A 57,671-nucleotide genomic window follows, 5' to 3' on the forward strand; every position below is an offset into this window, starting at 1 on the left:
GCCAGCTTGCCATCCTGTCGCATTCCGGCGCCAGCGCCATCGCGCTCGCCAACACCGGGCGCTTCGGCCTGAGCCACATCGTCTCCTGCGGCAACAGCGCGGCGACCGATCTTCCCGACTATCTCTCTTATCTCGCCGATGATGAGGCGACGCGCGTCATTGGACTTGTCGTGGAAGCGATCCGCGATCCCGCCGCGTTCACCTCAGCGATGCGGGCGGCGCATGCCACCGGAAAGCAGGTGATTGCACTGCGTGCCGGCAAGTCGAGCAAGGGCGCGGAAGCCGCCGCCGCGCATACCGGTTCGCTCGCTGCCGCCAACGAAGCCTATGAAGTCTTCTTCCGGCGGACCGGCGTGATCGAGGTCGCCGACATGGACGAGTTCGTCGAGACCGCAGCACTTTGCCTGTCGTTGAAGGCGAGGCTCGCGCGCAAGGGCGTCGCGGTCGTTGGGGTTAGCGGCGGCGGTGTCGCCCATGTCTCCGACATCGCCGAGCAGGTCGGCATCGACCTGCCGGAATTTTCGCAAAACACCATCGCGCGGCTGAAGGCCGTGCTGCCGCCTTTCGCCACGCCGCGGAATCCGGTCGACACCACGGGTGTCGTTTTCGCCGATGGCGGGATCTATCGCGGCGTGCTCGAAATCCTGGCGCAGGATCCCGCCGTCGGCCTGATCGTCGCCGCGCAGGACGCGCCTGTCGGCCTCGATGCTGCGGGCGCCGCCGAATATGCCGGCATTGCCGATGCCGTCGCCGCCTACACAAAGGACGCGACCGTTCCGGTTGCCTTCATCAGCAACCTGTCCTCCGGACACCATCCAGCTGTCAGGGAACGGCTTGCCGGCGTCCCGGTGCTCAACGGCACGCGCGCTGCGCTCAATGCCGTGCGACGGCTTCTGGACGCGACCGGCGTCACGATACCGAACGCCCCGGCGATCGAATCGGCCGGCGAAAACGATCCCTGGGCAGAGCGCCTCGCCACCGGTGGGAAATTGACCGAACGGGAGGCCAAGCAGTTGCTGGCCGAGAACGGGCTGCCGGTCACTCGCGAGCGTCTGGCGGTCACGGCGCAAGAGGCAGTCGAGGCGGCCGAGGCGATCGGCTTTCCGGTCGTGCTGAAGATCGAATCGCCCGACATTCCTCACAAGACCGAAGCCGGCGGCGTGCGGCTCGGCATAGGCAGTGCCGCCGAAGCTGCCGAAGCCTTCGCGGCGATCATGCAAAGCGCTCGCGCTCACGCGCCGGATGCGGAACTGCGCGGCGTGGTGGTGCAGGAAATGGCCGGACGCGGCGTGGAAGCGCTGGTCGGTCTGATCCGGCACGAGCCGTTCGGCCTCGGAATTGTCGTCGGCGTCGGCGGCGTTCTGGTCGAACTGGTCAAGGACGCCGCTTTCGATCTCTTGCCTATCGACCGCGTGTCGGCCGAGGCGCTGATCGACCGGACGCGCTTGGCCGCTCTGCTCAAGGGTTTTCGTGGCGCGCCACAAGCCGACCGGGCAGCGCTGGTCGAGACGATCATGGCGCTGTCGGATTTTGCCGGCCGCTACGGCCATCTGATCGAGGCCGTCGACCTCAATCCTGTCGTCGTCTTCGAGAAAGGCGTCAGCGTCCTCGATGCGCTGGTGATCTCCAGAGGCGCTTAAGCCTTTGTTTCCAGGCGGCTTTCCTTGCCCAATCTTTCCAGCAGCGTTGCCTTCTTCTTCTCGAAGCGTTCGACCGCCGCCATCTTGACGTGGCCGAAGCCGCGCACCTCTTCCGGCAGCCGCGCAAGCTCGGTCGCCACGGCATGGTTGCCTTGCGTCAGCCGCGCCGAAAGATCCGATATCAGCCTTTCATAATCAGCGATCATCCGCCGTTCCATCCGCCGCTCTTCGGTGCGCCCGAACGGATCGAAGCGCGTCCCACGCACGCCCTTCAATCGCGCCAGCACCGCGAAGACGGGATTGATCCAGGCGCCGAAGGCGATCTTGCCTGGATGGCCGGTGCGTGGATCGATGCGCGAGATCATCGGCGGTGCAAGATGATGCCTGATCCTGAAATCGCCCTCGAACTGCTCGGCCAGTTTTTTCCTGAACGACTGGTCGCGATGCAGCCGCGCCACTTCATATTCGTCCTTGTAGGCCATCAGCTTGAAGGCGCCGACCGCCACGGCCCTGGCGAAGTCCTCGGCGTCGGCCGAGATCCCGGCTTCGGCGGCGCGCGCGGTCTCCACCAGCCTGCGGTAACGGTTCGCATAGGCGGCGTCCTGGTAGCCGGTCAGGAATGCCATCCGGCGCGCAACCATGGCGTCGAGCGTCTCCGGTTGCGGCGCCTCGGCGCTGCCCGTCCGCGCAGCATCCAGTACCGCCGCAAGGTCGATCGCCGCGCGGCGGCCCCAGCCGAAAGCGGTGCGGTTCATGGCGACGCCGGCGTCGTTCATCTCGATCGCCCTGTCGATTGATTCCAGGCTGATCGGCACCAGTCCGCGCTGCCAGGCATTGCCGAGCAGGAACATGTTGGCGGCGATGGCATCGCCCATCAGCGCAAGGCCGAGCCTGGTCGCAGGGATCAACGTGATCGCCTCTTCGCCGGCCGCCCGGCGCAATTGCTTCAGCGTCGCTTCCTGGCGGAAGTCGATCGCGGTGTTCTGCACGAAGGACGCCGTCGGCGCGAAATGATCGTCGAGCACGGCTCTTGTGCGGCCTTGCGCGAAGGTCGCAAGCGAAGCTGCCGCCGCCGCCACGACGATGTCGAAGCCAAGCACAAGGTCGGCCTCGCCGGGGCCGATCCTGACCGTGTTGAGCAATTCAGGATCGCGCGCCAGCCTGATATGCGAGACCACGGCGCCGTTCTTTTGCGCCAGCCCGGTCTGGTCGAGGGTCAGCAGGCCGAGCCCGTCGAGATGGGCCGCCTGGGACAGGATGGCGCTGACCGTGATGACGCCGGTGCCGCCAATGCCGGCCAGGAGCATGTTGTAGGGGCGATCGAGCGCCGGCAGCGCCGGCATCGGCAGGCCGTCGGAGCCAGCCGCCACCGTACGTGCCTTCGGCTTGCGGATAGCGCCCCCTTCCACCGTCACGAAGCTCGGGCAAAAACCCTTGATGCAGGACAGGTCGGTGTTGCAGCTCGACTGGTTGATCCTGCGCTTGCGGCCGAACTCGGTTTCCTCAGGCTCGATCGAAATGCAGTTGGAGACGGAAGAGCAATCGCCGCAGCCTTCGCAGACCAGTTCGTTGATGAAGGCGCGTTTTGGCGAGACCGGATAGGCGCCGCGCTTGCGCCGGCGGCGTTTTTCGGCGGCGCAGACCTGGTCGAAGACCAGCACCGTCACGCCCTCGATCTCCCTGAGCTCGCGCTGCACGGCGTCGAGCTCGTCGCGATGGTGGACGGTCACGGACCGCGGCAGGACGCCCGCCCAGGCCTCGGGCTTTTCGGACACGACGACGACGCGTTTCGCGCCCTCCGCCAGCGTCTGCTCGACGATGGAGGGCACCGAGACCTCGCCGTCATGGCGCTGGCCGCCGGTCATGGCGACGGCATCGTTGTAGAGGATCTTGTAGGTGGCGCTGACCTTGGCGGCGATCGCCGCACGAATGGCCAGCAGTCCGGAATGGAAATAGGTGCCGTCGCCCATATTGACGAAAATGTGCTTCTCGTCGGTGAACGGCGACAGTCCGATCCACGAGCCGCCTTCGCCGCCCATCTGGGTGAAGGTGGAGGTCTCGCGCTCCATGCCGATGACCATCATGTGGCAGCCGATGCCGGTCGAGGCGCGGCTGCCGTCGGGCACCACGGTGGAGATCGAGTGCGGGCAGCCGGAGCAGAAATAGGGGTCGCGCTTTAAAGCGATCACCTCGCCGGGTGCCGACGCCGCGACGGCCTCGATCGTCTTCATGCGCCGGCCAAGCTCCGCGTCCGGCGCGCCGAGTCGCGAGACGATGGCGCGCGCGACCGAAACGGCGCTGATCTCGCCGATCGAAGGCAGCAGCGGCGCGCCGCGCTCGTCCGTCTTGCCGAAGACGCGGGGGCGATCGGGTGCGTTGAACAGCAGCGCCTTGATCTGGTCCTCTATCACCGGCCGTTTCTCCTCGACGACGAGGATTTCCTCCAGCCCCTCAGTGAAAGCCTTGAGCCCTTGCGGCTCGAGCGGCCAGACCATGCCGACCTTGTACAGCCGGATGCCAAGCTCGGCCGCGCGCCGCTCGTCGATGCCGAGCGCTGCCAGCGCGCCGAGCAGGTCGAGCCACGACTTACCGGTGGAGACGATGCCGAGCCGCGCCTTGCCGCCGCCATGCACGATGCGGTCGATGCCGTTGGCGTGGGCAAAGGCATGCACCGCCGCCATCTTGTGTTCGATGCGGCGCTCCATTGCATGCGGGCCGTCCGGCCAGCGCAGCGACAGGCCATCGGCGGGCAACGCCAGGTCCGGCATGACGATACCGAGTCGTGCCGGGTCGACATCGACGGTCGCCGTGCATTCGACGATCTCGGTCTGGCACTTGAAGCCGATCCAGGCGCCGCAATAGCGGCTCATCGCCCAGCCGAGCAGGCCATAGTCGATATATTCGCCGACGCCGCCCGGCGACAGCAGCGGCACCATGGCCGAGATCAGATTGTGCTCGCTCTGGTGCGGCAGCGTCGAGGAGACGGCGCCGTGATCGTCACCGGCCAGAAGCAGCACGCCGCCATGGCGATTGGTGCCGACGGCATTGGCGTGGCGGATGACGTCCATCGTCCGGTCGACGCCGGGACCCTTGCCGTACCACATGGAAAACACGCCATCGTAGCGCGAACCCGCGAACATGCCGGTTTGCTGCGTGCCCCAGACCGCGGTCGCGGCCATGTCCTCGTTGAGGCCGGGATGGAAGACGACATGGTTCGCCCTGAGATATTTGCCGGCGCGCTGCATCTCGCGGTCGAAACCGGCCAGCGGCGAGCCGCGATAGCCCGAGACATAGCCGGCCGTGTTGAGGCCAGCAGCAAGGTCACGCTGGCGCTGGACGAGCGGCAGCCGCACCAGCGCCTGCGTGCCAGAGACCAGGATGCGGCCGCGCTCGAGCGCATAACGATCGTCGAGGCTGACTGGGACCGCATTCGCCTGGCCGGCTTTCGGGAGAGCGGCAGCCGTTGTCATCCGGGCACTCCTTCACGCAATATTTTGTATCTACGCATCGTGCTTTCCGAAAATCGATTCCGATTTTCGGGCCGATGCGCCATCCGCCGATGCGACGTCGAAGACGCGACCGGCATTGAGGATATTGTTCGGGTCGAAGGCTGCTTTCAAGCGCCGCATGGCGGCGATCTCGGCATCGCTGCGCGCCAGGTGCAACCATTGCTTCTTGTCGAGGCCGATGCCGTGTTCGGCCGAGACGCCGCCGCCGGCCGCGGCGACGCCACGATAGACGATGTCATACGCCGCCGCCGGATCAAGGGTGCCGACCTGATAGTGCAGATTGCCGTCGCCGAGATGGCCGAAAACGTAGATCTCGGCGCCGGGGTCGACAGCCCGGATCGCGGCTTCCGCCTCCCGCAGGAAGGTCCCCATCCTCACCAGCGGGATGCTGATGTCGACCCCGATCAGGCCTTTGATCGAAAACAGGAAGCGGTTGGCGTCCTCGCGCACGGCCCACAGCGCGCGGAATTCGCGCGGCGACTGCGAGACGACCACGTCGTCGACCACGCCGTCCTCGACCGCCTGCATCAGCACCGCGGCAAAGCGGTCGCCATCGCGGTCGGGCTCGTTGCCCTGTATCTCGGCCAGCACATAGACGGGTGAGCCGACCGGCAGCGGCGCCGGCGCGTCCATGCCGGCGACCATGGCGCCGTAGAGCGGCGCGAAATTCACCTCATAGGCCGACAGCAACGACCCAAGCTTGCGCCTCAGCAGCGCAAGCAGCGCAATCGCCGCATCGAGCGAGGCAAGCGCGCAGAAGGCGTTGACCTCGGTGGCCGGTTTCGGATGCAGCCGCAGGCAGGCGCGCGTGACGACGCCGAGCGTACCTTCGCTGCCGATGAAGAGCTGGTTGAGGTCATAGCCGGAATTGTCCTTGGGCAAGCCCTTGAGCGAGGTGAGCACGCTGCCGTCGGCAAGCACTGCTTCCAGCCCGAGCACCTGCGCGCGGTACATGCCGTAGCGCAGCACGCGGATGCCGCCGGCATTGGTGGCGATATTGCCGCCGACGGTGGATGTGCCGCGCGCGCCGATGTCGACGCCGAACAGCAAGCCGGCAGCGTCCGCCGCTTCCTGCACCATCTGCAGCGGCGCGCCGGCCTCGGCGATGATCGTCGCCGCCTCGCGGTCGGGCGCCGCGACCGCCGTCATGCGCTCCAGCGACAGCACCGCTTCGCCGGCTTGAATGCGCGCCGCGCCCGCAAGCCCGGTGCGGCCGCCCTGGACGACAAGCCTCTGCCCGGCCTCGTTGCACAGGCGCAGAATGTCCGATACCTCGCCGGTCGTGCGTGGACGCAAGACGATCGCCGGTGGCGCGCCGTCCTTGCCGTCGGGGTCTTCCTGATAGCGCGGTCCGGCCTCGTCGGCCGAGACAATCGCCGACCTGTCCAGCCGCTTTTCCAGCCGCGACAGAAGCTCGGCAATCCTCTGGGACATGAGACTCAAGGATTTGAATGGCCCGGACGCTTCGACGCGGCCGGACGAGGGAAAGGCGAGGGCTGTGAAAGCGGCTGCGGCTGATTTCTACCGTCCGGCAAATGTGGGGAAAAACCGCCAAGAATACAGCCGGTTGCCTTCGCCATGCGTCGCTCCTGTAACAAGCCGACCATAGGGGTGGCCGGCTATTTGTCAAACCTTTGGCAACTCGATCGCCATTGCGCGGGCCAGGTGAAACAGCCGCCGGTTTCGCCGATATGTCTTCACTTGCGCCAGGATCGCCTGGCTGCTGCGAGATGGCGCTGTTTTTGGTCTCCAAGACCACACGGCGCTTGACTTCGACGGAACTCTATGAAAAATTTTGCATCAACTGATAAAAATATCATAGGGCGGAAATGGTTGGTTTTGGCAACGGTCTCCTGCGCGACGATGAAACCAGCATGGCGACCCGGGCCGCCTGGCTTCATTACGCCGGCGGGCTGACCCAGTCGGAGGTCGCCAAACGGCTCGGCCTGACCAGCCTCAAGGCGCATCGCCTCATCACCAAGGCCAATCAGGAAGGTCTGGTCAAAGTCTATATCGACGGCGAAGTGTCGGAATGCGTCGCGCTCGAAGACGAACTGTCCGGGCGCTACGGCCTCGATTATTGCGAAGTCGTCCCGGATTTCGATGCGGAAGATCTGCCGCTCAAGGCGCTCGGCATCGCCGGAGCGCAGTTTCTCAAGCGTGAGATCGAACGCGGCGAGGACACGCTGATCGGCGTCGGTCATGGCCGCACGCTTGCCGCCTGCGTGGAATATCTGCCGCGCATAGCGGCCGATGGGGTCCGCTTTGTGTCGCTGCTGGGCGGCTTGACGCGCAAGTTCTCGGCCAATCCGCACGACGTCATTCATCGCCTGGCCGAACGCACTGGCGCGGAAGCCTATGTGATGCCGGTGCCGATGTTCGCCAACACGGTCGAGGATCGAGCCGTGCTGCTCGGGCAGAAGGGCATCAGCGAGGTCTTCGATCTCGCCAAATCGGCCGACCTGTTGATTGCCGGGATCGGCACCGCCGAGCGCGAGGCCTCGCTCGTCGCCACCGGGATGATCGAGAAGGGCGAGATGGAGGAGACCCGCCGCAAGGGAGGCGTCGGCGAACTGCTCGGCCATTTCTTCGACGATGCCGGAAAGGCAGTCGAGACGACCCTTTCCAACCGGGCGCTGGCGCTGGCGCGCGAAGACATCAGCAATCGCAGGATTGTCGCCGTTGCCGGCGGCAAGGTGAAGGTTCGTGCCATCAAATCGGTGCTGGAGGGCCGCTATCTCAAGGGCCTGGTCACCGACGAGCGGACGGCGCGAGCGCTCGCGGAGCAGACGCCGGTCGGGTAGCCGGCAACATCAAGTTGAAACTACCCTGTGGAGGAGAAGAAAAATGCATGAGAAAGAAAAAGACCTGATCGACGCGTTCCTGCGCGGACAAGTCGATCGCCGTGGGCTGATCAAGGGCCTTGGCGCAATGGGCCTTGCCGCCGGCACGGCCGGCACGCTGCTCAATCTGGGGCAGACCCAGGCCCTGGCTGCGGATTTCGACTGGCAGGCGCACAAGGGCAAGACCATCAAGCTGTTGCTCAACAAGCATCCCTACGCCGATGCGATGATTGCCAACCTCGAAAACTTTAAGCAGTTGACCGGCATGGAAGTCGTCTACGACGTGTTCCCGGAAGACGTCTATTTCGACAAGGTCACCGCTGCGCTGTCGGCCAGCTCGCCCGAATACGATGCGTTCATGACCGGCGCCTACATGACCTGGACATACGGTCCGGCCGGCTGGATCACCGACCTCAACGAATGGATCAAGGATCCGGCCAAGACCAATGTGAACTATGCCTGGGACGACTTCCTGCCCGGCGTCAGGAATTCCTGCGCCTGGAACGGTCAACCGGGCGGAGTGCTCGGGTCGGAAGACGCCAAGCAGTGGTGCATTCCGTGGGGTTTCGAACAGAACAACATCACCTACAACAAGGCGATGTTCGACAAGGCCGGCGTCGCCGTTCCCGGCAATATGGACGAGATGGTCGCCGCGGCGGCCAAGCTCACCAAGGATGTCGGTGGCGGCGTCTACGGCATCGGCGTGCGCGGCTCGCGTTCGTGGGCCACGATCCATCCAGGCTTCCTGTCGGCCTACGCCAACTTTGACCAGAAGGACCTGAATGTTTCGGCCGACGGCAAATTGTCGGCCGCGATGAACACCACCGAATCCAAGGCCTTCCACAAGCAGTGGGTTCAGATGATCCAGGAGAGCGGCCCCAAGGACTGGTCGACCTACACCTGGTATCAGGTCGGCACCGATCTCGGCGCCGGCGCCTCGGCGATGATCTTCGACGCCGATATCCTCGGCTACTTCATGAATGGCGGCGACAACAAGATGGCCGGCAAGCTCGCCTTCGCCGGCTTCAAGGCCAATCCGGCGGCCAAGGCGCCGACGCCCAACATCTGGATCTGGTCGCTGTCGATGTCCAACTTCTCCAAGGACAAGGACGCCACCTGGTATTTCATGCAATGGGCCTCCGGACCCGAGCATGCTCTGTTCGGCGCCACCAAGATGGACTTCGTCAATCCGGTCCGTCAGTCGGTCTGGAAGGACGATATGTTCCGCGAGAAGCTCAACAAGAGCTATCCCGGTTATGTCGAGATGTTCGACGCCTCGGCGCCGGGAGCCAGCATCAAGTTCACGCCGCAGCCGCTGTTCTTCGATCTCACCACCGAATGGGCGGCGACACTGCAGAAAATGGTGGCCAAGGAAGTGCCGGTCGACGAAGGTCTGGACAAGCTGGCCGAGAGCATCAACGGCCAGCTCAAGGAAGCCGGGCTCGGCTAAGCCACTGCGAGGCTGGCCTGCCTTGCTCGCCAGCCTCACGATGTCGAATGGTTGCGACGCGGTGCCGAGCGGCGCCGCCATTCGCCCAACCGGCCGCCTTGCTCCCTTGGGCGGCCGGCAGGGCGAAGCACAGGGATGACGGGTGAGCCACGATGACTGCGGCGACAATGCAAAGAAACAGGCCTTCCGGCTTCAGGATCAGCAAGCGGGTGCTGCCCTATGTGCTCAGCCTGCCGGCCTTGCTCGTCTGCATCGGTATCCTGATCCCGTTCCTGACCTCGGTGGTCTATTCGTTCCAGCGCTACCGGCTGAGCCAGCCCTGGGCGCGGCAGTTCAACTGGGGCGAGAATTACCTCAACTTCTTCACCGATCCGAAGTTCTGGAACACGCTCCAGGTCTCACTGCTCTATGCGGGCATCACCGTCCTGCTCGAGCTGCTTCTCGGCCTTGCCATCGCCATGCTGCTGCAGAAGCGCACGACGCTGAACAACTTCATCTCGATCATGCTGTTGATGCCATTGATGACGGCGCCCGCACTTGCCGCCTTGATGTGGAAGCTGATGACCAATCCCGGCTTCGGCGTGCTGAGCTACCTGGCCAGCCTGATAGGTCTGCAGGATTTCCGCTGGGCCTCGTCGCCCTCGACCGCACTTTTCACCGTCGTGCTGGTCGATATCTGGGTCTACACGCCCTTCATCATGATCCTGCTGCTTGCCGGCCTGCGCAGCCTGCCGACGCAGCCCTTCGAGGCAGCCGCACTTGACGGCGTGCCTAGGAGCTTCGTGTTCTTCCGCATCACTCTGCCGATGCTGACGCCCTACATCCTGACGGCGACGCTGTTTCGCCTGCTCGATTCCATCCAGCAGTTCGACATTATCTACGCCATGACCCAGGGCGGGCCGGGCGACACGCTGACCGTGTTTCAGGTCGAGGCCTATCTCAATTTCTTCCAGTCGACCAATGTCGGCCGCTCGGCGGCGCTGATGATCATCCTGTGGGCGATCACCTATTTCCTGTCCAACATCTTCATCAAGAACTGGCTGCGCTTGCGCGAGCGCGCCCGTGGCCTGGCATAGGAGGCCGGGATGGAACATACCTCGCTTCTCGAACGCATCCTGCGCGGCGCGGCACTCACGCTGGTCGTGATCTTCTTCATGTTCCCGATCGTCTGGATCTTCATGATGTCGTTCCAGACCAACGAGACCATCCTGCGCATTCCGCCGCAGCTTGTCTTCGAACCGACGCTGGCCAACTACACCGCGCTGATCACCGGCAAGCTGACGACGGCGTCCGGCACGCTCGACATCGCCTTCATGCGCAACCTCTGGAATTCGGTGTTCCTGTCGACCACTTCGGTCGCCGTCGCCCTGCTGCTCGGCGTTCCCGCCGCCTACGCCTTTGCGCGGCACAAGTTCCGCGGCTCGGAGGACATCGCCTTCACGCTGCTGTCGTTCAGGTTCGCGCCGGCGCTCTTGGTGCTGTTGCCGCTCACCCTCTATTTCCAGAAGCTTGGACTGGCCAACACCTATATCGGACTGATCTGGGTCTATCAGTTGATCTGCCTGCCGCTGATCCTGTGGATCGTGCGCGGCTATTTCGAGGACATCCCGGCCGACATCGAATACGCCTACCGCATCGCCGGCCATTCCTGGTTCGCCACCTTCCGCAAGATCGCGCTGCCGCTTGCAGGGCCCGGCATTGCGGCGGCCGGCCTGCTCGCCTTCATCTTCGCCTGGAACAATTTCGTCTTCGCGCTGGTGCTCGCCTCGGCCGACAAGCAGCCGGTGACTGTCGGCGCGCTTGCCTTCATCACCTCTTCCGGCATCCAGTATGGCCAGATCTCGGCGGCGATCGTGCTGTCGATCACGCCGACGCTGGCGCTCGCGCTTTATGCACAGCGCTATCTCGTCGAAGGCCTGTCGCTCGGCGCGGTCAAGGGGTAATTCGGATGGCAAGCCTTGAACTGAAAAACATCGTCAAGCGCTACAAGAGCCAGACCGTCCTCGACAATCTGTCGCTGACCGTCGCCGATGGCGAAACCCTGGTCCTGTTCGGTCCGTCCGGCGCCGGCAAGACGGTGCTGCTCAGGCTCGTCGCCGGCGTCGTCGACCCTGATGAGGGAAAGATCCTGATCGGCGGTGAGGACATGACCGATGTCGACGCCGAGTTCCGCGGCGTTGGCATGGCGTTTCAGAACTTCGCGCTGTTTCCGCATATGACCGCCTTCGACAACATTGCGACGCCCCTGCAGGCCAGGCACTCGTCGCAATCGACGATCAAGGCGGGCGTCGAGAGCGTCGCCAAGCTGCTCAAGATCGGCCATGTGCTCAGCCACAGGCCGCGCGCACTGTCCAACGGCCAGAAGCAGCGTACCGCGCTTGCCCGCGCTTTGGTCGGCGCGCCGCCGCTTCTGCTGCTTGACGATCCCTTGCGCAACGTCGATGCCAAACTGCGCTTCGAAATGCGGCTCGAACTGCCGAGGCTTCTGGCCGATCGTGGCGCGACCGTCGTCTACGTCACCCAGGACTACAAGGAGGCGATGGCTCTCGGCGATCGCATCGCGGTGATGTCCCAAGGCGTCATCAAGCAGCTCGGCACGCCGGAGCAGATCTATCGTGAGCCGGCAAACATCGAGATCGCACGGCTGTTCGGCGATCCGACCATCAATCTGCTCGACGTCAAGCCGTCGCGCGATACCAGGGGTATCTATGTCGGCCTGTCGAATGTCCAGGTCCATCTGCCGGGCACCTATGAGGCAGCGGTCGGCCGCGACTGCGTGATCGGTTTGCGACCGGAAGCGCTGAGTTTCGTCGACGAGGGAACGCCCGGCGCCATTCCGGTGACGGTCGAGGCCGAGACGCCGCTCAACGAAAAAATCGTTACCCTGGTGCGCACGGTGCGTGGCCGCGAAATCCTGGTCTCGCGTCCGGCCGGAACGCCGGGCCAGACCGAGGGCAAGGCCCATATCGCCGTCGACAGCAAAAGCGCGCTGTTGTTTGATCATGCAAGCGGCGAGCGGATAGGCTCGACGAACGTTGTCAGCCTGCGCAACGGAGAAGCGGCATGAGCGCTAGCGCACTCACAATTTCCGGCGTCGACAAGTTCTACGGCCCGATCGACCGCGGCGTGCACGCCGTCCAGAATCTGACCATGGAAATCGGCAAGGGCGAGATCGTCGCGCTGCTCGGCTCGTCCGGCTGCGGCAAGACCTCGACATTGCGCATGATCGCGGGGTTCGAAGAGGTCTCGCGCGGCGCGATCTCGGTTGCCGGCCGCCAGGTACACAGGCTGGCGCCGGTAAAGCGCAATGTGGCGATGGCGTTCGAGGGCTATTCGCTCTATCCGCCGCTGACCGTGCGCGAGAATATGGCCTTCGCCCTGAAGGCGGCCAGGCTGCCGAAGAGCGAGGTCGACGCCAAGGTCGCCAGCATCGCCAAATTGCTCGAGATCGAGGACATCCTCGAGCGTTATCCAAGCTCCATCTCGGGTGGCCAGCAGCAGCGCGCCAGCCTTGGCCGGGCGCTGATTCGCGAGGCGGATCTGCATCTCCTGGACGAGCCGATGGGCCAGCTCGAACCGCAGTTGCGCGCTGTGCTGCGCGGCCGCATCAAGCATTTCATCAAGGAGCGCGGCCTGACCGCGATCCTGGTCACCCACGACCAGACCGAGGCCAACGCGCTAGCCGACCGCATCGCGGTGATGGAGGGTGGCGTGCTGCAACAGTTCGATACATCAGACAGGATCAAGCAGCGGCCGGCCAATTTGTTCACCGGCACCTTCGTCGGCGAACCGCCGATGAACGTCTTCGAAGCCTATGTCGGCACGGCGGCCGGCAAGATCAATCTGAGGCTCCCCGACGGGCTTTCCCTCGACTATGACAGGGAGGCCTTCAGCGGTCCGGTCCGCGATGCCCTGCTCAATCGCGAGCGAGTGGTGATCGGTGTCAGGCCCTATGCGGTGCGCCGGTCGAAGGACGGCGTGCCGGCCACGGTTTCGGCCAATCAGTGGCTCGGCGATCAGACGCATATCGCCGCCGATTTCGCCGGCGGCTCGCTGGTGCTGGTCGAGCATGACCGGACCCGCCTGGAGCTTGGCGCGCCGATCAATGTCAGCATCGATCCGAAGAACCTGCACGTCTTCGACCAGGCCAGCGGCAAGGCAATTTCGCACGGCATGGAGCTGGCCTGATGCGGGATGTGCTGATCGGCATCGACGCCGGCACGTCTGTCATCAAGTCCGTCGCCTTCGACACGGCGGGCCGGCAGCTCGCGGCTGCGGCGCTGCCGAACAAATATGAGACATTGCCGGGCGGCGGCGCCGAGCAGGATCTCGCGCGCACCTGGCTCGATACAGCGACCACCTTGCGCCAGCTCGCCGACAAGGTGCCCAACCTCGCCAGCCGGACCATTGCGATCGCCGTGACCGGGCAGGGCGACGGCACCTGGCTGATCGACAGGGACGGCGAGCCTGTTGCCAAGGGCTGGCTGTGGCTCGACGCGCGCGCGGCCGCAGTGGTCGAGGAGATCCGCGCCCGGCCGGAGGATCGGCTGCGCTTCGAAAAGACCGGCAGCGGTCTCGCCGCCTGCCAGCAAGGATCGCAGTTCGCCTTCATGAAGCGCAACATGCCCGAAATGCTTGGCAAGGCGGCGACAGCGTTCCACTGCAAGGACTGGCTCTATTTCAAGCTGACCGGCGAGCGCGCCACCGACCCGTCGGAGGGGACCTTCACCTTCGGCGACTTCCGCACGCGTGGTTACAGCGACGAGGTGCTCGATGTGCTCGGCATTGCCGATCTCCGGCATCTGCTGCCGCCGATCGTCGACGGCACCAGGCAGAGCGCCGGCCTGTCGCAAGCGGCGGCTGAAGCCACCGGGCTCATCGCCGGCACGCCTGTCGTGCTCGCCTATGTCGACGTGGTCTGCACCGCGCTCGGTGCCGGCCTGTTCGATCGAAAGCACAAACCCGGCTGCAGCATCATCGGCTCCACCGGCATGCATATGCGGCTTACCGAGACGGCTGACGAGGTGGTGCTGAACGAGGCGGCGACCGGCTACACCATGACGATGCCGGCGCCGGGCGTCTTTGCGCAGCTGCAGTCGAACATGGCGGCGACGCTCAACATCGATTGGGTGCTTGGTCTGGCCTCCGGCATTCTCGCCTCGCAAGGCATCACCCGCAGCAATGGCGAGATGATCGCGCTGGTCGACGAGTGGATATCGTCATCGCAGCCGGCCTCGCTGCTCTATCAGCCTTATGTGTCTGAGGCCGGCGAGCGGGGCCCGTTCGTCGATGCCAATGCCAGGGCCGGCTTCGTCGGCATTTCGTCGCGGCACGGCTATGCCGACATGGTCCGTGCCGTTTTCGAAGGGCTGGCCTTCGCGGCGCGCGATTGCTATGCCGCCATGGGTCCGCTGCCACGAGAAATCCGCCTGACCGGCGGCGCGGCCAGGAGCCCAGCCTTGCGCAAGATCCTGGGCGCCGCGATCGGCGCCGATATTCGCACCAGCGAGCGCGAGGAGGCGGGTGCCGCGGGCGCCGCCATGATCGCGGCGGTGTGCGTTGGCCAGTACGCATCGATGGACGATTGTGTCGGCGAATGGGTCACGCCGTTGCTTGGCGCGGCGGAGCCGAGCGACCAAAAACTTGCCGCCATCTACGAGCGGCTTGTTCCATCCTACACATTGGCGCATGAGGCGCTGCGGCCGGTCTGGCGTTCGATGGCCGCGCCCAGGGCCAAAACTGATCTGACGAACTGAGAAGTCGAGTATGCGCAAGAAGATAGCGATCATTGGCGACCGTTTCATGCTTCCCGAAGTGTTCCGCGCAAAAATCGAGCAAGCCTGCGGCGACAGTCTCGACATCCGGACGCTTGAGACGGCATGGCCCGACGAGCCGATGGAATTCGGCAACGCCGCCCTCGGCCTCGACAAGGTCAAGGAATATTTCGGCGATCCGGACGAGGTGGTGGCTTTCATCGGCGATGCCGAAATCTTCGTCACTCAGCTCTCGCCGCTCTCCGAAGCCATGATGCGGCGCTTGCCGGCGCTCAAGCTGGTTGCGGTGTCGCGCGGCGGCCCGATCAACATCGACATGGCCGCCGCCAAAGCGCACGGCATCACCGTGGTCAATGTTCCCGGCCGCAATGCCAGTGCGGTGGCCGAATTCACCATCGGCGCCATCCTTGCCGAGACCAGGCTGATCCGCGTTGGGCATGAAGCCTTGCGCAAGGGCGAATGGCGCGGCGATCTCTACCGGGCCGACCGCACCGGCCGCGAGCTCGGCGAAATGACCGTCGGCGTCATCGGCTACGGCAATATCGGCACCAGGCTGGTCCGCCTGCTGCGCGCCTTCGGCTGCCATATCCTGGTCTCCGATCCCTATGTGCAGTTGAGCGCGGACGACCGCAATGCCGGCGTCGAACTCGTCGCGCTCGACGACCTTCTCGCTCGCTCCGACGTGGTGACGCTGCATTCCCGGGTGACCGCTGAGACCCGCGGCCTGATCAACAAGGACACCATCGCCCGGATGAAGCCGGGGGTGATCTTCATCAACACCGCGCGCGGGCCGCTGGTCGACTATGACGCGCTCTACGAGGCATTGGTGTCCGGCCAGATCGCCAGCGCCATGCTGGAAACCTTCGCGGTCGAGCCGGTGCCCGCCGACTGGCCGCTGCTGCAATTGCCGAACGTGACCCTGACGCCGCACATCGCCGGCGCCTCGGTGCGCACCGTCACCTATGCCGCCGAACAGGCCGCCGAGGAGGTGCGCCGTTACATCGCCGGACTGCCACCGGTCAATCCGTGCTGAAAGTCGCAGGAGCCATGAAGTATTTGCTACGCATCGAGGGTCCGGCGGGATGAGCGGCGATACCGAGGTCGCCGACCTCTTCGTCATCGGCGGTGGCGTCAACGGTGCCGGCATCGCGCGCGACGCCGCCGGCCGTGGCCTTTCCGTCATCCTTTGCGAAAAGGACGATCTCGCCGAAGGCACCAGCTCGCGGTCGGGCAAGCTCGTCCATGGCGGTCTGCGCTATCTCGAGTATTACGAATTCCGGCTGGTACGGGAGGCGCTGATCGAGCGCGAAGTGCTGCTGGAATCGGCGCCGCACATCATCTGGCCGATGCGCTTCGTGCTGCCGCACAGCCCAGACGACCGGCCGGCATGGCTGGTCCGGCTCGGCCTGTTCCTCTACGACCATCTTGGGGGACGCAAGCGGCTGCCGGCCACCCGCACGCTGAACCTGCGCACCGCGCCCGAAGGCGCGCCGATCAAGGAGGCGTTCAGGCGCGGCTTCGAATATTCCGACTGCTGGGTCGACGACGCCCGCCTCGTCCTCCTCAATGCGCTCGACGCCGCGGAACGGGGAGCCAGGGTCTTCACCCGAACCGCCTGCACCGCCGCCCGCCGCGAGAACGGCCTGTGGTCGGTCGAGATGCGCGACGGCAGGACCGGTGTCAAAACCACGGTGCGGGCACGGGCGCTGATCAACGCCGCCGGACCCTGGGTCAACGACATCATCAACCGTGTTGCCGGCCAGAATTCCAGGCGCAATGTCCGCCTGGTCAAAGGCAGCCACATCGTCGTGCCGAAGTTCTGGGAGGGGCGGCAGGCCTATCTCATCCAGAACAGCGACAAGCGGGTTATCTTCATCAATCCCTACCAGAACGATCTCGCTTTGATCGGCACCACCGACATTCCCTACGAAGGGCGACCGGAAGACGTCAAGGCGGAGACCAGCGAGATCGATTATCTGATCAAGGTCGTCAATCGCTACTTCAAGCGCGGGCCTGCCCGCAGCGATGTCGTCCATTCGTTCTCCGGTGTCAGGCCACTCTATGACGACAACGCCGACAATCCGAGCGCGGTGACCCGAGACTATATCTTCGAGCTCGACGCATCGTCGGGGCAGGCCCCGCTGCTCTCGGTCTTCGGCGGCAAGATCACCACTTTCCGCAAGCTGGCCGAACACGCGCTGGACCGGATCGCCCCTTTCTTTCCAGCGATGGGCAAGCCCTGGACATCGAAAGGGCATCTGCCCGGCGGCGACATCGCCAACGCCGACTTCGAGCAATTCCTCGGCGACCTCGGCCGCGACTATCCCTGGATGCCGGCATCCCTCACCAAGCACTATGGCCGGCTCTACGGCACAAGGACGCGCGTTCTGGTCGGTTCGGCGCGCTCGCTCGCCGACTTGGGGCGGCGTTTCGGCAAGGATTTCTTCGAGCGCGAAGCCAATTACCTGTTCGAGCATGAATGGGCGCTGACATCAGCCGATATTCTGGAACGGCGCACCAAGCATGGCCTGCATCTGTCGTCCGCGGAAAGAACCGCATTCGAGGACTGGTGCGTCGGCCGGCTGGCAAAGGCGGGCTGATGACCTTCACGCTGTCCCTCAACACCAATCCGCTGGTCAACCGTTTTGCCGATCCGGACGATCTGATCGACACGATCGCTTACGACATCGGCATCAGGGACGTGCAGCTGACGCATGAATTCGTCAATCCCGGCTGGCCGGCGGCGACGATCGCGAAATTCGTCCGGCTGTTCCGCGGCGCGCTCGACCGCACCGGCGTGCGTGTGACGTCAGGCATGACCGGCCCCTATGGCCGGCTCAATCATTTCGGCCATCCCGACGCTGATGTGCGCCGCTACTATGTCGACTGGTTCAAGACTTTCGCCGACATTTCGGCGGAGCTCGGCGCCAGCGGCATGGGCACGCAATTCGCGATCTTCACCCACCGGGACTATGACGATCCGGAGCGTCGTACCCGGCTTCTCGACATCGCCATGGAATGCTGGCGCGAGGTTGCCGAACATGCGAAAGCGGCCGGACTGACCTATCTGTTCTGGGAGCCGATGTCGGTCGGCCGCGAATTCGGCCACACGATCGAGAGCTGCCGGGCGCTGCACCGGGAGATCGAAGCGGCCGGCATGGCCATTCCGCTGAAGATGATGGTCGACATCGATCATGGCGACGTCACTTCGAGCAATCCCGCCGACATCGACCCCTATGCCTGGACCGAAGCGTTCCCCCTGGAGTCGCCGATCATCCACATCAAGCAGTCGTCGATGAACAAGGGAGGACACTGGCCCTTTACCGCCGCTTACAATAGGGATGGCCGCATCGCGCCGGAAAAATTCCTGGAGACGGTGCGGCGCGGCGGCGGCACCGACAATGAGATCTGCCTCGAATTGTCGTTCAGGGAGCGCGAGCCGGTCGATCACCAGGTCGTCGCCATGATCCGCGAGTCGGTCGACTACTGGGCGCCTTTCATCGACGCCGGCAGGGCGGCAATTCTGCCGCGAAATCGGGCAGGAGCCGAAACAGCTCCTGCCCGAGAAAGCTCTCAGCCGAATTTCGGATCGAGGCTGCCCGACTTGTAGCGCTTGGCCATTTCCGAGACCGGCAGCGGCTTGATCTTGGGCGCGTTGCCGGCGGTGCCGAACTGCTCGAAGCGCTCCTTGCACAGCTTCCGCATCGCCGCCATGGCCGGCGTCAGATATTTGCGCGGATCGAATTCCGAAGGGTTCTCGGTCAGCACCTTGCGGATCGCGCCGGTCAGCGCCATGCGGTTGTCGGTATCGATGTTGATCTTGCGCACGCCGTGCTTGATGCCGCGCTGGATCTCCTCGACCGGCACGCCCCAGGTCGGCTTCATCTGGCCGCCATATTTGTTGATGATCTCCTGCAGCTCTTCCGGCACCGAGGACGAGCCGTGCATGACGAGATGCATGTTCGGCAGGCGACGGTGGATCTCCTCGATGACGTTCATGGCGAGCACCGCGCCATCCGGCTTGCGCGAGAATTTGTAGGCGCCGTGGCTGGTGCCCATGGCAACGGCCAGCGCATCGACATGGGTGTCCTTGACGAACCCCACCGCCTGTTCCGGATCGGTCAAAAGCTGGTCGTGGCTGACGGCGCCTTCGACGCCATGGCCGTCCTCCTGTTCGCCGCCGCCCATCTCCAGGGAACCGAGCACGCCGATCTCGCCTTCCACCGACACACCGCCCCAATGCGCCATGTCGACGACGCGGCGCGTGATGCCGGAATTATAGGCGTAGTCGGCCGGCGTCTTGCCGTCTTCCTTCAGCGATCCGTCCATCATCACCGAGGTGAAGCCATACTGGATCGCGGTCACGCAGGTGGCTTCGTTGTTGCCGTGGTCGAGATGCATGCAGACCGGGATATCGGGGTGGATCTCGACCAGCGCATCGATCAGCTTGGCCAACACGACGTCGTTGGCATAGGCCCGCGCCCCGCGGCTCGCCTGCAGGATGACCGGCGACTTGGTCTCCTCGGCGGCCTCCATGATGGCAAGGCCCTGTTCCATGTTGTTCATGTTGAAGGCAGGCACGCCATAGCCGTGTTCGGCGGCATGGTCGAGCAATTGTCTCAGTGTGATGCGAGCCACCCAATAGTCTCCCGTAGCTGGTTTCAGGCCTGTGGTTGCGAGCCGTCCGGTCGTCGTTCGGCCCGCTGATGCTTCTGGCCGGATTTCCACCGAACCGCAACCTTTGGACATGCCGCCCGCAGCAATTCTTGTTACAGGACAGCGATCAAAGGCAGAAAAATATCCCAAGAAAATATAACATTATCACAACAAATTTGGTGGAAGTGCGATTTTTTCTGTTATGATGATATCACATCGGGGCTTGGCTCCGATGGCTTCAGGCGAGCCGAGGTTCGCAAAAATAGGCTCGGCAATGAAGAGCGACAGCCGGCGGCAAGGCATTATGGATTTTCTGATGGACGCGGGCACGGCGAGTGTCGACGACCTTGCCTCGCGTTTCAGCGTGTCCAAGATGACTGTCCATCGCGACCTCGACGAGCTCGAGGAAAGCGGTTTCCTGCGCAAGGTGCGCGGCGGCGCCTCGATCCAGTCGAGCGGCCTTTTCGAGAGCGATTTTCGCTACCGCCAGAAACAGGCGGGCGAAGAGAAGAGACGCCTGGCCGCTGCCGCGGTGGCGATGATCGAACCCGGCCAGACGGTGATCATCGATGACGGCTCGACGGCGGGCGGCATTGCCGGACATTTGGCCGACCTGCGGCCGCTGACGGTGATCTCCAACAATCTGGCCGTCATCCAGGAGCTGGCCGGCGTCGGCGGCATCACCCTGATCGCGCTCGGCGGCCAGTACAGCAAGAAGTTTCACGGCTTCTTCGGGCTGCTTGCCGAGGATACGTTGAAATCACTGCGCGCCGACGTGGCGTTCCTGTCGTCGTCGGCCATCCACGGCGCTTCCGCCTTCCATCAGGACCAGGAGGTGGTCCAGACCAAGCGGCTGATGATGGCCGCCGCCGCACGCAACTATCTGCTGGTCGATCATGGCAAGTTCGGCCGCACGGCGCTGCATTTCCTGACCGATCTCAAGGCATTCGACACCGTCTTCACCGGCCGTGAGCCTGAGCCGCAAATGCGCCAGGCGCTGGATGCCGCCGGCGTTTCGGTAACAGTAGTCGATAAGAACTGAGGAGGACGCGTGGTCTACTGGGTCGGTACAAGCTGGAAAATGAACAAGACGCTCGCCGAGGCGCTTGCTTTCGCAAAAGCGCTGGCCGGCTTCGTGCCGGGCTTCGACGATCGTATCCAGCCCTTCGTCATTCCGCCCTTCACGGCGGTGCGCGAGGTCAAGCAGGCGCTGTCGTCGACGCGGATCAAGGTTGGTGCGCAGAACATGCACTGGGCAGACGCGGGCGCCTGGACCGGCGAGATCTCGCCGCTGATGCTGACCGATTGCGGGCTCGATCTTGTCGAGCTCGGCCACAGCGAACGGCGCGAGCATTTCGGCGAGACCGACCATGCGGTCGGCCTGAAGACCGCGGCGGCGGTGAAGCATGGTTTGATACCACTGATCTGCGTCGGCGAGACGCTTGCCGAGCGCGAGAGCGGCAAGGCTGAGGCCGTGCTGACCGCGCAGGTGCAAGGCGCGTTGCAATTCCTCGAAGGCGAGGCAAGGGGAGAAAAAATCCTGTTTGCCTATGAGCCGGTCTGGGCGATCGGCGACAAGGGCATTCCGGCCAGCTCCGACTATGCCGACAGGCAGCAGGCGCTGATCAAGGAAGTGGCCGCCGCGGTGCTGCCATCCACACCATCGGTGCTCTATGGCGGCAGCGTCAATCCCGGGAATGCCGCCGAACTGATCGGCCAGCCGTATGTCGACGGCCTGTTCATCGGCCGCTCGGCCTGGCAGGCCGAGGGCTATATCGACATCCTCGGCCGCGCCTCGGCGGCGATCTCAAATCGATAGAACAGGAAAGGACAAAAAAAAATGAAAATAGCCATTGGAGCCGACAGCGCCGGCAAGCCGCTGCTCGACGTCATCGCCGCCCATCTCGCCACCAAGCCCGGCCTCACCGTCAGCGATCTCAGCCAGGCCGGCTACTATGCCGACCTGTCGCGGAAGCTCGCTCAGACCATCCTCGATGGCGAGAATGATCGCGGCATCCTGTTTTGCGGCACCGGCATCGGCGTTTCCATCTCGGCCAACAAGGTACCCGGCATTCGCGCCGCGCTCACCCATGACACCTATTCGGCGGAGCGCGCGGCGAAATCCAACAATGCGCAGATCATCACCATGGGCGCCCGCGTCATCGGCCCGGAACTGGCCAAGGCGATCGTCGACACCTGGCTGGCCTCGGAGTTCGATGAGAAGGGCCCATCGGCCGGCAATGTCCAGGCAATCGACAGGCTCGACGCGGCGAAGGCAGGCTAGAGCATCGGACCCAAAAGCGGGTAACGATTTTGGGAAATTCCGACTCTCAAACAAAGAGTTAGAGCGGCAAGCGGATTCGTCGCTCTAAGCCAGGCCTTTCCGCATCGCGCCGATGACAGTGACGGCCGACGCGGCGCCCGGATCGATGTGCCCGAGCGAGCGCTCGCCGAGCCGCGACGAGCGGCCCTTGACGGCGATCATATCCTTGGTCGCCTCGGCGCCCCGCTTAGCCGCTTCAAGGGCCGCTTCGAGACTTTCGGCCAGCGTCTTGCCGGCGGCATGCGCGGCGGCCGCCGCTTCAGCCGCCGGCTGCCAGGCGTCGACCATCGTCTTTTCGCCGATCTCGGCCTTGCCGCGATCCCTGATGCCTTGCGCCATCGCCTGGAACATGGCGACCAAATCCGCGTCCGCCAGCGTCACCTTGCCCTTGACGGCAACGGCAGCGCGCATGAACGCCGTCGCATAGAGCGGGCCGGACGACGCGCCGACAGCGTTGAGGAACGATTTCGCGGCGGTGTTGAGTAATGCCGTAGGCTCGATCGCCGAAAGGTCGAGCGCGGCCAGCGCATCGCGCACCGCACCGAAACCGAGGACCATGGCGATGCCGTGGTCGGCGTCGCCGATGACGCCGTCGAGCTGGCAGAGCCGGTCCTTGTCGGCCTCGATCGCCACCGCGATGGCATCGAACATTGTCTTCAGGCCGGCTGTATCGATGGCTGTCATGGAACTGCTCTCAGCCGGCGCGGAACATGGCGCAATCGCAAGGGTGGTCGAGCATGGTCTGCAATTCGCCGTCGAGATGCATCAGCGTCACCGAGGCGCCGGCCATCTCCAGCGAGGTGCAGTAATTGCCGACCCAGGTGGCGTGCACCGAGACACCGATGTCGTCGAGTCTCTGCTTGACCCTGCGGTTCATGATGTAGAGCTCCATCAGCGGTGTCGAGCCGAGCGAGTTGACTAGCACCGCAACCTTGTCGCCGCGCGCCGGCGCCATCTCGTCGAGGATCTTGTCCAGCATCTCGTCGGTGATCTCGTCGGCCGTTTTCAGCTTTCCGCGCGCAATGCCCGGCTCGCCATGGATGCCCATGCCGATCTCCATCTCGTCCGGGCCGATCTCGAAATTCGGCCGGCGGGTCTGCGGCAGCGAGCAGGGCGACAGCGCCACGCCCATGGTGAAGGTGCGGTCGTTGGCTTTTTTGGCGATACGCTCGCATTCGTCGAAGGAGAGCATGCGGTCGCAGGCGGCGCCCGCGGCCTTGAAGATGAAGAAATTGCCAGCGACGCCGCGCCTTTTGTGCCGCTGGTCGCGCGGTGCCGATGCAACGTCGTCTGTGCTCAGCACAGTGCGCACCTCGATGTCGTCCATCGCGGCCATTTCGGCGGCCATGTCGAAATTCATCACGTCGCCGGCATAGTTTCCATACATGAACAGCACGCCGGCGCCGCCGCTGACCGCCTTGGCGCATTCGAGGATCGGGTCCGGCGGCGGCGAGGCAAAGACGTTGCCAATTGCCGCGGCGTCCGCCAGTCCCTTGCCGACAAAGCCGAGAAAGGTCGGCTCATGGCCCGAGCCACCGCCGATGACGAGCCCGACCTTGCCGGGGCGCGGCCCGTCGCGAGCGATGATCGAGCGCTGGCTGCCGGCAGCGCTTTTAAGGTGGCGGGGATGCGCGGCGAGAATCCCTTCCAGCATCTCGTCGACGGAGCGGTTGCCGTCGTTGATGATCTTCTTGGTCTGCACCGGCATCCTCCCCAACTCGGCATTTTTGCAAATACTACCGGGTGTTATCGCGATTTCCACCCGGCTGGGAACATTTCACGCCGCAAGTTTTTCGCGCGCGGCCAGGATCTGCACGCAGGCATTGGCCGCTTCCTTTCCCTTGACCGTGAAGTGTTCGAAAAAGAAGCGGTGATGCTCGGCGCTGTCGTGATAATTGTGCGGTGTCAGCACCGCCGAGAGCACTGGCACGCCGGTCGAGAGCTGCACATTCATCATGCCGTCGATGACGGCGCTCGCCACGAATTCATGCCGGTAGATGCCGCCATCGACGACGAATGCCGTGCCGAGGATTACGGCATAGCGACCGGTCTCGGCCAGCGTCTTGGCGTGCAAGGGGATCTCGTAGGCGCCCGGCACGTCGAAGACATCGACGGCAAAGCGGTTCTCCCCAAGCACGGCCAGTTCGGCCTCGAAAGATTGCACGCACTGGTCGACGATGTCGGCATGCCAGCGCGCGCGAACAACGGCGACGCGAACAGTTTCATAGTTTTTGTGGGAATGCTGATTCATGGGTCCATCCTTCCGTTTCGAACCAGAATCAGGACGCACGATACGCAATCCGACCCGCGCGAGCGAACCGTCTTCCGTTTCGTTCTCTTTCATCCGGACTATGACCGTCGGCTCCGGAATCGCACCGGATCTGCTGACCCCTCCGGCTAGCCGGAAAGCGCTCGCGGGCTTGGGTCGAAACCCTTACCGCCGGTGGGGACTTTCACCCCGCCCTGAGAACATTGACGGCGTTTGTATGGAAGGGCGGGGCTGTTCTGTCAACCGCCGAGGCCGTCGCGGATGGCTGAGAAATAGCGGTCGGTCCCGACTTGCCCGCCCTTCAGCGCAACCTCCAGCCCGTCGATCGCTTCGATACGAGAATGCGCGACGCACAGCGGCGAGCCTGGCGAGGCCGGCAGCGGCATTCGCACCGTCAGCGCATCGACGCCCATCTGGCCGAGCGCGTGGCTCGACGTATCGCCGCCGGCGATGACCACACGCTTCAGGCTCTGTTCGATCGTAAGCTCGCGCAGCAGCGCACCGAGGCCACGGCCGAGCTTGTGGCGCGCGCCTTCCTGCCGGTCGATCTCGGCGCCCCGGTCGGCGGTGGGGCCAAGCGCGGTATAGAGGACGACGCTGCGTCCGGCTTGCAGGCTGGCACGGCCGCTTGCTGCCGCGCGCGCGATCGCCTGTTCGGAAGTCTCGGAGACCAGTTCAACCGGATCGACCTCGATGCTGTCGAAACCGTCGCTCAGGGCATGGCGGATCTGTCTTTCGGTGGTCGGCGAGCAACTGCCCGACACCACCGCGATGCGGTCGGCAGCGCCTGGCGGCGCGAAGCCTGATCCAGCGCCGACCGTCTCATTCGACGCCCATTCGGCAAGCAGCGCGTATTCGATCCCGGATGAGCCGACGACGAAATAGCCGCCGGCCTTGCGGGCGCGCCAGATCTCCTTGCCGGCAAGTGCCTGGGTCTCCCGGCTGTCGACATCGACAAGCACGATGGCCGCGCCACCCTCCACCAGGCGATCGAACGCTTGCGACCGCGAGGCCGACTGCAGCGTTGCCAGGTCAAACAATCCCGAGGCAAGCCCGGTCTGCCGCGACAGGTGCACCAAAAGGTCGGATTCATCCATCGGCGTCATCGGGTGGCGGCTCATCACCGGATGGCGGTCTATGCGGAAATATTTGTCGCGATAGGCCGCGAAGAGATGGCCAAAGGCGGTGTAACGCTTGAGCTGCGGTGCGCCGACCACCAGCGGCACGCTGTCCTGCTTGAAGACCTCGCGGCCGATCTCGATCGCCCGTCCGATGCTGCCGATCATCGGGCTGGAATCGAAGGTCGAGCAGACCTTGTAGTGGCAGATCTCGGCGTTGAGCGTCTTCAGCCAGCCGAAGGCGCTCTTGAGATGCGTGTCCATCCATTGCGGCGTCTCGCTGCGGCTGGTGCCGGCCAGACCAACGGCACGGCAATGCGCGAACCGCGCAAGCTGCGCCTCGTCCGGCTGGCGCATGAACAGCACGGTCGGCACGCCGCCGAGCTCCAGCGCCTCCATCACATCGGTCGAGCCGGTCAGGTCGTCGCCATAATAGCTGAGCAGCAGGCTTTGCATGATTTCAGGCCGCCTTGCCATCGCCGAATTTTTCGATCGAGCGTGCCAGCTCGACATGGCTCTTGGCGAAATCCTCAAGCTGAATGCCATCGACCGCCGCCTGCCAGGCCTGCTGCACGGCGCGCACGCCGGCCCCCGGCCCGTCAGGATGGCTGACAATGCCGCCGCCGCAGAGATAGAGCAGATCGACCGTCCGGCCGGTCCTCCGGTAGGTTTCCGGCGCCTGTCCGCCCCATTGGCCGGACCCTGCTACCGGCAGCGCGCAATCATCAGGCGAAAAGATCGGCGTGGTCACCGCCTTGAAGGATTCGACGAAGGACCAGTCGGGCTCCCAGTATTTCGAGGCGATGCCGTTGATCTGGAACTGGTCGACGCCAAGCAGCCGCCAGAACTGCTGCCAGACCGTGAAGTCCATGCCGAGGCCGGGATGGCGGGTGAGGATATCCCAGCCATTGCGGTGGGCGTGCAGCACCAGGCTGGAGCGCTTCCTCAGGAACGACATGCCGCCAAAGCCGATCGAGTTGATGTTGACCACGGCGCAATTGCCGCCGGCCTTCGCCACCAGATCATGGTTGCGCATCATCTCGTCCGGATCGGCATGCGAAATGCCGAAGGCATACATCACCTTCTTGCCGGTCTTCTGCTCGTGGTCGAGGATCAGCGGCATGATCGCCTTCACCCGCTCCGACAGCGGCGAATAGGCCGGGCTCATCAACTTCTCGTCGTCCTTGATGAAATCAACGCCGGCGGCGATCAACTCGCCCACCATCTCGGCCGTCTCGTGCGGCCTCAGCCCCAGCGCCGGCTTGACGATGGTGCCGATGATCGGACGGTCCGAAACACCGGTCAGCCGACGGCTTCCAGTAACACCGAACTGCGGGCCTGGATGGGCGCCGCGATATTGCCGCGGCAGCTTCATGTCGACGATGCGAATGCCGGACAGACCCCTGATCGAAAAGGTGCCGCTGATGGCGATGGTCATCAGCGCCGACAGGTCGGTGCCGATGGCGTCGAAGGGAAAGGCGATGTCGACATCAGCGCGCTTGAACGGTCCGTTGCCGGCCTCGGGAATGGATGGCTGTTCCGCCTCGGGCAGGTGCCGGATTGCAAGCACGCGCGCAGCCACGCGCGCCTTCAATTCCTCGGTCTCGCCCGGTAGTGCGACGAAGGTGCCGGTCGACTGGTCGCTGGCGATCTTGGCCGCTAATGCCTCGATGCTGCCTGAGGTCTCGATGCGATAGGTGAGGGTGATCATGATCCGCTGTCTCAGGTCGTGAGGAGTTCGAAAAAGGTTCCCTGATCTTCGAAATCTGGTATAATGAGTACATAAGTATTGCAAGCGATATCCTGCCCGGCGGGCATTCCGGGAATCATGGCGGCAATGCTAAATAGACACCGGTCAAGGGAGTGATTCGCGACGATGAACCGTTCGGAGCCGATCGTCCGGCGCAAGCTTTCCGACGAAGTCTTTGTCCGGCTGAAGCGCCTGATCACCAGCGGCGAATTGCAGCCGGGCGACGACATGCCGTCCGAGCGCGAGCTGATGGAGCGTTTCGAAGTCGGCAGGCCGGCGATCCGCGAGGCAATGCAGGCATTGAGCAATATGGGGCTGGTCGCGATCTCGCACGGCGAGCGCGCCAAGGTGCTGCAACTGACCGCCAAATCGATCATCAGGCAGGTCGACGGCGCGGCCAAGATCATCCTGTCGTCGTCGAAGGACACGCTGGAGCATCTCAAGAATGCGCGCATCTTCTTCGAACGCGGCATGGTCAAGGAGGCCGCCGAAAAGGCTACCGCCGAGGATGTGCAGCGGCTCAAGGCAACGGTTGCCGAGCAGCGCGCCGCGCGCGGCGATTCCGAGGCCTTCATCTCCGCCGACATGAAGTTCCACACCCAGATCGCTGCCATTTCAGGCAACCCGATCTATGTCGCCGTCAGCGAGGCGATGCTGGGCTGGCTGAAGGAATACCACACCGAAATGCTGATCTGGACCGGCAAGGAAAAGTTCACGCTGACCGAGCACGAAGAGATCATCGACCGCATCGAGAAGCGGGATGCCGATGGCGCCGAGAAGGCGATGATCAAGCATCTCGAACGCTCGCGCGCGCTCTATGTCATGAATGCTGACAAGTGACCCCGCTGGTTTAGCCGATCCGGGCAGTCGCGTAAGGCGATATCATGAGATGGCTCTGGCCAAGCACGGAAACATCAACAGTCACGTCGTCCGCCGTCAGGTTCGCCAGCCACATCACGGTCTCGCCTGAAGCAGAGCGCCCGGCCAGCGCCGCCACCTTGGTCTCGTCGCTCGTGCGTGTCGCCACATGCGCGAGGCCGGCCAGTTCGCAAAGCCCCTTGATGGCCCCAAAGATCGGCCGGTTTTTGCCCTCCGCGACGGGTTCGCCCGACGCCGCCAGAACGCCGAACGGCCCGGTGAAGGCGGACAGCGTGAGCTGTTCCAGTCCGGCCGGCGCCACGCGCGCGGCGTAGCCGATCATCCAAGCCGCCGCGAACCGGCCGGCATGGCGCGGATCGCGGTCGGCCATGGCGATGCGCTGTCCGCCGGGGTTGTCCTTGGTCGCGCCGCCATAGGGGTTTTGACGCATGGCGATCGTTGACGGGCCAATGCGGTACGGTTTTGTCCCGAAGATAGACCGAGCCGATTTCGTGATGAAGGGCAGCGCTTCCAGAGATTGCATGACGCTGAGATCGTCGGCGGCATGCACGATCGGGCAGGTGCAGTGGGTGACGAAATCGAGCTGGCCGGCCGGGACGCGCTTGCGGTTCAACTCGGTGAAATAGCTGAACATGCCGCCGCCGAGACGGGTATCGGGGAAGGCGCGCCGCGCCGCGGCATAGACGTCTTCGAGCGGCGGACACTCGGGCCATTGACTGCCCGGCGGCGTCGACTGCCGGTCGACGGAAGGCGAGACGGCGATGGCCGAAAGCTTCAGCCTGGCCCTGCGCACCATGCCGGCGACATCGGAGAGCTCGGCATCGAGATCGCCTGTGCAGGCAACGACGCATTCGAGCGTTGTCCCGGCCGGGTAGGCGGCGGCAAGCCGCGCAAAGGACCGCAAAGCATCGAGCCCGTGGCCGCGCGTCGGATCATAGTGGAGGATCAACTGCTGCGGGCCGAGTTCGGCCAGCGTCGGCAGGTTGGCAAGCGCAGTCTCGACCTCGTCGGGATAGATGACCACGCCGATATCCGGCAACCTCGCGCCGGCCTCGCCGAGTTCGACACGGACCGGCGGGGCAGCCGCCGAGGCGGGCACGGCGCTATCGCCGGTGATGCGCAGGCTGACCGTCTGCCTGTTGGGTCGTCCGGCAGGCATCCTATAAGGCCATGGCAGCGCCAGCGGCCGCACATAGGTCTTGTAGGACGCGTCCGACCAGTTGCGCTGGTCCTCCATCTCGAAAGTGTCGCCTTCCATCCGGCATTCTGCGGTGACGCCGGGCCGGACGTCGTGAGTGATGGCGCGCAAATCCCTAAAAGGCTGCCAGGGGTCGATCAGTTCGGGAAGTTTTGTCGCCACCACGCTGCCGTCGGTATGCTCGACCGTGACCGGGCTGCCAGCCAGGCCGGCGATCGGATGCAGGATGCAGAAGCCGCAGCGGTTGGTCTCGAAATCGCTTTCGGGCAGGGCGCTGACGTCGAAAACCAGCGTGCCGTCGGCGGAGCCTTTGATGATGGCGCGAAAGCCGAGCCGGCTCCCGTCCGGCCCTATGCAGCTCGCAGAGTAGCTGACGGAAAAGGCATCGGCGTCCTGGTCGATGACAAGGTCGGTCAGTTCAGGCTCGTAGGTGCCCCAGTCGCGGTCGCGCACGATATAGGCGATGGCACGCAGCACTTCGATGCCGCCATGGCGGATGCTGCGCAGATTGCCGTTGACGAAATCGGCGCTGAGCGCACCGGCCCTCAGCCTGACCGGCTCGGCTTCGACGGCGCGCGTGCCATAGAGGAAAAAGCCATCGGCCGTCATCTCAGCAAGCTCTCGAGTTGCATCGGTTCGCGGCTCTCAGCACCGGCATAAGCGGCCTCGACCAGCGCGAATGTCCTGAGATTGTCGGCGCCCGAGGTTGCGGGCTCGATCCCCTTCGCCAGGCAGTCGACCCAGTGCTGTTGAATGGCGACGACACTTTCCTGGATGTTGTGCCAGGGACGCGAGGCCCAGGGCAGCAATGGCGGCGAGACGTTGCGGACCGTCGTGCCGCTCTTACCGGTGACGGTGAGCTGATAGTCCTGCGCCAGCCGGATCGTGCCCTCGCTGCCGTCGATCTCGATCAGCGTTTGTGGAAACGGCTCGGTGGCGAGCCTGGTCGCGTAGCTGCAGTCGACCACCGAGGTCGCGCCGCCCACATGGTCCATCAGCATGGTGGCGACATCCTCGCCGGCAATGGCGGGATTGATGCGCGCTGTTCGTGTGGTGATGACAGAGACGTCGCCCAGAAGGAAGCGGGCAATGTCGAGGATGTGGATGCCGAGATCCTCGACGATGAAGCGCTTGCCCGTCGCGAGATAAGGCTGGCCGGAAAACACATCGTAAGCCGAGCGGAAGGAGATACGGCCGAAGAAGGGCGTGCCGATCTCGCCGCTGTCGATTACGGCGCGCACCGCCTGGATCGGCGACTGCCAGCGAAAATTCTCATGCACCATCAGCGGCACGCCGGCCTCAGCGCATGCCTTCACCATCGCCTTGGCGTCGGCGAGCGTCGGCGCGAATGGCTTTTGGCAGATCACCGGCACGCGGTGCTTGGCGGCCATCTCGACCAGCGGCCGGTGGCTGGGCGCCGTGGTGGCGATGTCGACGAAGTCGAGCCTCTCGCCAGCGAACATTTCCGCAGCATCGGCGTATCGCTTCGCTATGCCGAACTGGTCGCCGACAATCCTGAGCCGCTCCGGGTCGCGGTCGCAGATGGCGACGATCGCAGCGCCTTTGACATCGCGCCAGCCATGCATCTGGTTGACGGCAAAGAAGCCGCAGCCGATCAGCGCTCCCCGCAATTCCGCCATGCTCAACCCGCCTTTGCCATCTGCATCAGCGTAACCCGCTGTTGCAGCCGGCGCTGCGCCTGGTCGACGACGACGGCGACGATGATGACGAGGCCCTTGATCACCATCTGCCAGAACGAGCTCACCCCCATCATCACCAGCCCGTCGGAAAGGATGCCGATGACGAAGGCGCCGACGATGGTGCCGCCGATCGTGCCGCGGCCGCCCGACATCGAAGTGCCGCCGAGCACCGCCGCGGCGATGGCGTTGAGCTCGAAGCTTTCGCCCGTCGCCGGATGCGAGGCCATCAGTTCGGACGAGATGATCAGGCCGACGATAGCGGCGCAGAAGCCGGAGAACATGTAGACGAACATCTTCACCATGTTGACGCGCACGCCCGATATCCGCGCCGCTCGCTCATTGCCGCCAACGGCGAAGATGTGGCGGCCGAGCGGCGTGTATTTGGCGAGATAGGCCGCGCCCAGGGCGACGACGATCAGGATCCAGATCGAGACCGGCAGGCCGAGCAGCCGGCCGGCGCCGAGATAACCGAAGCCGGTGGTGCCGAGCTCCGGCTTGCCGACGAGGTTGGGGAAGGTGCGGCCGTCGGACGACAGCAACGCCAGGCCGCGCGAAACATAGAGCACGCCGAGCGTGGCGATGAACGGCGCCACGTTCAGCCTGGTGATCAGCAACCCATTGACGGCGCCGATCAATATGCCGACAGCCAGTGTGATCAGCGCGATCTCGAAGACGTTGAAATAGAGCGTGTAGCCGATCTGCAGGTCGATGCCGTTGAGCACGAGGTAGCCGGCAACCATGCCGCACAGGCCGACGATCGAGCCCACAGACAGGTCGATGCCGCCGGTGATGATGACGAAGGTCATGCCCATCGCCAGGAAGGCATTCAGCGCCACGTGCTTCGCCATCAGGATCAAATTGGCGGTCGACAGGAAATTGGGAGCGGCGATCGAGAAGAACACCAGCACCGCGATCAGCGCGATGAAGGTCCTTGCCTTCATCAGCGTCAGCAGCACCGAGCCGCTCGAAGCGGAGGAGACAGCCGGCTTGGCCGGAATGTCAGTCATGGGCGTTGTTCTCCGTGTGCGGGACCGGTCCGTGGCCAAGCGCCGAGGCGGCGACGATCGCGGCTTCCGTTGCTTCGGCGCGATCGAACATGCCGGTCAGTTTTCCATTGCTCATCACGGCGATCCGGTCCGACAGCGCCATCACCTCGTCGAGATCGGAGGTGGCGAAAAGTATGCCAAGCCCGTCTCGCGAAAGCCTGCGCATGGTGCGGAACACATCGGCCTTGGCGCCGACATCGATGCCGCGGCTGGGCTCATCCATCAAAAGCACCTTCGGCCCGGTGAGCAGCGCCTTGCCGATCACCACCTTCTGCTGGTTGCCGCCCGACAGTGACGAGACCTCCTGCGCCGGGTCGGCGACCTTGATTGCCAATTCCCGCACCATGCCGGTCACCGCTTGCCGTTCGTCCGCTCCGCTGATGTGGAACAGCCGGGCGAACCGCGACAGGCTGGCCAGCGTCAGATTGCTGGCGACGGAGAGGATCGACACCAGCCCCTCACGCTGGCGGTCTTCGGGGATCAGCGCCAGCCCGCGCCGGATGCGCCGCGTGGTGTCGCGCTCGCGCACTTGTCTGCCTGCGATGAAGATCTCGCCGGTCGCCTGGCCGTGGCGGCCCATGATGCAGTCGAACAGCTCGCTGCGTCCGGCGCCCATCAGCCCGTATATGCCGAGGATCTCGCCGGCGCGCAGCGACAGCGAGACGTGGTCGACGGCAAGACCGCCGGTCGCGCGCGGCAAGCATATCTCCTCGGCGCGGAAGATCTCTTCGCCCGGGACATGGCCGTCGGCCTTGGCGAAATCCTTGGCGTCCGAGCCGATCATCTGCCGCACGATCCACTGCGTGTCGACGTTTTTCATCTCTTCCTGGCCGGTGATGCGGCCGTCGCGCAGCACGGTGATGTAGTCGCCGATGCGGATCAACTCCTCCAGCCGGTGCGAGATGTAGACTATCGCCACGCCGCGCGCCTTGAGGTCGGCGATCACCTTGAACAGGATCTCGACTTCCGCCGCGCTCAAGGCCGAGGTCGGCTCGTCCATGATCAGGATGCGCGCATCGAGCGAAACCGCCTTGGCGATCTCGACCAGTTGCTGCTGGCCGATGCGCAGATCCTCGACCAGCATGTCCGGACGTATGCCGGCTTCCAGCCGCTCCAGGAATTCCGCCGCGCGACGCTCCTGTGCCTTGCGGTCGATCTTGCGGAAGCGATTGGTGATTTCGCGGGTGGCAAAAATGTTCTCGGCGACGCTCATATTGCCAAACAGGTTCAACTCCTGGAACACCATGCCGATGCCGCGGTTCATCGCGTCTCCGGATGACGAGAACGAAACTTCTTTACCCTCCAGCAGAATGCGGCCGGCCGTCGGCTGCTCGACGCCGGCGATGATCTTCATCAATGTCGACTTGCCGGCGCCGTTCTCGCCGACCAGCACATTGACCGCGCCCTTGCGTACCTCGAAATTGGCGCGCTTGACCGCAACGGTGCCCGAATAGACCTTCGACACGTCTTCCAGCTTCAGGATGACGTCATGACCGGTCGCGCCCATCTTTTGCTCAGAAGTCATGGCTTCGGCCCGATCTCTGCCTCCGCCGGCGTCACCAGCGGCAGGTCCTGGCCGCTGCCCGGCGTATAGGCGCCCAGCACTTTGGCGGTGCGGCCCTCCAGCGCCTCGCGCGGCAGCTTGGACAGCACCGTCTTGTCGGCATGGGCGTTGAAGGCCTTGCCGAACTGGGCGAAGTCGATCTGGTTGGTGAAATCGTTGAACTGGATGAAATCCAGGCTGTCGCGCAGTGCGGTGCCGCGCATGGCGGGGCCGATCTGCACCCGCGCATCCGCCTTGCCGTCGCCGTCGGCATCGATGTCGACAGTCGCCGCGCGGGACTGCGTATTTGCCGCAACAATTTTGCCCTCCAGGCGAACCGCGAAAGTCCATGGTGAATTCGCCTGTTTCTTCGGATTGCCGTATTTGGCGCCAGCGGCGGCCGGATCGGTTTTCGCCAGCGCATGGACCTCGGCAAACGGTCCGGCCTTCTGCTGCAGATAGGGGATGACCTTCGCCGCCCAGATCTCCTCGACCATCTTGTCGGGATTGAAGGCCGGCGCGTCGCCGCTGTTTTCCCCGGATGGTGTCGGCAGGATCTTGCAGGCAGTCAGGCTGAGGCCGACCACCCCGGCAAGGGTCAGCCAGTTCAGTTTGTTGGACATGTCAGACTGTTCGGCATGGCGGTCGCGGAGCATCCCGTGAAAATGGCGGCAAGGGACGAGCCTGAGGCCCGTCCCTTGCGATTGATGACAGCCGGCTCAGTTGGTGAGCGCGAAAGTCTCCAGCTTGGCGGCATTGTCGCCATTGATCAGGACGCAGTCCATCAACTGCTTTTCCTCGGCGGGAGATTTCTTGTTCTTGATGAAGTCGTCGGCCTGTACGACCGCCATCTGCGCCTGCGCATAGGCCGGCTGCAGGACGGTCGCCTTGATGCCGCCCGAGGTGATGGAATCGCGCACGTCGTTCGATCCGTCGAAGCCGACGACGATGACGTCCTTGCGGTTCGCAGCCGCCAATGCCGCATAGGCGCCCATCGCCATCGTGTCGTTGCCGGAGATCACGCCCTTGATGTCGGGATTGGCCTGGAGGATCGATTCCATCTTGGAATAGGCTTCCGTCTGGCTCCAGTTGGCCGATTGCTGGGCGACCATCTTCAGGTCCGGATAGTCGTCGATGACGTCGTGATAGCCCTTCGAGCGGATGCCGGCATTGGTGTCGGATTCCTTGCCGACCAGCTCGACGTAATTGCCTTTCTCGCCCATCAGCTTGACGAACTCCTGCGCGCCGAGCTGGGCGCCCTGGTAGTTGTTGGAGACGATCTGGGCGACTGCGACGCCCGTGGCGTTGATCTCGCGGTCGATCAGGAAGGAAGGCACGCCGGCGTCCTTGGCTTTCTGCACGGCGGCAACGGTGGCGTCGGCGCCGGCATTGTCGAGGATGATGGCTTTGGCGCCGCGGCCGATCGCCGTGTCGATCAGCTCGGACTGCTTGTTGGCGTCGTCGTCATGGACCAGCACCAGGGCCTCGTAGCCGAGTTCCTTGGCCTTGGCTTCGGCGCCGACGGCTTCCGCCTTGAAGAACGGATTGTCGTGCGAAGGCGTGATGATGGCGATGAGGTCCGCCGCATAGGCGGGCGCGGCGGTGCCGAGCGCCAACATGCCGGCGAAGGCCGCAAGTGTCATTCTGCGAGTGAGTTTCATGAAGTCCTCCCGTTGAAAAATGTGCCTCGATCAACCCAAGGCTACTGTCTGCATTCAATTCGTCAGGCTGGCTGCGGATCGCCTCGAGTTCAAAAGCCGTTTGCCGGCTTCACCAGCGGATCGTCGCTCCCCAGCCATCCTCCACCCGTTCAGGCCTGAATTTTCTGCGAAGCCTGATTGGTTCGAGCCATCAAACAGCTAAGCTAACTGGTATAATGAGTCAATGACAAATTCAGATGACATGTACCTGATCAGTCATTCAGGATCAGGATCCGGCAGCGCTCAGGTGATCCGCTGAATGCTCGCGGCGATCTCTTCCGGCTCGAACACCCGCTTCCAGTCGTCGCGCATCAGCACCGGCTTGCCGAACTCGATGGCCTTGTTGCAGGCGTCGGAGAACACGCCCTTGGTCTCGCCGAAGATGACGGCGCCGAGCACATTCATGTGGCCGAGCAGGAAGTCGAGCGCGGCCTGCTGTTCGACACCGCGCGCCACGACCTCGTCGACGGCTTCCTTCATGACGACGAGCAGCGAGGCGCAAACGGTTTCCGAAAGGCCCGGCTCGAGCAACGCCATCTGTTCGACCGTCACGCGATGCGACCGCATCACCGGGGCCCAGATGATCCTGGCGATCGCTTCGCCCTTGGCGTAATCCTCTTCCGGTCCCTGCATCAGCGCGCTGACCATGTGCTGCTTGGCCTTGACGCCGCCGAAATAGTCCTTCTTGGCCGCCATGTCGGTCTCGTCGTTGAAGATCGGCGGATGGCAGGGATGGGTGACGAAATAGGTCAGGTCCGGCCGTTTTGGCAGATGGCCGGCGAAAGGGGCGGCGGCGTCGAGCACGACGACCATCGTGCCCGGGGCGAGCTTGCTCTCGATGCTGGTCGCCACCTTGCCGATATGCGTGTCGGGGACCGCCAGGATCACCACATCGGCGCCCTTGAGCGCCTCGTCGGGGCCGACCGTATCGAAACCCAGTCCGGTCTTCAGCCGCTCGCGGCCGGCGTCGCTGACCTCGACATGGCGTATGGTGTAGGGCGAGCCGCGAAAATTGGTCGACAGGCGGTAACCCATTTTGCCGCCGGCACCAAACAGCGCAATCGTTGTCATCTAGCCGTACTCCTGATCCTCGAACGATGGCATCGCCAATCGTCATCTCATTAACTGGTATAATCAGTTTACCAAAATTTTGCAATTGAGTAGTTGCTGGGGCGGTCCAAATTGGCTTAGCGCGCGACGCACAGCTTCGCACATGCCATGAGATCAGGCGGTTGCGTTGGCCGAGGTGGCGTTGGCATCAACCGCTCGGCGCTGCCGCAATCTATTGCACCCGACATCGGTGCCGGGGCGCTTCGCTTCGAAAGGGGTCGGTGGTGATGTTTTGTCGACGCGAAACTGAATCAGCCGCGTTCGGGAAACATCGCCTTCAGGCCATCGCGCGAGGCCTTGGCGACGCCGCGTTCGGTGATCAGCCCGGTCACCAGCCGCGCCGGAGTCACGTCGAAGGCGGGGTTTGCCGCCGGCGTCGCCTCCGGAGAGACCCGGACCTGGGCGATCTCGCCGGCAGCGGTCTTGCCCCAGACCAGCGAAACCTCATCTGGCGAGCGCTGCTCGATCGGGATTTCGGCGAGCCCGTCGCCCACCGTCCAGTCGATGGTCGGCGAGGGCAGCGCGACATAGAACGGCACATCATTGTCGGCGGCGGCCAGCGCCTTGAGATAGGTGCCGATCTTGTTGCAGACATCACCGTCGGCGGTCGTGCGGTCGGTGCCGACGATGACCATGTCGATCTCGCCGCGCTGCATCAGATGGCCGCCGGCATTGTCGACGATCAGCGTGTGCGGCACGCCGTGCCCGGCCATCTCCCATGCGGTCAGCTGGGCGCCCTGGTTGCGCGGACGCGTCTCGTCGACATAGACGTGGACCGGAATGCCGGCTTCGGTTGCCAGGTAGATCGGCGCCGTGGCGGTGCCATAGTCGACGGTGGCCAGCCAGCCTGCATTGCAATGGGTCAGGATGTTGACCGGCTCGCCCGGCTTTTTGCCCGCCGCGATCGCCTTGATGATTTCAAGACCGTTGGCGCCGATGGCGCGGTTGAGGCCGACATCCTCATCGGCGATTTCGCCGGCGCGCCGGTAGGCGGCAGCGGCGCGTTCTGCAAGTGGCAGAGGTCGCAGGAAACGCCGCATCTCATCCAGCGCCCAGCGCAGATTGATCGCGGTCGGGCGGGTTTCGTGCAAGGTCTCCCAGGCCGCGTCGAGCGCCACGTCCGAGGGATCGTCGGCCATCTGCATGGCGACGCCGTAAGCCGCGGTGACGCCGATCAGCGGCGCGCCGCGCACCCACATATCTCGGATCGCCGTGGCGATGCCGGCAACAGTGCCGATTTTTTCGATACGGAAATCATGCGGCAGCCAGCGCTGGTCGATGATCTCCACCGAACGCTCGTCGTCGCTCAGCCAGATGGTGCGGTAATGGCGGTCGCCGACGTTCAAATCCTGCTCTCCTGTTCGATCAGCGCGGCCAGATTGTTGACCTCGTCGATGCTGTGTATCTGGCGCCGGTTGACGGCGAGGTGGCGGCCGAATTTCAGCGCCTTGGTCTCACATCTGGCACGCAGGTCCTCGTCGGCAATGGTCTCGAAATCGGCGTTGTGCGCGAGGCCCAGGATGCGCCGGTGGATCTCGATGCCGGCAAAGCCCAGAAGGTCGTCCCAGATCTGATGCAGCACATGGTCGAGCGCCTGCTCGGCGCCGAGCCTGTCGCCCTGATCCTCGAACAGGCTCTTCTGGTAGAGCATGCCGGTGCGCTCGGTTCGCCACAGATGCGAGAACTCGGCGCGGAAGACGGACCACGTCTCTGTTGTGACATCGAGCAGATAGGCGCGCATGGCGTCGCGCTTTTCCTCCTGCTCATGGCCGCGCTGCGAGAAGAAGGCCATCCAGAAATTGGCGAGCAGCATGCCGACGTCGAAGGCCATCGGTCCGTAGAAGGCGAATTCGGGATCGATCATCCGCGTTTCTGAGTCGGTGACCATGATCGAGCCGGAATGCAAATCGCCATGCAGCAGCGTCTCGGCATTGGCCGCGAACAGATGCTTCAGCCGCTGCGCTTCGACCTTGAGGTCGCGATCGGCGCGTAGCTCGGCAACCAGGCTGTCGAGCTGCGGACTCGTATGCCGGTTCATCTTGGCGTCGAAATAGGGGTCGGAAAATACCAGGTTCTCGGTGATGTCGCAGAGCTCGACATTGTCGGCAAACAGCGCCAGATCCGCCTTGCGATCCTTGGTCACCATGCTGAGGTCGGAACCGCGAAACAGCGTGCGGGCCATGAACAGGCCAATATTCCTGCCAATGTTCGGAAGCTGCCGGCCTTCGATCAGCGCCCGCCGCAGGATGATATGCGGCGACAGATACTCCATGATGATCAGCGCCTGGCCTTCGTCGAAGTGATGGATGGCCGGCACCGAACCGGGCGCGCGCGCCTCTTGCCGTGTCAGCGCGTGATACTCGAAGAAGGAACGCTTCAAAGGCAGCGGCCAGCTGTCGCCGACCAGGCGGACATAGGGCAAGGCCTGCTTGACGACGGCCGCACCCTTGTCGCCTTCGACGATGAACACCAGGTTCAGGTTGCCGTCGCCGACTTCGCGGACCTTCCAGCGGGCCGCGTCCGTGCCGATATGCGAACACAGGGCCTCATTGGCGCCGAGGCGTGCCGAGAGCGTCTCGACCGTCAGTGCTTCGAACGGCAGTTTTTGCGTCATTCCTCACCCTCCCGCTTATGCGCTCCGATCATAGTGGAGCCATGGCGGTCGGTCCAAGCTAGGAAGCCCTCTGGCAATTGTCAATCGTGTTGACAATTGCCTATGGAGCCCATAGCGTCTCGGTCAGGGAGGAACGAATGGGCAATGATGCCGTGTTCCGCGTGGACGGCCTGAGGAAATCCTTCGGCCATATCGAGGTGCTTGGCGGCGTCTCGCTCGAATTGCATGCCGGCGAAGTCACCGTTCTGATGGGCGCCAATGGCGCCGGCAAATCGACCCTGGTCAAGATCATCAGCGGCGTCTATGAGCGCGGCGGCGGCACGATGAGCCTCGCCGGCCCAGATTTTGCGCACAAAGCCTTTGCGCCAAACACACCGGCGGAAGCGATCCGTGCCGGCGTCGTCACCGTTCACCAGAACATCAATGACGGCGTCGTCGCCGATCTCGACGTCGCCACCAATCTGACGCTGGACCGGCTGAGCGGCCGCGGCGCGCCGTTCCTGTTCAATCCGGGCCGGGTGCGCCGCGAGGCGAAGGCCGTTGCCGACCGTATGGGGCTGGTCATCGATCTCAAGGCCCGCATCAGCGATCTCTCATTGGCCGACCGTCAGATGGTGGCGATTGCGCGCGCCATGGCGCACCAGCCGAAAGTGCTGATCCTCGACGAGCCGACCTCTTCCCTGTCCAGCGCCGAGGCCGACCGGCTGTTCGCGCTGCTCGACCGGCTGCGCGAGCAAGGCGTGGCGATCCTCTATATCTCGCACCGCATGTCGGACATCAGGCGGCTTGCCGACCGCATCGTCTCGATGCGCGACGGCGTCATCTCGGGCGTCTTCGACCAGAAGCCGCTCGACTATGAAGGCGCGGTCAACGCCATGCTCGGCCGCAAGATCCATCTCGACCGCATCGTCGCCAGGAACTCGGCCAAGGCCGTCCTGACGGTCGATGGGTTGCGCATTGCGGAAGGCGCCCGGCCATTCTCGCTGACGCTCGGTGACGGCGAGGTCGTTGCCGTCACCGGCCTCGTCGGCGTCGGCAAGACCGCGCTCGCCGAGACGCTGTTTGGCGTGCGCAGGCCGCTCGCCGGCACCATGACGATGAACGGCAGGCCCTATGCACCTGAAACGGCCGGTGAGGCGATCGCGGCCGGCGTGTTCCTGGTCGCCAAGGACCGCGCGACAAGCGGCATCGTCGGTGACTTCAACATCGAGCGGAATGTCAGCCTGCCGTTCCTCAAGCGGACCTCGCGCCTCGGTGTTCTCAGGCGCCGTATCGAACGCGCCACGGCCCGCCGGCAGATCCGGGAGCTGGGCATCGTCTGCCGCTCGGAGAAGGACGAAATGGCGGCGCTTTCGGGCGGCAATCAGCAGAAGGTGATGGTGGCGCGCTGGATGTCGCAGGCCGCCAAACTGTTCATCCTGGACGAGCCGTTTCAGGGCGTCGACATTTCCGCCAGACGCGACATCGCAGCCAAGCTCAGGGCAAGCGCCAACGGCCGGGCGACGCTGTTGTTCGTCACCGAACTCGACGAGGCGCTGGAGACGGCCGACCGTATCCTGGTCATGTCGGAGCAGACGATCGTCGGCGAACATCGCAACGCCGACATCGATCTCGAGCGTTTGCTGGCCGAGGTGGCGGGTGGGCCGCTGCACAGCGCGGCGTAGATATCACCGGCAGACGATGAGACGTGGAATGGAGAAGGCATGAGTTCAGTTTGGGTGGAAATGGCGGCAGCGCGCGGGAGCGCGGAATGACGCTGCGCGACTACGCCATTCGCTACGGGTTCATCCTTCTGCTGTTCGGGCTGGTCGCCTATTTCGCCATCGCCGCCGACGGCTTCGTCTCGCCGCAGAGCGCCGTCTTCATCTTCCAGTCGGTCGCCATCACCGGCGTGCTGGCGCTCGGCGTCACCGCCACCCTGGTCGTCGGCGGCTTCGACCTGTCGATCGGTTCCGTCGCCACCAGCGCCATGATGGCGGCCGCCTATGTGATGGTGGTGCTGGAGCAGAATGCACTCGTCGCGGTCATCGTCTGTTTGCTCATTGGCGCCGTCGTCGGCCTCATCAATGGCTGGCTGATCGTCTACATGCGCGTGCCGGATCTCCTGGCGACACTCGGCATGATGTTCCTGCTTGTCGGCTTGCAGCGCATTCCAACCGAGGGCCGCTCGATCGCCACCGGCATGACGATGCCGGACGGATCGGTCGCCAATGGCAAGTTCAGTGACGCCTTCCTGGCGCTCGGTCGCCACCGCTTCGATTTCTTCATCCCGAATCTCATTCCGGTGTCGGTCGTCGTGCTGCTCGTGCTGGCGGCGCTGATCTGGTTCTTTCTCGAATACACCCGCTTCGGACGCATGATGTATGCGGTCGGCAGCAATGAAAGGGCCGCCGAACTCGCCGGCGCGCCTGTCAAGGCATACAAAATCTGGGCCTACATTATTTCAGGAGTTTTTGCCTCGATCGGCGGCATTTTGCTGGCCGCCCGGCTTGGACGCGGCGACATCGCCTCGGGTAATAATCTGTTGCTCGACGCTGTCGCCGCGGCGCTCATCGGCTACGCGGTCCTCGGGGCCGCCAAGCCGAACGCCTTCGGCACGGCCGTCGGCGCGCTGTTCGTCGGCATCCTGCTGCAAGGCCTCACCATGATGAACGCGCCTTACTACACGCAGGATTTCGTCAAGGGCGTGGTTCTGGTCGTCGCCCTTGTCTTCACCTTCGCCCTTTCCGGCAGGGGCAGGAATTAGCTTTTCGACCGGATCAGATTTTTGAGTTCAACAAGTGGAGGAAACAACGTGAAGATCACAAGAAGACTTCTGGGCAAGGCTGCACTCGGGCTGGCCGGCGCAACAATGCTGATGCAGGTCCCGGCGCTTGCCGCGGACAAGCCAGCGCCCTTCGACAAGCCGGGCGTCAAGATTGCGCTCGTCCGCTATCTTTCGACCGGCGACTTTTTCCAGGCTTATCTCTCCGGCGTCGAGGCACAGTCGAAGGCCCTCGGCGTCGACTTGCGCGTGCTCGACAGCCGCCAGGATGCGGCGCTCCAGGCCGACATGGTCGACCAGGCCATCGCGCTCGGTGTACAGGGCATCATCATCCAGCACGGCCTGACGGAATCGATGAAGGACGCCGCCCAGCGCGCGGTCGACGCCGGCATCAAGGTCGTCGCCTTCGACGTCAATGTCGAGAACCCCAAGATCCCACAGATCGAACAGTCCGACCGCGACTTGGCGCGCCTAGCGCTCGAACAGGCTGTCAAGGACAATGGCGAGAACTGGAAGGCCGGCTACGTCTATGTCGCCGGCATCGCGCCGCTCGACCGCCGCAACGAGACCTGGGTCGATTTCAAGAAAAAATATGCGGGCATCAACGAGGCAGCCATGTTCGGCACGCTCGACAATCCGATCGCCAATTCGGTCGCCAACCAGGCCCGCTCGGTGCTGTCGGCCAATCCCGACATCAAGGTGATGTTCGCGCCCTATGACGAATTCGCCAAGGGCGTGAAGATCGCCGTCGACGAAGCCGGTCTGTCCAAGGACATCAAGATCTATTCGGCCGACATCTCGACATCCGACATCGCCGCGATGCGCGAGCCCGACAGCGCCTGGGCGGCAACCGCAGCGACCAACCCGGCCGTCGTCGGTCAGGTCTCGGTGCGCGCGCTGGCGCAGCTGCTGGCCGGCGAAGACCCCGGCCACAATGTCATCGTGCCGCCGACGCTGATCACCCAGAAGGAACTGATCGACAAGGACATCAAGAACATGGAGGATCTGTCGGCCAAGCTGCCGCAGTTCGCCCATGCCGATGTCGCCATGCCGGCCTGGATGCCGAACCCGAACGCCAAGTAGCTTTCAGCTACAGGCAAAAGAAAAGAGCGGCTCGCGGGCCGCTCTTTTCCAGATCTGAATGCCCGATCCTTCCGCCTCTCCGGTTTACAGCCAGTGCTCCGGATCGCGCATCCCGTGGACGATCGCCACGACCAGGATGCTCTCCAACTGCGGTTCGTAGATGACGATGTAGCGGCCTTCGATGAGCACGCGGGCCGTGACGCTCAACTCTGGCCTGGCTGTGCCCATCTTGGGATGTTCCGCCGCCAGCTCCAATTTGTCAAAAATGCGCATAAGCAGCTTGTCGGCCGCCTTTTCATTGTCGATTGCGATGGTGCGCCAAATATCCTGCAAATCCTGCGAGGCGCGTGGCGTGAGCCTATATCTAGCCACGGGCGCGGCGTTCTGCTTTCAAACCGCGTATGAACTCGGCGGGTTCGACTTCCACCGGCTTGCCGCTGGCCATGCCATCGGCATAAGCCCGTTTCAAGTGTTCCAACTCCAAGGCGCGCAATTCCTCGCGCTGTTCCCACAGGCGCAAGGCGTCACGGACAATCTCGCTGTTGGAGGCATATCCCCCGCCTTCGACAGCGCTTTGCAGGCGGGCCGCCTGCTGCGGGGTGAGAGATATTGTTAGGGTGCGCATCGGTTCGGTTTTCATGCCGACTATATATCATACCTCACAAGAACTAACAATATTTGTTAGGCTTCTAGCGTCCGTGTCTTGATCCTCCATGCCTCACGGCAGAGGTTTGCCTACCGCAGCGCCGCCGCGATGTTGCCGCCATCCACCGTCGTCACATCGGCGGTGGTCCGCTCGGCCAGCGCGTGATGCAGGAAGGCTTGGGCCACGTCCTCGGCCGTCACTTCCTGCCCGAGCAGATTACCGGACATGTATTCTTTTTCCGATACGCCGCGCGCGCCCGAACGGCTGGCGATCATGGCGTCGGTCAACAGCCCGGAACGGATGCGGTCGGCGTTGACGGCATTGGAGCGGATGCCATGGGCGCCGTAGTCGAGGGCATATTGCCTGGACAGGAACAGCGTCGCCGCCTTGGGGATGCCATAGGCGCCAAACTTCGGACCTGGATTGACCGCTTGCTTGGAGGTGTTGAACAGCAGCACGCCGCCGGTGCCCTGTTCGAGCATGATGCGCACCGCGTTTTGCGCCGCCGACTGGTGGGCGAAGAAATTGAGCTCGAAGCTCTTGCGCAAAGTGGCGTCGTCGAGTTCGCCGATCCGGCCTTCCCAGGCAGCGCCCGCGTTGGAAACCAGGATGTCGACGCCGCCGAAGACGGCGACGGCCTTGTCGAAGGCGGCACGCATCTCAGCCGGATCGGTGATGTCGGTGCCGATGCCGATCGAGTTGTTGCCGGCCCTCTTTGCAGCTTCGGCGGCCTTCGTCGCGTCGAGATCGACAATGACGGCGTGCGCCCCATTGTCGGCGAACAACTTTGCGGTGGCGGCGCCGATGGCGCCGGCGCCGCCGGTGACCAGCACTACCTGGCCGGTCAGCGGTTTCGGCTTGTTGGAGGCGAGCTTGGCCTGCTCCAGCGACCAATATTCGAGCGGGAACAAATCGGCCTTCGACAGCGGCCGGAAGTCGCCGACCGCCTCGGCGCCGCGCACCGCCTCGATCCACATCTCGCCGACATCGGATGCGATCCTCGCATCCTTCAGCGTGCGGCCATGGCCGAACATGCCGAGGCCCGGCACCAGCGTCAGACGCGGCATCGGGTCGAGCATCGTGCGCTTCACATCGTCGAGCCCGTCATTGCTTTCGAAATAGGCGCGATAATCCTTGGCGAATGCCTCGACGTGGCTGCGGATGACGGATTTGTAGCCGTCGATTTTCTCGGCATCGGGCGCCGGCAGCGCCATCGGCCCGGTCTTGATGCGGATCGACAGGTCGGGCGTCGACACACCGCGCCCGGCATAGTCGGCAATCCTGGCCGAGTTGATGAAATCGACAATCGCATCCGAGGTGCGGAAATCGCTGATCATGCGGTCGAAGCGGCCTTCGCCGCGCGCCACGGCCACGGCGCCGCGCAGCATAGGTGCAAGATCCGCGGCCGTCGCCAGTCTCGCCGGCAAGGTGGCTTTCTCTGTGCGCGGCTTGCCATGCTTGGCGATGAAATCCTCGGCGACATTCACGTAATGGATCATCCGGTCATAGGCCTGCTTGGCATCGTCGCCGAAAGTGAAGATGCCATGCTTGTCGAGGATCAGGCCCTCGACGGTCGGGTCGGCTTCGAAGACATCGGCAGCCGCCTTCGCCAGGTCGAAGCCCGGCATGATGTAGGGCACGTAGCCCATCTTGCTGCCGAAGACCTTCTCGCTCAGCGCTTCGCTGTCGTCCTGGTCGACGATGGCCAGAATGGCGGTCGAATGCGTGTGGTCGACGAATTTGTGCGGCAGGAAGGCATGCAGCAGCGTCTCGACCGAGGGGTTCGGCGAGGCTGGATCGATGAGGTTCGCCCGCTGCAGGGCAACCATGTCCTCGTCGGAGAGTCTTTTGAGCGACCGCGCCTTCAGGAGCGCGCCGAGCTTGACCGCCGGCAGGCCCTGGGGCTCGATGACGCCCATGTCCCAGCCGCTGCCCTTGACGCAGAGCACGTCCCATTCGTCGCCGACGAGGTCGGTCGCCCTGGTCTTGCAGGAGGTGTTGCCGCCGCCATGCAGGACAAGTCGCGGTTCGCCGCCCAGAAGCCGTGTTGTGTAGACGCGCAGCGCGAGATCCCGGCTGACGCCCTTCTTCGCATAGTCGGCAACGAGCTTTTCCGCATCGCCGTCATTCCACAGGTTCTTCATCTTTGCTCGGTCCGATTGTTGTCTTTGTCGTTGTGAACAGGAATGCCGCGACGCTTTGATGACAACGCGCTCGCGGCAAGAAATGCGTTTGCTATGAGGCCTTTTCTGCTGCCGGCCCGGCATGGTCCAGCAGCCGCCGTGCCATTCGCGCGCCGACCACGAGATGTGTGCACAGCCCACCGGTGATCGCCGCGATCAGCGGTTCGAACTTGCTGTCCTCCTGCACGACCATGAGCCGCTTTTCGATCTTGCGCAGCGATGACAGTTCCGCCGAAATGACCCGGCGGTTGTAGCTGCAGTCGAGCGCCTTGCCTTCGGCGTCGATGATCTGCCCGGCAATGACGCCGGCCGCCCCCGCCTTTCGCAATGCCCCCATCTCCTCGGCTGTCAGCGCGCCGCATTTGACGACATGGCTGTCGGCGTCGACCGTGCCGACCGAATAGAGCGCCAGGTCGCATTCGTGGATGCTCGAGAGCTGCTCTCGGATCACCGGCTCGGCGCGCAGGCCGCGCGCCAGTTCTTCCGTGGTCAGCACCAGCGGCGCATAGAAATTGATTCCCTTGGCATTGAGCCGGCGCGCGATCTCCATGGTGCATTGGTCGGGCCGGTACGAATAGGGGGCTCCCAGATTGCCGCAGAGCTGCACCACCGTGACGTCCTGCAGGTCGGCATAGGACATGATGTCGGCGATCGTATAGACGGTGCGTCCCCAGGCGACGCCGATGCGGTCGCCCTTCTTGACCAGCTCGAGAAAGACGCTCGCCGCCAGCACCGCGATATCGGTCGAGGGATCGGCGACATAGTCATTCTCGGGCGCGATCCAGACCGCATCGAGCTTCAGCGCGTCTTCGAGCTGGCGCGCCAGCACGTCGTCGGTGAAGAGCTGTGTCGAGGTCGAGATGTTGACGATGCCGGTTTCGCGTGCCTTGCGCAGATACATGGCGACCGAGGCGCGGGAAATCTTGAGCTGGCTGGCCACCTGGTCCTGGCGCAGGCCATGGGCATAATAGAGCCAGGCGGCCTTGTGGATAAGCTGTTCTGCCGGTCGGATCGCCATGCCATCTCCTCGCTGACATTATTCACGGCTCTCGACAAAAGTCAAACAGACTCCCGCTATGTCAGCAATTGCGCATTTATTGTTATTGCCATACCATTTGGTCAAACAGGAGGTTCGAGAATGAACGTATCATTGGGAGACCGCTGGGAAACCTTTGTGTCCAACATTGTGAAGCGTGGCCGCTACAGCTCTGCCAGCGAAGTCGTGCGCGAGGGCCTGCGCCTGGTCGAGGAGCGCGAGGAAAAGCTGAAGGCGCTGCGCGCCATGCTGGACAAATCGTTTGCCGATAACGGCGAAGCGACTGAGCAGGATATTGATGCGGCCATGGAAGCCAAGGCTGAGCAACTCGCAAAGGAAGGCTTCTAGGAGTGCCACGGCTGCGCATGTTGCCGTCGGTACAGACAGATTTGGTCGATATCCTTGAATACATAACTCGCGAAAGCGGCAGCCTGGCGATCGGTCGACGTTTTGTGGATGCTCTGCGCCAGAAATGCCGTGATCTTTCGAGCTTGCCGGCGACGATTGGCCGTGCTCGTCCCGATCTCCGGCCGGATGTCCGAAGTTTCGCGTTCAGAGGATACGTGATTTTCTTGCGCTATGACGGCGATTGGCTAGAGGTGGCGAACATCGTCGAAGGGCATCGGGACATCGATAGTTTATGGTCGGAGGGCGAGGGCGGGGAACGGCGTCAGGAGTAGCGGGGGCCTCGTTCGCGGCGTCCCGTCGTTGGAAGCGTTCGACAAAACGGGGAGGACGGGATGGGCAATCCCTATGAACAGGATCTCGACAGGAACGCGGCCAACCACCAGCCGCTGACGCCGCTGACCTATCTGGAGCGGGCGGCAAGCACCTATCCCGATCATGTCGCCATCATCCATGGCCGCCGGCAAACCACCTATCGCGATTTCTGGCGGCGCTCCCTCAGGCTCGCCTCGGCGCTTTCAAAACATGGCATCGGCAAGGGCGACACCGTCACCGTGATGCTCTCCAACACGCCGCCGATGCTGGAGGCGCATTTCGGCGTGCCGATGACCAAGGCTGTGCTGCATTCGCTCAACACCCGCCTCGATGCCGCGGTCATCGCATTCCAGCTCGACCACGCCGAGACGAAAGTGCTCTTCGTCGATCGGGAATTCGCCGGCGTCGTCAAGGAGGCGCTGGCCATGGCCAAGGTCAAGCCGCTGGTCATCGACTATGACGATCCAGAATACGCCACCGACGCGCCCTATCCCAAGGGCGAGCGGATCGGCACGCTCGACTACGAGGAGTTTGTCGCGGGCGGCGATGAGGATTTCGCCTGGTCTATGCCCGACGACGAATGGGACGCGATATCGCTCAACTACACTTCCGGCACCACAGGCAATCCGAAGGGCGTTGTCTACCACCATCGCGGCGCGGCGCTGATGGCCTACACCAACACCATCCATGCCGGCATGGCCAAGCACGCCGTCTATCTGTGGACACTGCCGATGTTCCACTGCAACGGCTGGTGCTTTCCCTGGACGCTGGCCGTGCAGGCCGGCATCCATGTCTGCCTGCGCTGGGTGCGGCCAAAGCCGATCTACGATGCGATCGCCGACTATCGCGTCACCCATCTGTGCGGCGCGCCGATCGTCATGTCGGTGCTGATCAATGCCAGGGATGAGGACAAGCGGGAATTCCGGCAGACCGTCACCTTCAACACGGCCGCGGCGCCCCCGCCGGAAGCCGTGCTGTCGGGCATGGCCGATGCGGGCTTCGCCGTCACCCATCTCTACGGCCTGACCGAGACTTACGGTCCGGCGGTCGTCAATGAATGGCATGGCGAGTGGGACGGGCTGGACAAGGGTTCGAGGGCGGCGAAGAAGGCCAGGCAAGGCGTGCGCTATGCCGCGCTCGAGGGCCTGACGGTGATGGACCCCGGGACGATGGAGAAAACCCCGGCCGATGGCGAGACGATCGGCGAGGTCATGTTCCGCGGCAACATCGTCATGAAGGGCTATCTGAAGAACCGCAAAGCCAGCGACGAGGCCTTCGCCGGTGGCTGGTTCCACTCCGGCGACCTCGGCGTCATGCATCCCGATGGCTACATCCAGCTCAAGGACCGCTCCAAGGACATCATCATTTCCGGCGGCGAGAACATCTCCTCGATCGAGGTCGAGGAGGCGCTCTACAAGCATCCGGCCGTTGCCTCTTGCGGCGTGGTCGCCAGAGCCGACGACAAATGGGGCGAGGTGCCGGTCGCTTATGTCGAGTTGAAGCCAGGCAGGACGGCGACCGAGGCCGAGATCATCGACCACTGCCGCTCACTTCTTGCCCGCTTCAAGGTGCCGAAAGCGGTGACCTTCGCCGAGATCCCGAAGACTTCGACCGGCAAGATCCAGAAGTTCCGGTTGCGGGAAATGGCGAAGGGGGCGTAACTTCCTGCGGAGTGGGAAGAACGCCTCCGCCGAGTTCCCGCCCACCCCCCTCTGTCCTGCCGGACATCTCCCCCGCAAGGGGGGAGATTGGATGTCGCTTCCGCTTTCGCCAATCGCCAACGTTGCAGGAAGAATGCCGCCGGCAAAGCTGCCGATCTCCCCCCTTGCGGGGGAGATGGCCGGCAGGCCAGAGGGGTGCGAAGGAGTGCAACGCGAAGTGCCCGGTTTGCTCTTCCGCAGCAGAGCCACTCGCAGGCATGGGTTCACGCCAGTCCGTGTCACCAATTGTCACCAATCGTACAAGTACGCCGAATCCGCGTTGACAAGTGATGAATTTCGATTTACGAGTGATGAAAGTTGAAATTCGTCACTCGTAAAGCGACAGAGAACCATGTCTGAAGCCGCAGCCCACATCGTGGCCGACCCCGCCCGCCAGGAGAATGTGACGCGCATTCTCGACTGCGCCGAACGCCTGTTTCGTCACTATGGCTACGGCAAGACCAATGTCGCCGACATCGCGCGCGAACTCGGCATGTCGCCGGCCAACATCTATCGTTTCTTTGCCTCCAAGGTCGAGATCCACCAGGCCGTGTGCGGCCGGATGCTCGGTGCAAGCTACAAAATGGCCTACGAGATTTCCCGTCTGCCGATCAGTGCCGAGGAGCGGCTGCGGCGCTACGTGCACGCGCAGTACAAGATGACGATGGAGGTCATGCTCGACGACCAGAAGGTCCACGAGATGGTCATCGTCGCTCTCGAGCGTGATTGGGGCGTCATCGACAAGCATGTCGACAGCATCCACGATCTGTTCGCCGAGGTGATCCGCGACGGCATCGAAGCCGGCGAGTTTGCCGAGCAGGATCCGGTGATCGCGTCGCGCTGCTTCGGCGCCGCCACGGTCATTCTGTGCCACCCGCAGATGGTGGCGCAATGTCTTGCCAAGACCAACCGGGCAATGCCCGACGATCTCATCGATTATGCGATCAAAGCCCTAAAGAAATAGCCGCCGCCCGCCGGGCGTCGGTGTCGACAATTCATCTCCAGTCAGGAGTGCTAAAGTGTCTTTGTCCAGTTCCATCATCCGCAGGCTGCCAGTCGCTGGCCTGATCGTCGCCACGCTCGGGCTCGCCGGCTGCTCGCAGGAAAAGGCGGAAGTCAAGGAGATCATCCGCCCGGTCAAGGTGGTCGAGATCGCCAAGGCGAACGACACCCGCGAGCTCTCCTACTCCGGCTCGGTGCGTGCCCGCACCGAGATGAATCTTGGCTTCCGCATCAACGGCAAGATCACCGAGCGCCTGGTCGATATCGGCGAGCGGGTGAAGCCGGGCGATGTCCTCGCCCGCATCGATCCCGCCGACTACGAGCTCTCGGTCAGCAGCGCCAAGGCGGCACTTGATGCCGCCGAAAGGGCCGTCGAGACAACAGGCCTTGCCCGCCGCCGCGCCGAACAGTTGTTTGCCAGGAACGTCTCGTCGAAATCGCAGCTCGAACAGGCGACCCTCAGCTACGATCAGGCGGTCGCCACCCGGGATTCCGCCCGGTCATCGCTGGATCAGGCGAAAAATCAGGTCCTCTACACCGACCTCAAGGCGGACAGGAACGGCATCGTCACATCAGTTGCCGCCGATGTCGGCCAGGTGGTCGGCTCCGGCAGTCCGGTTGTAACCGTTGCGGTCGATGGCGAAAAGGAAGTGCTGATCGCCGTCCCGGAAATGGATATCGCCCAGTTCAAGCCGGGCAAGGACGTCAAGGCGGGCTTCTGGTCCGATGACGCGCTGACGCTCGACGGCAAGGTCCGCGAGGTCGCGGGCAGCGCCGATCAGCAATCGCGTACCTTTGCCGTTCGTGTCAGCCTGCCAAACGATCCGCGCGTGCTTCTCGGCATGACCGCGACGATCGAAGCCTCGGTGGCTAACAGCCTGCAAAGCGTTGCAATTCCATTGAGCGCACTGGCGCAGAAGGATGGCCAACAGATCGTCTGGACCGTGGACCGCAACGGCGACACCGTCCATGCACGGCCGGTCAAGGTCGCCGAATTCGCGGCCGACGGCGTGCGTGTTGCCGAAGGGCTGAAGCCCGGCGACGTCGTCGTCGCCGCCGGAACGCAGTTCATGACCGAGAATCTGAAAGTAAAGCTCTCCGGCGATGCAGCACAGCAGTCCGCGTCGGCCGAGAATGACGGCGACACCACCAGCAGCTTGCGCTGAGGCTCAGGCGAAATGAAAGCCCCACTTGTGAACGTCCAGGCGCAAGCCACGGGTTGAGTGGGTCATGGTTTCCGGGCGGCGAGTGCCCGATTGTCGAGACGCGAGGTCGATGTACCCCCCACATCGATCCTCGTGCCCCACCACGACGAGTGTCTCTCCGCTCGGAAAGCCTCGCCGCCCGGAAGCCAGATCGAAAATTCATGAGCAGCAAGCCGAGTGCGCTGCCGAACAATTGAACAGGACTGGCGTCATGACCACCGACAGCACTGAAAAGCGGCCTTTCAATCTTTCGCGCTGGGCAATCGGCCACCCGAGCATTGCGCGATTTCTGTTCGGCCTGATCATCATTGCCGGCGCGCTCGGCCTGATGCGCATGGGCCAGAAGGAAGACCCGGATTTCACCTTCCGCGTCATGGTCGTCCAGGCCGTCTGGCCGGGCTCCTCGATCCAGGAGATGGAGGACCAGGTCGTCAACAAGATCGAGCGCAAACTGCAGGAGACGCCGGCTCTCGATTTCGTCCGCTCCTATACCCGCGCCGGCAGCGCCATCATCACCGTTCAGATCAAGGGCGACACCAATCCGGCGCAGGTGGCGGATGCCTTCTACCAGGTGCGCAAGAAGGTCGGCGATATCGCTGGCGACTTGCCGCAAGGCTTGCTCGGCCCGTACTTCAATGACGAGTTCGGCGACACCTTCATCACGCTCCACTCGATCAGCGGCGATGGCTACAGCTATCCCGAGCTGAAGAAATTCGCCATCCAGGCGCGCGACATGCTGTTGACGACGCCCGGTGTCGAAAAGGCCGTCATCATCGGCGACCAGCCCGAGAAGCTCTATATCGACGTTTCGTCAAAGACGCTGGCCGAACGCGGCCTGACGCTCACCGATCTGCAGAACGCGATCAAGGGGCAGAACAATGTCGATCCGGCGGGCTCGGTCGAAACCGGCACGAACTCGGTGCGCATTTCGGTCGAGGGCGACGTGACCAAGGCTGCCGACATCCGCGAACTTCGCTTGCGCGCCGGCAACCAGGTGACGCGGCTGGGCGACATCGCGACCGTGACCTCCGGCCTCGAAGACCCCTATCAGCGCAAGTACCGTTACAACGGCCACGACAGCGTTCAGCTCGGCGTCGTCATGGCCAAGGGCTTCAACGTCACCGATGTCGGCAACGACGTCGAGGCGACCTATCAGCGCTTTGAAGAGGCGCTGCCCTATGGTGTTGCGGTCGACCAGATTTCCGACCAGCCGGAAGTCGTCAGGGATGCGGTGACCGAGTTCATGGCGGCGCTTGGCGAGGCGCTGCTGATTGTGCTCATCGTCTCGTTCCTGACGATCGGCTGGCGTTCGGGCCTGGTGATCGCGATCACCATTCCGCTCGTGCTGGCCGCCACCTTTGCCATCATGTACGAACTCGGCATCGATCTGCAGCGCATCTCGCTCGGCGCGCTGATCATTGCGCTCGGCCTTCTCGTCGACGATGCCATGATCGTCGTCGAAATGATGGAACGAAAGCTCGAGGAAGGACTGGTCAAGATCGAAGCGGCGAGCTTCGCCTATTCCTCCACCGCCTTCCCGATGCTCACCGGCACGCTGATCACCACCGCCGGCTTCATTCCGGTCGGCTTCGCCGCCTCGACCGCCGGCGAATATGTGCGCACCCTGTTCTACGTCGTCGGCATCGCGCTGGTCGTGTCCTGGTTCGTGGCGGTTTATTTCACGCCATGGCTCGGCCACATGATCCTCAAGCAGCGAAAGCATGCCGGCAGCCATCACGATGCCTTCGACACAAGCTTCTACCGCCGGCTTCGTGCCACCGTTGGCTGGGCCGTGCGCCACCGCATCATCGTGCTGGTCATGACGCTGATGACCTTTGCCACCAGCCTGTGGGCATTCCAGTTCATCCCGCAGAACTTCTTCCCGCAATCGTCGCGTCCGGAAATCCTTGTCGACCTCTGGCTGCCGGAAGGCACCAGCATCAAGGAGGTCGAAACGCAGGCCAAGGCGCTTGAGGCCAGGATGATGGACGACCCGGACAAGCGCTTCATCGCCACCTATATCGGCGAGGGCGCGCCGCGCTTCTTCCTGCCGCTCGACCAGCAGCTGCGCAATCCGAACTTCGCCCAGCTCCTGGTGATGGCCAAGGACGAGCCGGCCCGCGAACGGCTGATTGTCAAGCTGCGGACGATCCTGGCGCAGGACTTCCCGTCGATCCGCGCCAAGGTCGACCGCCTGTTCCTCGGTCCGCCTACCGGCTGGCCGGTGCAGATGCGCGTCATGGGTCCGGACCGCCAGGAGGTGCGCCGCATCGCCGACGAGGTGAAGGCGAAGTTCCAGGCAAATCCGCTGCTCGGCGCCGTTCACGACGACTGGCTGGAGCCGGTGCCGGCGATGAAGCTGGTCATCGACCAGGATCGTGCCCGCGCTCTCGGCGTTACCTCGCAGCGCATCCGCCAGATGCTGCAGGGGACGATGTCCGGCGCGCCGCTCGACGATTTCCGCGACGGCGAGGAGACGGTTTCCATTGTCGCCCGCGAGCCGGAGGCAAGCCGCAAGCTGTTGTCGTCGGTCGATTCGGTCTACATCCCGACCGATTTCGGCGGCTTCGTGCCGCTGTCGCAGGTGGCCAAGGTCGTGCCGGTGCTGGAGCAGGGCATCGAATGGCGGCGCGACCGCTTGCCGACCATCAGCGTGCGCGCCACGCTGCCGGACGGCGTCCAGTCGAACGATGTCGTCACCAAGATGTACAACGACATCAAGGGCCTGCGCGACGGTCTGGCGCCCGGCTACAACATCGAGATCCAGGGCGGTGCCGAGGATTCGGCGGAAAGCCAGGCCTCGATTGCCGCGAAAGCTCCAATCATGCTGGCCGTCATCGTGGTGCTGTTGATGATCCAGTTGCAGCATTTCGGCAAGGCGATGCTGGTGCTGGCGACCGGCCCGCTCGGCATCATCGGCGCGGCGGCGGCACTTTTGATCAGCGGCGCGCCGTTCGGTTTCGTCGCCATCCTTGGCGTCATCGCCCTGCTTGGCATCATCATGCGCAACTCGATCATCCTGGTCGACCAGATCGATCAGGACATCGCCGCCGGCATGGAGCGCTCCGAGGCCATCATCGGCTCGGCGGTCCGCCGCTTCCGGCCGATCGTGCTGACGGCGCTGACGGCGGTGCTGGCACTGATCCCAATCTCGCGCGGCGTCTTCTGGGGTCCGCTCGCCTATGCCATGATGGGCGGCATCCTGGTCGCCACCGTGCTCACCATCCTTGTCCTCCCGGCGGGCTACGCCTTGTTCTTCGGCAGGGAGCCCAAGAAGGCTGCCGAGCAGGCGCCCGAGACAGGGCAGGCGGAAGAAAGCGAAAGGCCGCAACTGGCCCTCGCGGCCGAGTGATCCCTGCTGGCGCATAGGATGCGCCGATCAAAAAAATGCTAGAACGCCGTACGTCTGACGTGCGGCGTTGTGGCGTCCTCCATTGCAGGGCGGCCATGTGCCCGCCTGTCACAAGGAGGAAGATCTTGACCATGGCTCAGACCTCGACAGAACTTCGCCTGCCGATCGACGGACGCCATCGCCAGATGTTCATCGATGGCGCCTGGGTCGATGCCCGCTCCGGCCAGACCATGGAGACCCGCAATCCGGCGACCGGCGTGGTCATCGCCACCGTGCCGCGCGCCGACCGTCAGGACGTCGACCTGGCGGTGGCCGCGGCGCGCAAGGCCTTCGACGGGCCGTGGAGCCGGTTCAAGCCCTATGAGCGGCAGGTGCTGCTTCTCAGAACTGCCGACCTTTTCGAGAAGCACTGGGAAGAGATCAGCCGGTCGGATACGACCGACATGGGCATGCCGATCGTGCGCACCCTGGCCAACCGCAACCGCGTCATCGGCATGCTGCGCTATTATGCCGGCATGGCGACGGCGCTGCATGGCGAGACCATCGAAAACTCGCTGCCGGGCGAAATCGTCTCCTTCACCCGCAAGGAGCCGGTCGGCGTTGTCGGCGCCATCATCCCCTGGAACGCGCCGACCGCCGCCTCGGTCTGGAAGATCGGGCCGGCGCTGGCGACAGGCTGCACCATCGTGCTGAAACCGTCGGAAGAGGCGCCGCTGACGCCGCTTTTGATCGCCGAGATCATGAACGAGGCCGGCGTGCCGGCAGGTGTCGTCAACATCGTCACCGGCACCGGCGCCGAGGCGGGAGCCGCGCTTGCCGAGCATATGGGCATCGACAAGATCGTCTTCACCGGCTCGACGGCGACCGGACAGTCGATCGTCCGTGCCTCGGCCGGCAATCTCAAGCGCGTTTCGCTAGAGCTCGGCGGCAAGTCGCCGGTCATCGTCTGCGCGGATGCCGATCTTGAGAAAGCCGTGCCCGTGGCGGCGATGTCGGTCTTCGCCAATTCCGGCCAGATCTGTATCGCCGGCTCGCGCCTGTTCGTTGAGCGCTCCATCCATGACGAATTCGTCGAGCGGCTGGCGGCCTACGCCAAGGGCCTCAGGATCGGCGACGGCATCGACCCGGCAACCGAAATCGGCCCGTTGGTTTCCGAGAAGCAGTTGCAGCGGGTCACTGGCTATCTCGACGTCGGAGCGGCGGAGGGTGCGACTCTCGTCACCGGCGGCGCCCGCCTGACAGAAGGTGCGCTCGCCGCCGGGAATTTTATCGCCCCGACAGTCTTCGCCGGCGTCTCGGACGACATGAAGATTGCGCGTGAAGAAATCTTCGGCCCGGTCATTTCGGCGCTGCCCTTCGATACGCTGGAGGAGGCAGTCGAGCGGGCCAACAACACCCCCTATGGCCTCGCCGCCGGGGTCTTTACCCGCAACGTCTCGACCGCGCATCAGCTGTCGCGAAAGATCCGCGCCGGCTCGGTCTGGGTCAACACCTATCACGCCATCGATCCGGCCGTGCCCTTCGGCGGCTACAAGATGAGCGGCTACGGCCGCGAGGGTGGCGCCGAGCACCTCGACGAATATCTCAACACCAAGAGCGTGTTCATCAAGATCGATTGAGCGCTCTGCCCGTAGAAAAATACTCCGCATCGCAGGTTCTGCAAAACAGAATTCCTTCCCAGGGCCGCAAAGCCGTCCGATCCTGCGTTGATATAGGAGCGGCAACGCCCGCCCTCATCCAGCAAGTCCTCATCCGGTGCGGTTTCCCATGGCAGATATCAGGCAATTGCGGCTCGGCGCCTTCATGCGGCCCGTCAGCCTTCACACCGGCGCCTGGCGCTATCCGGGTGCCTATCCCGACGCCAATTTCAACTTCGCGCATCTCAAGCGCTTCGCGCGGACATTGGAGGCGGCGAAGTTCGACGCCTTCTTCATGGCCGACCATCTGGCCGTGCTCAACATGCCCATAGAGGCGCTGCGGCGCAGCCACACGGTGACGTCGTTCGAGCCATTCACGCTGCTATCGGCGCTGGCCGCCGTCACCGATCATATCGGGCTGGTGGCAACTGCATCGACAACTTTCGATGCGCCCTACCACATTGCCCGCCGTTTCGCCTCGCTGGACCATATCAGCGGCGGTCGCGCCGGCTGGAACATCGTGACGACGTCCAACCCCGATGCGGCGCTGAACTTCGGCCTCGAAGAGCATGTCGAGCATGATGAGCGCTACCGGCGCGCACGCGAATTCTACGATGTCGTCACCGGCCTGTGGGACAGCTTTGCCGACGATGCCTTCATCCGCGACACCGAAAGCGGGCTTTATTTCGATCCGGCCAGGCTGCATGTGCTGGACCACAAGGGCGAACATCTGTCGGTCAAGGGGCCGCTCAACATCGCGCGGCCGGTGCAGGGCTGGCCGGTCATCGTTCAGGCCGGAGCCTCCGAGGCGGGACGCCAACTGGCGGCCGAAACGGCGGAGGTCATCTTTGCCGCCCATGCCGATCTCGCGGCCGGGCAGCGCTTCTTCGCCGATGTGAAAGGTCGCGCGCAAAGGCTTGGCCGGTCGCGCGACGACATCAAGATCCTGCCCGGCGCCTTCGTCATTGTCGGCGACACCGTCGAGGAAGCGCAGGCCAAGCGGGCCAGGCTCGACAGCCTCGTTTATTACGCGAGCGGCATTGCCTCGCTGTCGATCGCGCTCGGCCATGATGCATCGGGTTTCGACCCGGACGCAGCCTTGCCCGAAATCCCCGAAAGCAACGCCAGCAAGAGTGGCCGCGAACGCGTCATCGAACTGGCGCGCCAGGAAAACCTGACCGTCAGGCAGCTTGCGCAGCGGCTGGGCGGCTATTCCGGCCT

General features: G+C 63.8%; 46 protein-coding genes, 1 pseudogene and 1 riboswitch (2 of these 48 cut by a window edge). Of the genes and pseudogenes, 26 read left to right on the forward strand and 21 right to left on the reverse strand.

The genetic code is table 11. The annotated features are described in order from the left end of the window. Window positions 1-1,640, forward strand: partial view of an acetate--CoA ligase gene (locus MESS4_RS11050; protein ID WP_006330004.1) — the 3' portion only. It extends 487 nt beyond the left edge of the window; only the last 1,640 of its 2,127 coding nucleotides appear in the window; the start codon falls outside the window, past its left edge; its stop codon occupies window positions 1,638-1,640. On the opposite strand, the gene MESS4_RS11055 is transcribed toward MESS4_RS11050, so the two are convergent. Both MESS4_RS11055 and MESS4_RS11060 read right to left on the reverse strand, forming a co-directional pair. Next, window positions 1,637-5,110 carry an indolepyruvate ferredoxin oxidoreductase family protein gene (locus MESS4_RS11055; RefSeq protein ID WP_006330005.1) on the reverse strand — a complete coding sequence of 1,158 codons (3,474 nt, stop codon included), beginning with the start codon at window positions 5,108-5,110 and terminating at the stop codon, window positions 1,637-1,639. The two genes, MESS4_RS11050 and MESS4_RS11055, sit on opposite strands and share 4 nt — an antisense overlap. Before the next feature lie 30 nt (window positions 5,111-5,140). Next, window positions 5,141-6,583: an FAD-binding oxidoreductase gene (locus MESS4_RS11060; RefSeq protein WP_006330006.1), complete on the reverse strand. Its 1,443-nt coding sequence runs from the start codon at window positions 6,581-6,583 to the stop codon at window positions 5,141-5,143. Window positions 6,584-6,978: 395 nt separating this feature from the next. Between MESS4_RS11060 and MESS4_RS11065 the strand changes: the two genes are divergently transcribed. The 10 genes and pseudogenes from MESS4_RS11065 to MESS4_RS11110 all read left to right on the forward strand — a co-directional run. Further along, entirely contained in the window at window positions 6,979-7,953 is a 975-nt protein-coding gene (locus MESS4_RS11065) for a sugar-binding transcriptional regulator (RefSeq protein WP_006330009.1), read from the forward strand. A gap of 43 nt (window positions 7,954-7,996) precedes the next feature. Continuing rightward, window positions 7,997-9,442 carry an extracellular solute-binding protein gene (locus tag MESS4_RS11070; protein WP_006330011.1) on the forward strand — a complete coding sequence of 482 codons (1,446 nt, stop codon included), beginning with the start codon at window positions 7,997-7,999 and terminating at the stop codon, window positions 9,440-9,442. 152 nt (window positions 9,443-9,594) lie between these two features. Further along, the gene (locus MESS4_RS11075; RefSeq protein WP_006330017.1) at window positions 9,595-10,518 is read left to right on the forward strand and encodes a sugar ABC transporter permease; all 924 of its coding nucleotides are present in this window, start codon (window positions 9,595-9,597) and stop codon (window positions 10,516-10,518) included. 9 nt (window positions 10,519-10,527) lie between these two features. Next, window positions 10,528-11,385: a carbohydrate ABC transporter permease gene (locus MESS4_RS11080; protein ID WP_006330018.1), complete on the forward strand. Its 858-nt coding sequence runs from the start codon at window positions 10,528-10,530 to the stop codon at window positions 11,383-11,385. Window positions 11,386-11,390: 5 nt separating this feature from the next. Further along, window positions 11,391-12,509 (forward strand): ABC transporter ATP-binding protein, encoded by a 1,119-nt coding sequence (locus MESS4_RS11085; protein ID WP_006330019.1) that lies wholly within the window; start codon window positions 11,391-11,393, stop codon window positions 12,507-12,509. Beyond that, complete coding sequence (locus tag MESS4_RS11090; protein ID WP_006330020.1) at window positions 12,506-13,630, forward strand: ABC transporter ATP-binding protein; 1,125 nt, start codon at window positions 12,506-12,508, stop codon at window positions 13,628-13,630. Before MESS4_RS11085 ends, MESS4_RS11090 begins: the two co-directional genes overlap by 4 nt. After that, a complete protein-coding gene (locus MESS4_RS11095) occupies window positions 13,630-15,198 on the forward strand; it encodes an FGGY-family carbohydrate kinase (protein WP_006330021.1) in 1,569 nt (522 codons plus the stop codon). Before MESS4_RS11090 ends, MESS4_RS11095 begins: the two co-directional genes overlap by 1 nt. Window positions 15,199-15,208: 10 nt before the next feature. Further along, window positions 15,209-16,249 carry a 2-hydroxyacid dehydrogenase gene (locus MESS4_RS11100; RefSeq protein ID WP_006330022.1) on the forward strand — a complete coding sequence of 347 codons (1,041 nt, stop codon included), beginning with the start codon at window positions 15,209-15,211 and terminating at the stop codon, window positions 16,247-16,249. 49 nt (window positions 16,250-16,298) lie between these two features. Continuing rightward, window positions 16,299-17,816 carry a glycerol-3-phosphate dehydrogenase gene (locus tag MESS4_RS11105; RefSeq protein WP_006330023.1) on the forward strand — a complete coding sequence of 506 codons (1,518 nt, stop codon included), beginning with the start codon at window positions 16,299-16,301 and terminating at the stop codon, window positions 17,814-17,816. Further along, a pseudogene (locus tag MESS4_RS11110) lies at window positions 17,816-18,727 on the forward strand (TIM barrel protein); the annotation flags it as partial. The gene MESS4_RS11105 and the pseudogene MESS4_RS11110, both read left to right, overlap by 1 nt. A 62-nt stretch (window positions 18,728-18,789) precedes the next feature. Here MESS4_RS11110 and fba read toward each other — a convergent pair. Further along, window positions 18,790-19,854, reverse strand: a complete 1,065-nt coding sequence (gene fba, locus MESS4_RS11115) for a class II fructose-bisphosphate aldolase (RefSeq protein WP_006330025.1) — start codon at window positions 19,852-19,854, stop codon at window positions 18,790-18,792. Between the two features lie 292 nt (window positions 19,855-20,146). Here fba and MESS4_RS11120 point away from each other — a divergent pair, with 292 nt between their 5' ends. Genes MESS4_RS11120 through MESS4_RS11130 form a run of 3 tightly spaced genes read left to right on the forward strand, consistent with a single transcriptional unit; the run spans window position 20,147 to window position 22,156 of the window. Beyond that, a complete protein-coding gene (locus MESS4_RS11120) occupies window positions 20,147-20,914 on the forward strand; it encodes a DeoR/GlpR family DNA-binding transcription regulator (RefSeq protein WP_036241055.1) in 768 nt (255 codons plus the stop codon). A gap of 9 nt (window positions 20,915-20,923) precedes the next feature. Beyond that, complete coding sequence (locus MESS4_RS11125) at window positions 20,924-21,691, forward strand: triose-phosphate isomerase (RefSeq protein WP_006330028.1); 768 nt, start codon at window positions 20,924-20,926, stop codon at window positions 21,689-21,691. 21 nt (window positions 21,692-21,712) lie between these two features. Next, a complete protein-coding gene (locus MESS4_RS11130) occupies window positions 21,713-22,156 on the forward strand; it encodes an RpiB/LacA/LacB family sugar-phosphate isomerase (protein WP_006330029.1) in 444 nt (147 codons plus the stop codon). Between the two features lie 84 nt (window positions 22,157-22,240). On the opposite strand, the gene dhaL is transcribed toward MESS4_RS11130, so the two are convergent. The 5 genes from dhaL to oiaX form a co-directional block, all read right to left on the reverse strand. Next, complete coding sequence (gene dhaL, locus MESS4_RS11135) at window positions 22,241-22,879, reverse strand: dihydroxyacetone kinase subunit DhaL (protein WP_006330030.1); 639 nt, start codon at window positions 22,877-22,879, stop codon at window positions 22,241-22,243. Window positions 22,880-22,889: 10 nt separating this feature from the next. Then, entirely contained in the window at window positions 22,890-23,903 is a 1,014-nt protein-coding gene (locus MESS4_RS11140; protein ID WP_198292745.1) for a dihydroxyacetone kinase subunit DhaK, read from the reverse strand. Window positions 23,904-23,972: 69 nt separating this feature from the next. Beyond that, the gene (locus MESS4_RS11145; RefSeq protein WP_006330032.1) at window positions 23,973-24,446 is read right to left on the reverse strand and encodes a 6,7-dimethyl-8-ribityllumazine synthase; all 474 of its coding nucleotides are present in this window, start codon (window positions 24,444-24,446) and stop codon (window positions 23,973-23,975) included. 77 nt (window positions 24,447-24,523) lie between these two features. After that, a riboswitch (FMN riboswitch) is annotated at window positions 24,524-24,670 on the reverse strand. Window positions 24,671-24,703: 33 nt separating this feature from the next. Next, the gene (locus tag MESS4_RS11150) at window positions 24,704-26,038 is read right to left on the reverse strand and encodes a four-carbon acid sugar kinase family protein (protein ID WP_006330033.1); all 1,335 of its coding nucleotides are present in this window, start codon (window positions 26,036-26,038) and stop codon (window positions 24,704-24,706) included. A gap of 4 nt (window positions 26,039-26,042) precedes the next feature. Beyond that, window positions 26,043-27,293, reverse strand: coding sequence for a 3-oxo-isoapionate-4-phosphate decarboxylase OiaX (oiaX, locus tag MESS4_RS11155; RefSeq protein ID WP_006330040.1), 1,251 nt, complete (start codon window positions 27,291-27,293; stop codon window positions 26,043-26,045). A gap of 165 nt (window positions 27,294-27,458) precedes the next feature. On the opposite strand from oiaX, the gene MESS4_RS11160 reads away from it, so the two are divergent. Further along, window positions 27,459-28,172, forward strand: coding sequence for a transcriptional regulator NanR (locus tag MESS4_RS11160; RefSeq protein ID WP_006330041.1), 714 nt, complete (start codon window positions 27,459-27,461; stop codon window positions 28,170-28,172). 10 nt (window positions 28,173-28,182) lie between these two features. On the opposite strand, the gene MESS4_RS11165 is transcribed toward MESS4_RS11160, so the two are convergent. The 9 genes from MESS4_RS11165 to mtnK all read right to left on the reverse strand — a co-directional run bounded on the left by MESS4_RS11165 (window position 28,183) and on the right by mtnK (window position 39,122). Next, on the reverse strand, window positions 28,183-30,018 hold the full coding sequence (locus MESS4_RS11165; protein ID WP_006330042.1) for a hypothetical protein: 1,836 nt from the start codon (window positions 30,016-30,018) through the stop codon (window positions 28,183-28,185). Continuing rightward, complete coding sequence (locus MESS4_RS11170; RefSeq protein ID WP_006330043.1) at window positions 30,015-31,049, reverse strand: Gfo/Idh/MocA family oxidoreductase; 1,035 nt, start codon at window positions 31,047-31,049, stop codon at window positions 30,015-30,017. The genes MESS4_RS11165 and MESS4_RS11170 overlap by 4 nt, the downstream gene beginning before the upstream one ends. A gap of 2 nt (window positions 31,050-31,051) precedes the next feature. Continuing rightward, complete coding sequence (locus MESS4_RS11175) at window positions 31,052-32,116, reverse strand: ABC transporter permease (protein ID WP_006330044.1); 1,065 nt, start codon at window positions 32,114-32,116, stop codon at window positions 31,052-31,054. Beyond that, a complete protein-coding gene (locus MESS4_RS11180; protein ID WP_036241056.1) occupies window positions 32,109-33,680 on the reverse strand; it encodes a sugar ABC transporter ATP-binding protein in 1,572 nt (523 codons plus the stop codon). The genes MESS4_RS11175 and MESS4_RS11180 overlap by 8 nt, the downstream gene beginning before the upstream one ends. After that, on the reverse strand, window positions 33,677-34,321 hold the full coding sequence (locus tag MESS4_RS11185; RefSeq protein WP_036241074.1) for a DUF2291 family protein: 645 nt from the start codon (window positions 34,319-34,321) through the stop codon (window positions 33,677-33,679). Before MESS4_RS11185 ends, MESS4_RS11180 begins: the two co-directional genes overlap by 4 nt. A gap of 96 nt (window positions 34,322-34,417) precedes the next feature. Then, the gene (locus tag MESS4_RS11190; RefSeq protein ID WP_006330047.1) at window positions 34,418-35,359 is read right to left on the reverse strand and encodes a D-ribose ABC transporter substrate-binding protein; all 942 of its coding nucleotides are present in this window, start codon (window positions 35,357-35,359) and stop codon (window positions 34,418-34,420) included. Between the two features lie 282 nt (window positions 35,360-35,641). Next, window positions 35,642-36,469, reverse strand: coding sequence for a phosphogluconate dehydrogenase C-terminal domain-containing protein (locus MESS4_RS11195; protein WP_006330048.1), 828 nt, complete (start codon window positions 36,467-36,469; stop codon window positions 35,642-35,644). Between the two features lie 290 nt (window positions 36,470-36,759). Further along, window positions 36,760-37,854, reverse strand: coding sequence for an S-methyl-5-thioribose-1-phosphate isomerase (mtnA, locus tag MESS4_RS11200; protein ID WP_006330049.1), 1,095 nt, complete (start codon window positions 37,852-37,854; stop codon window positions 36,760-36,762). Then, on the reverse strand, window positions 37,851-39,122 hold the full coding sequence (gene mtnK, locus MESS4_RS11205) for an S-methyl-5-thioribose kinase (RefSeq protein WP_006330051.1): 1,272 nt from the start codon (window positions 39,120-39,122) through the stop codon (window positions 37,851-37,853). Before mtnK ends, mtnA begins: the two co-directional genes overlap by 4 nt. A 137-nt stretch (window positions 39,123-39,259) precedes the next feature. On the opposite strand from mtnK, the gene MESS4_RS11210 reads away from it, so the two are divergent. The 3 genes from MESS4_RS11210 (at window position 39,260) to MESS4_RS11220 (ending at window position 42,969) form a co-directional block, all read left to right on the forward strand. Then, window positions 39,260-40,786 (forward strand): sugar ABC transporter ATP-binding protein, encoded by a 1,527-nt coding sequence (locus MESS4_RS11210; protein ID WP_006330052.1) that lies wholly within the window; start codon window positions 39,260-39,262, stop codon window positions 40,784-40,786. Window positions 40,787-40,872: 86 nt separating this feature from the next. Further along, on the forward strand, window positions 40,873-41,868 hold the full coding sequence (locus MESS4_RS11215) for an ABC transporter permease (protein ID WP_006330061.1): 996 nt from the start codon (window positions 40,873-40,875) through the stop codon (window positions 41,866-41,868). Window positions 41,869-41,916: 48 nt separating this feature from the next. Then, window positions 41,917-42,969, forward strand: a complete 1,053-nt coding sequence (locus tag MESS4_RS11220) for a substrate-binding domain-containing protein (protein WP_006330062.1) — start codon at window positions 41,917-41,919, stop codon at window positions 42,967-42,969. Between the two features lie 84 nt (window positions 42,970-43,053). Here the strand turns inward: MESS4_RS11220 and MESS4_RS11225 are convergent, their stop codons facing one another. From MESS4_RS11225 to MESS4_RS11240, 4 genes are all read right to left on the reverse strand, one after another. Continuing rightward, window positions 43,054-43,341 carry a type II toxin-antitoxin system RelE/ParE family toxin gene (locus tag MESS4_RS11225; RefSeq protein WP_036241057.1) on the reverse strand — a complete coding sequence of 96 codons (288 nt, stop codon included), beginning with the start codon at window positions 43,339-43,341 and terminating at the stop codon, window positions 43,054-43,056. Further along, the gene (locus MESS4_RS11230; protein ID WP_006330066.1) at window positions 43,334-43,609 is read right to left on the reverse strand and encodes a type II toxin-antitoxin system ParD family antitoxin; all 276 of its coding nucleotides are present in this window, start codon (window positions 43,607-43,609) and stop codon (window positions 43,334-43,336) included. Before MESS4_RS11230 ends, MESS4_RS11225 begins: the two co-directional genes overlap by 8 nt. 95 nt (window positions 43,610-43,704) lie before the next feature. Then, a complete protein-coding gene (locus MESS4_RS11235) occupies window positions 43,705-45,759 on the reverse strand; it encodes a bifunctional aldolase/short-chain dehydrogenase (RefSeq protein ID WP_006330071.1) in 2,055 nt (684 codons plus the stop codon). Window positions 45,760-45,850: 91 nt separating this feature from the next. Further along, a complete protein-coding gene (locus MESS4_RS11240; RefSeq protein ID WP_006330073.1) occupies window positions 45,851-46,816 on the reverse strand; it encodes a sugar-binding transcriptional regulator in 966 nt (321 codons plus the stop codon). Between MESS4_RS11240 and MESS4_RS35130 the strand changes: the two genes are divergently transcribed. The 8 genes from MESS4_RS35130 to MESS4_RS11280 form a co-directional block, all read left to right on the forward strand. Beyond that, entirely contained in the window at window positions 46,784-47,182 is a 399-nt protein-coding gene (locus tag MESS4_RS35130; RefSeq protein WP_348259666.1) for a type II toxin-antitoxin system ParD family antitoxin, read from the forward strand. The genes MESS4_RS11240 and MESS4_RS35130 overlap by 33 nt on opposite strands. Window positions 47,183-47,184: 2 nt before the next feature. After that, a complete protein-coding gene (locus MESS4_RS11250; RefSeq protein ID WP_006330077.1) occupies window positions 47,185-47,514 on the forward strand; it encodes a type II toxin-antitoxin system RelE/ParE family toxin in 330 nt (109 codons plus the stop codon). 60 nt (window positions 47,515-47,574) lie between these two features. Further along, on the forward strand, window positions 47,575-49,215 hold the full coding sequence (locus MESS4_RS11255) for an acyl-CoA synthetase (protein ID WP_006330080.1): 1,641 nt from the start codon (window positions 47,575-47,577) through the stop codon (window positions 49,213-49,215). A 391-nt stretch (window positions 49,216-49,606) separates the two neighbouring features. Further along, window positions 49,607-50,218: a TetR family transcriptional regulator gene (locus MESS4_RS11260; RefSeq protein ID WP_006330081.1), complete on the forward strand. Its 612-nt coding sequence runs from the start codon at window positions 49,607-49,609 to the stop codon at window positions 50,216-50,218. 55 nt (window positions 50,219-50,273) lie between these two features. Continuing rightward, window positions 50,274-51,422, forward strand: a complete 1,149-nt coding sequence (locus MESS4_RS11265; protein ID WP_006330086.1) for an efflux RND transporter periplasmic adaptor subunit — start codon at window positions 50,274-50,276, stop codon at window positions 51,420-51,422. A gap of 250 nt (window positions 51,423-51,672) precedes the next feature. Beyond that, the gene (locus MESS4_RS11270; protein WP_006330087.1) at window positions 51,673-54,813 is read left to right on the forward strand and encodes an efflux RND transporter permease subunit; all 3,141 of its coding nucleotides are present in this window, start codon (window positions 51,673-51,675) and stop codon (window positions 54,811-54,813) included. A gap of 131 nt (window positions 54,814-54,944) precedes the next feature. Next, the gene (locus MESS4_RS11275; RefSeq protein WP_036241059.1) at window positions 54,945-56,432 is read left to right on the forward strand and encodes an aldehyde dehydrogenase family protein; all 1,488 of its coding nucleotides are present in this window, start codon (window positions 54,945-54,947) and stop codon (window positions 56,430-56,432) included. A 148-nt stretch (window positions 56,433-56,580) separates the two neighbouring features. Continuing rightward, a protein-coding gene (locus MESS4_RS11280) for an LLM class flavin-dependent oxidoreductase (RefSeq protein ID WP_006330090.1) crosses the window boundary here: on the forward strand, window positions 56,581-57,671 show its 5' portion. The gene runs 265 nt beyond the window's last position; 1,091 of the gene's 1,356 nt are visible here — the first part of the coding sequence; the start codon lies at window positions 56,581-56,583; the stop codon falls past the right edge of the window.

Origin of the sequence: Mesorhizobium sp. STM 4661 (assembly GCF_000359125.1) — a bacterium.
Classification (GTDB): domain Bacteria; phylum Pseudomonadota; class Alphaproteobacteria; order Rhizobiales; family Rhizobiaceae; genus Mesorhizobium.

Excerpts from the sequence above, each read along its gene's own strand:
- MESS4_RS11055 (WP_006330005.1), bottom strand. The coding sequence starts at position 5,110 with ATGACAACGGCTGCCGCTCTCCCGAAAGCCGGCCAGGCGAATGCGGTC.
- MESS4_RS11060 (WP_006330006.1), bottom strand. The coding sequence starts at position 6,583 with ATGTCCCAGAGGATTGCCGAGCTTCTGTCGCGGCTGGAAAAGCGGCTG.
- MESS4_RS11065 (WP_006330009.1), top strand. The coding sequence starts at position 6,979 with ATGGTTGGTTTTGGCAACGGTCTCCTGCGCGACGATGAAACCAGCATG.
- MESS4_RS11070 (WP_006330011.1), top strand. The coding sequence starts at position 7,997 with ATGCATGAGAAAGAAAAAGACCTGATCGACGCGTTCCTGCGCGGACAA.
- MESS4_RS11075 (WP_006330017.1), top strand. The coding sequence starts at position 9,595 with ATGACTGCGGCGACAATGCAAAGAAACAGGCCTTCCGGCTTCAGGATC.
- MESS4_RS11080 (WP_006330018.1), top strand. The coding sequence starts at position 10,528 with ATGGAACATACCTCGCTTCTCGAACGCATCCTGCGCGGCGCGGCACTC.
- MESS4_RS11085 (WP_006330019.1), top strand. The coding sequence starts at position 11,391 with ATGGCAAGCCTTGAACTGAAAAACATCGTCAAGCGCTACAAGAGCCAG.
- MESS4_RS11090 (WP_006330020.1), top strand. The coding sequence starts at position 12,506 with ATGAGCGCTAGCGCACTCACAATTTCCGGCGTCGACAAGTTCTACGGC.
- MESS4_RS11095 (WP_006330021.1), top strand. The coding sequence starts at position 13,630 with ATGCGGGATGTGCTGATCGGCATCGACGCCGGCACGTCTGTCATCAAG.
- MESS4_RS11100 (WP_006330022.1), top strand. The coding sequence starts at position 15,209 with ATGCGCAAGAAGATAGCGATCATTGGCGACCGTTTCATGCTTCCCGAA.
- MESS4_RS11105 (WP_006330023.1), top strand. The coding sequence starts at position 16,299 with ATGAGCGGCGATACCGAGGTCGCCGACCTCTTCGTCATCGGCGGTGGC.
- MESS4_RS11120 (WP_036241055.1), top strand. The coding sequence starts at position 20,147 with ATGAAGAGCGACAGCCGGCGGCAAGGCATTATGGATTTTCTGATGGAC.
- MESS4_RS11130 (WP_006330029.1), top strand. The coding sequence starts at position 21,713 with ATGAAAATAGCCATTGGAGCCGACAGCGCCGGCAAGCCGCTGCTCGAC.
- dhaL (WP_006330030.1), bottom strand. The coding sequence starts at position 22,879 with ATGACAGCCATCGATACAGCCGGCCTGAAGACAATGTTCGATGCCATC.
- MESS4_RS11140 (WP_198292745.1), bottom strand. The coding sequence starts at position 23,903 with ATGCCGGTGCAGACCAAGAAGATCATCAACGACGGCAACCGCTCCGTC.
- MESS4_RS11145 (WP_006330032.1), bottom strand. The coding sequence starts at position 24,446 with ATGAATCAGCATTCCCACAAAAACTATGAAACTGTTCGCGTCGCCGTT.
- MESS4_RS11150 (WP_006330033.1), bottom strand. The coding sequence starts at position 26,038 with ATGCAAAGCCTGCTGCTCAGCTATTATGGCGACGACCTGACCGGCTCG.
- oiaX (WP_006330040.1), bottom strand. The coding sequence starts at position 27,293 with ATGATCACCCTCACCTATCGCATCGAGACCTCAGGCAGCATCGAGGCA.
- MESS4_RS11160 (WP_006330041.1), top strand. The coding sequence starts at position 27,459 with ATGAACCGTTCGGAGCCGATCGTCCGGCGCAAGCTTTCCGACGAAGTC.
- MESS4_RS11165 (WP_006330042.1), bottom strand. The coding sequence starts at position 30,018 with ATGACGGCCGATGGCTTTTTCCTCTATGGCACGCGCGCCGTCGAAGCC.
- MESS4_RS11170 (WP_006330043.1), bottom strand. The coding sequence starts at position 31,049 with ATGGCGGAATTGCGGGGAGCGCTGATCGGCTGCGGCTTCTTTGCCGTC.
- MESS4_RS11175 (WP_006330044.1), bottom strand. The coding sequence starts at position 32,116 with ATGACTGACATTCCGGCCAAGCCGGCTGTCTCCTCCGCTTCGAGCGGC.
- MESS4_RS11180 (WP_036241056.1), bottom strand. The coding sequence starts at position 33,680 with ATGACTTCTGAGCAAAAGATGGGCGCGACCGGTCATGACGTCATCCTG.
- MESS4_RS11185 (WP_036241074.1), bottom strand. The coding sequence starts at position 34,321 with ATGTCCAACAAACTGAACTGGCTGACCCTTGCCGGGGTGGTCGGCCTC.
- MESS4_RS11190 (WP_006330047.1), bottom strand. The coding sequence starts at position 35,359 with ATGAAACTCACTCGCAGAATGACACTTGCGGCCTTCGCCGGCATGTTG.
- MESS4_RS11195 (WP_006330048.1), bottom strand. The coding sequence starts at position 36,469 with ATGACAACGATTGCGCTGTTTGGTGCCGGCGGCAAAATGGGTTACCGC.
- mtnK (WP_006330051.1), bottom strand. The coding sequence starts at position 39,122 with ATGACGCAAAAACTGCCGTTCGAAGCACTGACGGTCGAGACGCTCTCG.
- MESS4_RS11210 (WP_006330052.1), top strand. The coding sequence starts at position 39,260 with ATGGGCAATGATGCCGTGTTCCGCGTGGACGGCCTGAGGAAATCCTTC.
- MESS4_RS11215 (WP_006330061.1), top strand. The coding sequence starts at position 40,873 with ATGACGCTGCGCGACTACGCCATTCGCTACGGGTTCATCCTTCTGCTG.
- MESS4_RS11230 (WP_006330066.1), bottom strand. The coding sequence starts at position 43,609 with ATGAAAACCGAACCGATGCGCACCCTAACAATATCTCTCACCCCGCAG.
- MESS4_RS11235 (WP_006330071.1), bottom strand. The coding sequence starts at position 45,759 with ATGAAGAACCTGTGGAATGACGGCGATGCGGAAAAGCTCGTTGCCGAC.
- MESS4_RS11240 (WP_006330073.1), bottom strand. The coding sequence starts at position 46,816 with ATGGCGATCCGACCGGCAGAACAGCTTATCCACAAGGCCGCCTGGCTC.
- MESS4_RS11255 (WP_006330080.1), top strand. The coding sequence starts at position 47,575 with ATGGGCAATCCCTATGAACAGGATCTCGACAGGAACGCGGCCAACCAC.
- MESS4_RS11260 (WP_006330081.1), top strand. The coding sequence starts at position 49,607 with ATGTCTGAAGCCGCAGCCCACATCGTGGCCGACCCCGCCCGCCAGGAG.
- MESS4_RS11270 (WP_006330087.1), top strand. The coding sequence starts at position 51,673 with ATGACCACCGACAGCACTGAAAAGCGGCCTTTCAATCTTTCGCGCTGG.
- MESS4_RS11275 (WP_036241059.1), top strand. The coding sequence starts at position 54,945 with ATGGCTCAGACCTCGACAGAACTTCGCCTGCCGATCGACGGACGCCAT.